This window comes from Jiangella gansuensis DSM 44835 (genome assembly GCF_000515395.1).
Lineage (GTDB): Bacteria > Actinomycetota > Actinomycetes > Jiangellales > Jiangellaceae > Jiangella > Jiangella gansuensis.
In genome coordinates, this window is the sequence record NZ_KI911782.1 from 5,131,206 (window position 1) to 5,187,208 (window position 56,003).

The 56,003-nt window shown below is 71.9% G+C and carries 60 protein-coding genes and 1 pseudogene (2 of these 61 cut by a window edge); 16 read left to right on the top strand and 45 right to left on the bottom strand.

Features of this window, described 5'->3' with window-relative positions:
* A protein-coding gene (locus tag JIAGA_RS0124265; RefSeq protein ID WP_026877665.1) for a fumarylacetoacetate hydrolase family protein crosses the window boundary here: on the top strand, positions 1–94 show its end. It extends 755 nt beyond the left edge of the window; only the last 94 of its 849 coding nucleotides appear in the window; its start codon lies off the left edge, out of view; it ends in the stop codon at positions 92–94.
* A gap of 216 nt (positions 95–310) precedes the next feature.
* Here the strand turns inward: JIAGA_RS0124265 and JIAGA_RS0124270 are convergent, their stop codons facing one another.
* The 3 genes from JIAGA_RS0124270 to lysS all read right to left on the bottom strand — a co-directional run bounded on the left by JIAGA_RS0124270 (position 311) and on the right by lysS (position 2,786).
* Entirely contained in the window at positions 311–646 is a 336-nt protein-coding gene (locus JIAGA_RS0124270; RefSeq protein ID WP_026877666.1) for a histone-like nucleoid-structuring protein Lsr2, read from the bottom strand.
* Positions 647–723: 77 nt separating this feature from the next.
* Entirely contained in the window at positions 724–1,293 is a 570-nt protein-coding gene (locus JIAGA_RS0124275) for an amino-acid N-acetyltransferase (RefSeq protein ID WP_026877667.1), read from the bottom strand.
* Positions 1,290–2,786, bottom strand: a complete 1,497-nt coding sequence (gene lysS / locus JIAGA_RS0124280; protein ID WP_084470050.1) for a lysine--tRNA ligase — start codon at positions 2,784–2,786, stop codon at positions 1,290–1,292. Before lysS ends, JIAGA_RS0124275 begins: the two co-directional genes overlap by 4 nt.
* Before the next feature lie 227 nt (positions 2,787–3,013).
* Between lysS and JIAGA_RS0124285 the strand changes: the two genes are divergently transcribed.
* A complete protein-coding gene (locus tag JIAGA_RS0124285) occupies positions 3,014–3,352 on the top strand; it encodes an STAS domain-containing protein (protein WP_026877669.1) in 339 nt (112 codons plus the stop codon).
* Here the strand turns inward: JIAGA_RS0124285 and JIAGA_RS0124290 are convergent.
* Positions 3,349–4,308, bottom strand: a complete 960-nt coding sequence (locus JIAGA_RS0124290) for an acetylxylan esterase (RefSeq protein WP_026877670.1) — start codon at positions 4,306–4,308, stop codon at positions 3,349–3,351. The genes JIAGA_RS0124285 and JIAGA_RS0124290 overlap by 4 nt on opposite strands.
* Before the next feature lie 19 nt (positions 4,309–4,327).
* On the bottom strand, positions 4,328–5,269 hold the full coding sequence (locus JIAGA_RS0124295) for an NAD-dependent epimerase/dehydratase family protein (RefSeq protein ID WP_026877671.1): 942 nt from the start codon (positions 5,267–5,269) through the stop codon (positions 4,328–4,330).
* A 103-nt stretch (positions 5,270–5,372) separates the two neighbouring features.
* On the opposite strand from JIAGA_RS0124295, the gene JIAGA_RS0124300 reads away from it, so the two are divergent.
* Positions 5,373–6,281, top strand: a complete 909-nt coding sequence (locus tag JIAGA_RS0124300) for an RNA polymerase sigma-70 factor (protein WP_211239831.1) — start codon at positions 5,373–5,375, stop codon at positions 6,279–6,281.
* Positions 6,282–6,372: 91 nt separating this feature from the next.
* On the opposite strand, the gene JIAGA_RS0124305 is transcribed toward JIAGA_RS0124300, so the two are convergent.
* Genes JIAGA_RS0124305 through panC form a run of 4 tightly spaced genes read right to left on the bottom strand, consistent with a single transcriptional unit; the run spans position 6,373 to position 10,613 of the window.
* Complete coding sequence (locus JIAGA_RS0124305) at positions 6,373–7,149, bottom strand: type III pantothenate kinase (protein ID WP_026877673.1); 777 nt, start codon at positions 7,147–7,149, stop codon at positions 6,373–6,375.
* Positions 7,150–7,154: 5 nt separating this feature from the next.
* The gene (gene nadC, locus JIAGA_RS32075; RefSeq protein WP_051426461.1) at positions 7,155–8,045 is read right to left on the bottom strand and encodes a carboxylating nicotinate-nucleotide diphosphorylase; all 891 of its coding nucleotides are present in this window, start codon (positions 8,043–8,045) and stop codon (positions 7,155–7,157) included.
* Positions 8,045–9,712, bottom strand: coding sequence for an L-aspartate oxidase (locus JIAGA_RS0124315; RefSeq protein ID WP_026877674.1), 1,668 nt, complete (start codon positions 9,710–9,712; stop codon positions 8,045–8,047). The genes nadC and JIAGA_RS0124315 overlap by 1 nt, the downstream gene beginning before the upstream one ends.
* A gap of 58 nt (positions 9,713–9,770) precedes the next feature.
* Complete coding sequence (panC, locus tag JIAGA_RS0124320; RefSeq protein ID WP_211239832.1) at positions 9,771–10,613, bottom strand: pantoate--beta-alanine ligase; 843 nt, start codon at positions 10,611–10,613, stop codon at positions 9,771–9,773.
* Between the two features lie 97 nt (positions 10,614–10,710).
* Between panC and JIAGA_RS0124325 the strand changes: the two genes are divergently transcribed.
* The 3 genes from JIAGA_RS0124325 to JIAGA_RS0124335 are packed head-to-tail and all read left to right on the top strand — an operon-like array spanning position 10,711 to position 13,275.
* Positions 10,711–11,505, top strand: a complete 795-nt coding sequence (locus JIAGA_RS0124325) for an ABC transporter permease (RefSeq protein ID WP_026877676.1) — start codon at positions 10,711–10,713, stop codon at positions 11,503–11,505.
* Positions 11,498–12,301 carry an ABC transporter permease gene (locus JIAGA_RS0124330; protein ID WP_026877677.1) on the top strand — a complete coding sequence of 268 codons (804 nt, stop codon included), beginning with the start codon at positions 11,498–11,500 and terminating at the stop codon, positions 12,299–12,301. Before JIAGA_RS0124325 ends, JIAGA_RS0124330 begins: the two co-directional genes overlap by 8 nt.
* Complete coding sequence (locus tag JIAGA_RS0124335; RefSeq protein WP_026877678.1) at positions 12,298–13,275, top strand: ABC transporter ATP-binding protein; 978 nt, start codon at positions 12,298–12,300, stop codon at positions 13,273–13,275. Before JIAGA_RS0124330 ends, JIAGA_RS0124335 begins: the two co-directional genes overlap by 4 nt.
* Before the next feature lie 89 nt (positions 13,276–13,364).
* On the opposite strand, the gene JIAGA_RS0124340 is transcribed toward JIAGA_RS0124335, so the two are convergent.
* From JIAGA_RS0124340 to JIAGA_RS0124350, 3 genes are read right to left on the bottom strand one after another with little or no spacing between them, the layout of a single operon-like run.
* Entirely contained in the window at positions 13,365–14,258 is an 894-nt protein-coding gene (locus JIAGA_RS0124340; RefSeq protein ID WP_026877679.1) for a Rossmann-like and DUF2520 domain-containing protein, read from the bottom strand.
* A gap of 27 nt (positions 14,259–14,285) precedes the next feature.
* Positions 14,286–16,430, bottom strand: coding sequence for an FtsX-like permease family protein (locus tag JIAGA_RS32080; RefSeq protein WP_035812928.1), 2,145 nt, complete (start codon positions 16,428–16,430; stop codon positions 14,286–14,288).
* 3 nt (positions 16,431–16,433) lie between these two features.
* Positions 16,434–17,204 carry an ABC transporter ATP-binding protein gene (locus JIAGA_RS0124350; protein ID WP_169738932.1) on the bottom strand — a complete coding sequence of 257 codons (771 nt, stop codon included), beginning with the start codon at positions 17,202–17,204 and terminating at the stop codon, positions 16,434–16,436.
* Positions 17,205–17,382: 178 nt separating this feature from the next.
* Between JIAGA_RS0124350 and JIAGA_RS36285 the strand changes: the two are divergent.
* A pseudogene (locus tag JIAGA_RS36285) lies at positions 17,383–17,637 on the top strand (adenosine deaminase); the annotation flags it as partial.
* Positions 17,638–17,690: 53 nt separating this feature from the next.
* Complete coding sequence (locus JIAGA_RS35450) at positions 17,691–18,308, top strand: adenosine deaminase family protein (RefSeq protein ID WP_211239833.1); 618 nt, start codon at positions 17,691–17,693, stop codon at positions 18,306–18,308.
* A 44-nt stretch (positions 18,309–18,352) separates the two neighbouring features.
* Here JIAGA_RS35450 and JIAGA_RS0124360 read toward each other — a convergent pair whose 3' ends face one another.
* Positions 18,353–19,411: a LacI family DNA-binding transcriptional regulator gene (locus JIAGA_RS0124360; RefSeq protein WP_026877681.1), complete on the bottom strand. Its 1,059-nt coding sequence runs from the start codon at positions 19,409–19,411 to the stop codon at positions 18,353–18,355.
* Positions 19,412–19,531: 120 nt separating this feature from the next.
* Between JIAGA_RS0124360 and JIAGA_RS0124365 the strand changes: the two genes are divergently transcribed.
* Positions 19,532–20,767 (top strand): MFS transporter, encoded by a 1,236-nt coding sequence (locus JIAGA_RS0124365; protein WP_026877682.1) that lies wholly within the window; start codon positions 19,532–19,534, stop codon positions 20,765–20,767.
* Between the two features lie 60 nt (positions 20,768–20,827).
* On the opposite strand, the gene JIAGA_RS0124370 is transcribed toward JIAGA_RS0124365, so the two are convergent.
* The 12 genes from JIAGA_RS0124370 to JIAGA_RS0124425 form a co-directional block, all read right to left on the bottom strand.
* A complete protein-coding gene (locus JIAGA_RS0124370) occupies positions 20,828–21,496 on the bottom strand; it encodes a response regulator transcription factor (protein WP_026877683.1) in 669 nt (222 codons plus the stop codon).
* 5 nt (positions 21,497–21,501) lie between these two features.
* Positions 21,502–22,695, bottom strand: a complete 1,194-nt coding sequence (locus tag JIAGA_RS32090) for a sensor histidine kinase (RefSeq protein WP_035812930.1) — start codon at positions 22,693–22,695, stop codon at positions 21,502–21,504.
* 10 nt (positions 22,696–22,705) lie between these two features.
* Positions 22,706–23,110, bottom strand: a complete 405-nt coding sequence (locus JIAGA_RS0124380) for a hypothetical protein (RefSeq protein ID WP_026877684.1) — start codon at positions 23,108–23,110, stop codon at positions 22,706–22,708.
* Positions 23,107–23,472 (bottom strand): hypothetical protein, encoded by a 366-nt coding sequence (locus JIAGA_RS0124385; RefSeq protein ID WP_026877685.1) that lies wholly within the window; start codon positions 23,470–23,472, stop codon positions 23,107–23,109. The genes JIAGA_RS0124380 and JIAGA_RS0124385 overlap by 4 nt, the downstream gene beginning before the upstream one ends.
* A gap of 12 nt (positions 23,473–23,484) precedes the next feature.
* On the bottom strand, positions 23,485–25,209 hold the full coding sequence (locus tag JIAGA_RS0124390) for a DUF885 domain-containing protein (RefSeq protein ID WP_051426463.1): 1,725 nt from the start codon (positions 25,207–25,209) through the stop codon (positions 23,485–23,487).
* 67 nt (positions 25,210–25,276) lie between these two features.
* Positions 25,277–25,699 (bottom strand): aspartate 1-decarboxylase, encoded by a 423-nt coding sequence (gene panD / locus JIAGA_RS0124395; RefSeq protein ID WP_026877687.1) that lies wholly within the window; start codon positions 25,697–25,699, stop codon positions 25,277–25,279.
* A 4-nt stretch (positions 25,700–25,703) separates the two neighbouring features.
* Complete coding sequence (locus JIAGA_RS32095; protein ID WP_051426464.1) at positions 25,704–27,251, bottom strand: PH domain-containing protein; 1,548 nt, start codon at positions 27,249–27,251, stop codon at positions 25,704–25,706.
* A complete protein-coding gene (locus JIAGA_RS0124405) occupies positions 27,248–27,742 on the bottom strand; it encodes a PH domain-containing protein (protein WP_051426465.1) in 495 nt (164 codons plus the stop codon). The genes JIAGA_RS32095 and JIAGA_RS0124405 overlap by 4 nt, the downstream gene beginning before the upstream one ends.
* Positions 27,743–27,774: 32 nt before the next feature.
* Positions 27,775–28,224, bottom strand: coding sequence for a DUF1684 domain-containing protein (locus tag JIAGA_RS0124410; protein WP_211239834.1), 450 nt, complete (start codon positions 28,222–28,224; stop codon positions 27,775–27,777).
* 155 nt (positions 28,225–28,379) lie between these two features.
* Entirely contained in the window at positions 28,380–29,360 is a 981-nt protein-coding gene (locus tag JIAGA_RS0124415; protein ID WP_026877690.1) for an ABC transporter substrate-binding protein, read from the bottom strand.
* Positions 29,361–29,466: 106 nt separating this feature from the next.
* The gene (locus tag JIAGA_RS32100; RefSeq protein WP_211239835.1) at positions 29,467–30,201 is read right to left on the bottom strand and encodes an ABC transporter permease; all 735 of its coding nucleotides are present in this window, start codon (positions 30,199–30,201) and stop codon (positions 29,467–29,469) included.
* On the bottom strand, positions 30,198–30,902 hold the full coding sequence (locus tag JIAGA_RS0124425) for an ABC transporter permease subunit (protein ID WP_051426467.1): 705 nt from the start codon (positions 30,900–30,902) through the stop codon (positions 30,198–30,200). The genes JIAGA_RS32100 and JIAGA_RS0124425 overlap by 4 nt, the downstream gene beginning before the upstream one ends.
* A 24-nt stretch (positions 30,903–30,926) precedes the next feature.
* On the opposite strand from JIAGA_RS0124425, the gene JIAGA_RS0124430 reads away from it, so the two are divergent.
* Positions 30,927–32,081 carry an ABC transporter ATP-binding protein gene (locus tag JIAGA_RS0124430; RefSeq protein ID WP_026877692.1) on the top strand — a complete coding sequence of 385 codons (1,155 nt, stop codon included), beginning with the start codon at positions 30,927–30,929 and terminating at the stop codon, positions 32,079–32,081.
* A gap of 183 nt (positions 32,082–32,264) precedes the next feature.
* Here the strand turns inward: JIAGA_RS0124430 and JIAGA_RS0124435 are convergent, their stop codons facing one another.
* The 6 genes from JIAGA_RS0124435 to purD form a co-directional block, all read right to left on the bottom strand.
* Positions 32,265–32,855, bottom strand: coding sequence for a hypothetical protein (locus tag JIAGA_RS0124435; RefSeq protein WP_026877693.1), 591 nt, complete (start codon positions 32,853–32,855; stop codon positions 32,265–32,267).
* A 130-nt stretch (positions 32,856–32,985) separates the two neighbouring features.
* Positions 32,986–33,462, bottom strand: a complete 477-nt coding sequence (locus tag JIAGA_RS0124440; protein ID WP_026877694.1) for a DUF3180 domain-containing protein — start codon at positions 33,460–33,462, stop codon at positions 32,986–32,988.
* 18 nt (positions 33,463–33,480) lie between these two features.
* Positions 33,481–34,047, bottom strand: coding sequence for a 2-amino-4-hydroxy-6-hydroxymethyldihydropteridine diphosphokinase (gene folK, locus JIAGA_RS0124445; RefSeq protein WP_026877695.1), 567 nt, complete (start codon positions 34,045–34,047; stop codon positions 33,481–33,483).
* Positions 34,044–34,406, bottom strand: a complete 363-nt coding sequence (gene folB, locus JIAGA_RS0124450) for a dihydroneopterin aldolase (protein WP_026877696.1) — start codon at positions 34,404–34,406, stop codon at positions 34,044–34,046. The genes folK and folB overlap by 4 nt, the downstream gene beginning before the upstream one ends.
* Before the next feature lie 63 nt (positions 34,407–34,469).
* Complete coding sequence (folP, locus tag JIAGA_RS0124455; protein WP_051426468.1) at positions 34,470–35,345, bottom strand: dihydropteroate synthase; 876 nt, start codon at positions 35,343–35,345, stop codon at positions 34,470–34,472.
* Positions 35,342–36,589, bottom strand: coding sequence for a phosphoribosylamine--glycine ligase (gene purD / locus JIAGA_RS0124460; RefSeq protein ID WP_026877698.1), 1,248 nt, complete (start codon positions 36,587–36,589; stop codon positions 35,342–35,344). Before purD ends, folP begins: the two co-directional genes overlap by 4 nt.
* A 121-nt stretch (positions 36,590–36,710) precedes the next feature.
* Here purD and JIAGA_RS0124465 point away from each other — a divergent pair, with 121 nt between their 5' ends.
* A complete protein-coding gene (locus JIAGA_RS0124465; protein ID WP_026877699.1) occupies positions 36,711–37,487 on the top strand; it encodes a tyrosine-protein phosphatase in 777 nt (258 codons plus the stop codon).
* 10 nt (positions 37,488–37,497) lie between these two features.
* Here JIAGA_RS0124465 and JIAGA_RS0124470 read toward each other — a convergent pair whose 3' ends face one another.
* A complete protein-coding gene (locus JIAGA_RS0124470) occupies positions 37,498–38,106 on the bottom strand; it encodes a GNAT family N-acetyltransferase (RefSeq protein WP_245597235.1) in 609 nt (202 codons plus the stop codon).
* A gap of 73 nt (positions 38,107–38,179) precedes the next feature.
* Between JIAGA_RS0124470 and JIAGA_RS32105 the strand changes: the two genes are divergently transcribed.
* Positions 38,180–38,773, top strand: coding sequence for a GNAT family N-acetyltransferase (locus JIAGA_RS32105; RefSeq protein ID WP_035812931.1), 594 nt, complete (start codon positions 38,180–38,182; stop codon positions 38,771–38,773).
* Here JIAGA_RS32105 and JIAGA_RS0124480 read toward each other — a convergent pair whose 3' ends face one another.
* The 3 genes from JIAGA_RS0124480 to fbaA form a co-directional block, all read right to left on the bottom strand.
* A complete protein-coding gene (locus JIAGA_RS0124480) occupies positions 38,774–40,060 on the bottom strand; it encodes an adenylosuccinate synthase (protein ID WP_026877701.1) in 1,287 nt (428 codons plus the stop codon).
* 69 nt (positions 40,061–40,129) lie between these two features.
* Positions 40,130–40,540: a DUF3151 domain-containing protein gene (locus JIAGA_RS0124485; RefSeq protein ID WP_035812932.1), complete on the bottom strand. Its 411-nt coding sequence runs from the start codon at positions 40,538–40,540 to the stop codon at positions 40,130–40,132.
* Positions 40,540–41,562 (bottom strand): class II fructose-bisphosphate aldolase, encoded by a 1,023-nt coding sequence (fbaA, locus tag JIAGA_RS0124490; protein WP_026877702.1) that lies wholly within the window; start codon positions 41,560–41,562, stop codon positions 40,540–40,542. Before fbaA ends, JIAGA_RS0124485 begins: the two co-directional genes overlap by 1 nt.
* Before the next feature lie 274 nt (positions 41,563–41,836).
* On the opposite strand from fbaA, the gene JIAGA_RS35845 reads away from it, so the two are divergent.
* Positions 41,837–42,103 carry an HPr family phosphocarrier protein gene (locus tag JIAGA_RS35845; RefSeq protein WP_026877703.1) on the top strand — a complete coding sequence of 89 codons (267 nt, stop codon included), beginning with the start codon at positions 41,837–41,839 and terminating at the stop codon, positions 42,101–42,103.
* Between the two features lie 133 nt (positions 42,104–42,236).
* Positions 42,237–42,962 (top strand): FadR/GntR family transcriptional regulator, encoded by a 726-nt coding sequence (locus JIAGA_RS0124500; protein ID WP_084470061.1) that lies wholly within the window; start codon positions 42,237–42,239, stop codon positions 42,960–42,962.
* A gap of 117 nt (positions 42,963–43,079) precedes the next feature.
* On the opposite strand, the gene JIAGA_RS36290 is transcribed toward JIAGA_RS0124500, so the two are convergent.
* The 7 genes from JIAGA_RS36290 to JIAGA_RS0124530 form a co-directional block, all read right to left on the bottom strand.
* On the bottom strand, positions 43,080–43,220 hold the full coding sequence (locus JIAGA_RS36290; RefSeq protein WP_084470063.1) for a nucleotidyltransferase domain-containing protein: 141 nt from the start codon (positions 43,218–43,220) through the stop codon (positions 43,080–43,082).
* 120 nt (positions 43,221–43,340) lie between these two features.
* Positions 43,341–44,267 carry an aminoglycoside phosphotransferase family protein gene (locus JIAGA_RS0124505; RefSeq protein WP_026877705.1) on the bottom strand — a complete coding sequence of 309 codons (927 nt, stop codon included), beginning with the start codon at positions 44,265–44,267 and terminating at the stop codon, positions 43,341–43,343.
* A 7-nt stretch (positions 44,268–44,274) separates the two neighbouring features.
* On the bottom strand, positions 44,275–44,946 hold the full coding sequence (locus JIAGA_RS32110; protein ID WP_211239838.1) for a ribonuclease H family protein: 672 nt from the start codon (positions 44,944–44,946) through the stop codon (positions 44,275–44,277).
* Positions 44,947–45,026: 80 nt separating this feature from the next.
* On the bottom strand, positions 45,027–46,355 hold the full coding sequence (locus JIAGA_RS0124515; protein WP_084470064.1) for an alkaline phosphatase family protein: 1,329 nt from the start codon (positions 46,353–46,355) through the stop codon (positions 45,027–45,029).
* Between the two features lie 105 nt (positions 46,356–46,460).
* Positions 46,461–48,728: an ATP-binding cassette domain-containing protein gene (locus JIAGA_RS0124520; RefSeq protein WP_026877707.1), complete on the bottom strand. Its 2,268-nt coding sequence runs from the start codon at positions 48,726–48,728 to the stop codon at positions 46,461–46,463.
* Positions 48,725–49,504, bottom strand: a complete 780-nt coding sequence (locus tag JIAGA_RS0124525) for an ABC transporter permease (RefSeq protein WP_026877708.1) — start codon at positions 49,502–49,504, stop codon at positions 48,725–48,727. The genes JIAGA_RS0124520 and JIAGA_RS0124525 overlap by 4 nt, the downstream gene beginning before the upstream one ends.
* Positions 49,501–50,448, bottom strand: a complete 948-nt coding sequence (locus JIAGA_RS0124530) for an ATP-binding cassette domain-containing protein (RefSeq protein ID WP_026877709.1) — start codon at positions 50,446–50,448, stop codon at positions 49,501–49,503. The genes JIAGA_RS0124525 and JIAGA_RS0124530 overlap by 4 nt, the downstream gene beginning before the upstream one ends.
* Positions 50,449–50,515: 67 nt before the next feature.
* On the opposite strand from JIAGA_RS0124530, the gene JIAGA_RS0124535 reads away from it, so the two are divergent.
* Together JIAGA_RS0124535 and JIAGA_RS0124540 are read left to right on the top strand one after the other, a co-directional pair.
* A complete protein-coding gene (locus tag JIAGA_RS0124535) occupies positions 50,516–51,259 on the top strand; it encodes a TetR/AcrR family transcriptional regulator (protein ID WP_035812935.1) in 744 nt (247 codons plus the stop codon).
* Between the two features lie 53 nt (positions 51,260–51,312).
* Entirely contained in the window at positions 51,313–52,521 is a 1,209-nt protein-coding gene (locus JIAGA_RS0124540; RefSeq protein WP_035812937.1) for a phospholipase D-like domain-containing protein, read from the top strand.
* 40 nt (positions 52,522–52,561) lie between these two features.
* Here JIAGA_RS0124540 and JIAGA_RS0124545 read toward each other — a convergent pair whose 3' ends face one another.
* The 3 genes in view from JIAGA_RS0124545 to JIAGA_RS32120 are tightly spaced (at most 46 nt apart) and all read right to left on the bottom strand, a layout consistent with a single transcriptional unit that may run on beyond the window.
* Positions 52,562–54,703 (bottom strand): alpha-galactosidase, encoded by a 2,142-nt coding sequence (locus tag JIAGA_RS0124545; RefSeq protein ID WP_026877712.1) that lies wholly within the window; start codon positions 54,701–54,703, stop codon positions 52,562–52,564.
* 46 nt (positions 54,704–54,749) lie between these two features.
* Complete coding sequence (locus JIAGA_RS32115) at positions 54,750–55,685, bottom strand: dihydrodipicolinate synthase family protein (RefSeq protein ID WP_051426469.1); 936 nt, start codon at positions 55,683–55,685, stop codon at positions 54,750–54,752.
* 20 nt (positions 55,686–55,705) lie between these two features.
* Positions 55,706–56,003 carry the 3' portion of a carbohydrate ABC transporter permease gene (locus tag JIAGA_RS32120; protein ID WP_084470066.1) on the bottom strand. Its footprint extends 587 nt past the window's final position, so only the last 298 of its 885 coding nucleotides appear in the window; its start codon lies off the right edge, out of view; its stop codon occupies positions 55,706–55,708.

The following is a 56,003-nucleotide window of genomic DNA, read 5'->3' on the forward strand; positions in this document are numbered from 1 at the left end:
CATGCCGGGGCAGCCGTACCTGCGCGCCGGCGACGTCGTGGAACTGGAGATCGACGGCCTCGGCCGGCAGCGGCAGGAATTCCGCGACGCCTGAGCGCCGCACGGCAGCGCAAAGGGGCCGGCTACCCAATGGGTGCCGGCCCCTTTCCTGCGTCATAGACACCCGAGGGACGACCCTCGGGCCGGTCTCGGCCGCTCGTGCTCCGCCGAGACCACGGATCACCGGCCGTGGTGTGTGCGCTTCGATCCGCGGCGGTGCCCGACGACCGTCCGCCGCGCGTCCCCGAGCCGCGCGCGAACGGTCACCCCGTCAGCCGTGGGCGGACTCGTACTTGGCCAGGATGTCCGACGGGATGCGGCCGCGGTCGGAGACCTTGAGTCCCTGGTCGCGTGCCCACTCGCGGATGGCCGTGGTGTCGGTGCGGCTGGCCCTGCCACCGGAAGCGGCGGCCCGCCCCCGGCCACGCCGAGCCGAGGCCCTACGCGCCGAGGCGACGTAGGGAGCCAAGGTGTCGCGCAGCTTGCTGGCGTTCTTAGCCGACAGGTCTATCTCGTACGAGGCTCCGTCCAAGGCGAAGCTGACGGTCTCGGCGGCGTCTCCACCGTCGAGATCGTCCAGCAGAATCACCTGAACCTTTTGCGCCATCGTTGATCCTTCCCGCGGGGCTGCACACTGTTGTTTTGAGTTGACATCTCTATTGTTACGCCCGGGAAGGGAGAATTTCAATTCGCCTGCGGCGCGTCGTGGGACCGGATTTGTGACGGCACACTCATTCGACGTAGCATCCGCACGTTACCCAGAGTATTCGGCTTCACACGATCGAGGTCGAGGAACTCGGCGACCCCTTCGTCGGCCGACCGCAACAACTGCGAGTAGACGTCGTCGGGCACCGGCGTACCTTCTACCGGTTCGAATCCGTGCTGGGCGAAGAAGTCCACCTCGAAGGTCAGGCAGAACACCCGCTCCACACCGAGTTCCCGGGCCACTCCGAGCAATCGCTGCAGTAGCACATGACCGACTCCGCGACCGCGCCATTCCGGGTCGACGGCGAGTGTGCGAACCTCCGCGAGGTCTTCCCACATCACGTGCAACGCACCGCAGCCGACCACCCTGCCGCCGGCTGTTTCGGCTACCCAGAACTCCTGGATGTCCTCGTACAAAGTGACGGTCTCTTTGGATAGCAGGATCCGCCGTGCCGCGTAACCGTCGAGCAGGTTGCGGATCACCCGTACATCGGCGGTGCGGGCCCGCCGCACATGAATGGCCGACGCGTTTTCGCCGGCCTCCGTCATTCCGGCTTCACCAGCGGGAACAGGATGGTCTCGCGAATGCCGGCGTCGGTGAGCAACATCATGACGCGGTCGATGCCCATCCCCATGCCGCCCAGCGGAGGCATGCCGTATTCCATGGCGCGCAGGAAGTCCTCGTCCATCTGCATCGCCTCGGGGTCGCCTGCGGCGGCCCGCAGTGACTGGCTCACCAGCCGCTCGCGCTGCAGCACCGGGTCGGTGAGCTCGCTGTAGGCGACGCCCCGTTCGACCCCGCCGATGATGAGGTCCCACGCTTCCACGAGCCGGGGGTCGTCCCGGTGCGGACGGGCCAGCGGGCGCACCGACTCCGGGTAGTCGCAGACGAACGTGGGTTCCATGAACGTGTGCTCAGCCAGCTTCTCGAACAGCTCCAGGACGATCTCGCCCTCGTTCCACTGCGGTTCGAGCCGCACCTGGTGCTTGTCGGCGAGTTCGCGTAGCCGTTGGGCCGACGTGTCGGCGGTGACCTCTTCGCCGACGGCGTTCGAGACGGCCTCGTGGAGGGTCACCCTCGCCCACGGTGCCTCGAGGTCGATCTCGCCGCCGTGGCCGTCGGAGACGACAGTGCGGCCGACCGCCCGGGCGGCGTCGACGATGAGATCACGCGTGAGCGTCGCCATACTGTCGTAGTCGTCGTAGGCGCCATAGGCCTCGAGCATCGTGAACTCAGGGCTGTGCGTGGAATCGACACCCTCGTTTCGAAAAATTCTCCCGATCTCGTAGACCTTGTCCACGCCGCCGACGATGGCCCGCTTGAGGTAGAGCTCCAACGCGATGCGCAATGTCATCGGAATATCGAACGCATTGAGGTGCGTCTGGAATGGGCGGGCCGCGGCGCCACCGTGGATCAACTGCAGCACCGGCGTCTCGACCTCGATGTAGCCGTGCCGGTGCAGCGTTTCGCGCAAGGACCGGGTGACGACGGCGCGAGTTCGCACCATGTCGCGGGCCGCCGGATTGACGATCAAGTCGGCGTAACGCTGCCGGACGCGGGTTTCCTCATTCAAATCCTTGTGCGCCACCGGCAGCGGCCGCAGGGCCTTGGAAAGCATGGTCCAGCGGTCGGCCGTCACCGACAGCTCACCGCGCTTGCTGACGATGACCTCACCGTCGACGCCGACGTGATCGCCGATGTCGACCAGGTGCTTCCACTGCGCCAGACTCTCCACACCGACACGATCGAGGGAGAGCATCACCTGCAGTTCGGTGCCGTCCCCTTCACGCAGCCGGGCAAAACAGAGTTTTCCGGTGTTGCGCAGAAAGATCACCCGCCCCGCGACGGCGGCGCGATCGCCCGTTTCGGTGCCGGCGACGAGATCCGGATAGGAAGCGCGAAGCTGACCGAAGGTGTGCGTGCGGTCGAATCCGAGCCGATACGGCGGAACTCCCGAGGCCAGCAACTCCGCGCGCTTCTCGCGCCGGATGCGCATCTGCTCGGGAACATCCTGATCGGGGGTCGGAGGCACGTCACTCATGAGGGACAAGCCTAGGCGGTGCGGACGTTGCGCCGCGCCCGGTGCCGGTCGCCGGTATTGCCGGGACCCGTCCCGGCTGCCACTGTGGGTCATGGAGGGTCATGCGAACCGGCTGCCGACGGAAGGCCGACGCTCCTCTTCGGCGGTCGGTCCGGGCGCTGGGCAAGGCCAACGCCCGGGCCGTCCTTGCATGACGCGTCCTCTGGATGAGGATGGAGGTGAGGTCGATGAGTGCCGTCCAGGTCGTCGACCGCGGAGCCCGCGAGATCGTCGTCTTCCTCTCCGGCGACGTCAGTGGCGAGCCCGCCGACACCCTGCACGCCGCCGTCGACGAGGTCAGCCGGCTGGAGCAGCTGAACGCGCTGGATCACGTCGTCGTCGACATGCACCGGGTCACCGAGCTGGGCGACGCGGGGGTGGCGTTCCTGCGCGAGCTGTCCCGTCGCGGCCGCACTGCCGGTTACGAAGTGTCCTTCGCGGCCATGAGCGGGCCTGCGCATCGCGCGGTGGAAGCGGCCGGCTGGCGCTTCGCCGAGCACAGCCCGCTGCTCGACGACAGGACCTAGGCGTCGAGCAGCCGCCTGATCGCGTCGAGGTAGCGCTCGGTGTCCGCGGCCTCGTCGGGGTAGTCGGCATGCCCGGCGGAGAAGACCACCAGTTCCTTCGGCCCCGGGATCGCGTTGTGGACGGCGAACTGCCCAGGCGGCGGGACCGCCGGGTCCCACAGCGCCGGCGCCACGACCATGGGGATGCGCAGCCGGCCGGCCGCGGTGGCGGCGTCGAAGAATCGCAGCACCTCGCGGGCCTCGGGGCGCTCGGCGACGTAACGGCGCACCGCCTCGCCGCTGCCGGTGCACGGCATGGTGAGGCGCAGGTCGTGGTTGCCGAAGCTCGGCACGTGCAGGGCGCCGGCGTCGAACCGGTCGTCCCACGGCAGCGCGAGCGCCCCGATGCCACCGCCGAAACTGCCGCCGACGAAGACCAGCCGGTCCGGCGGCTGCGGCAACAGCGCCAGCAGCGCCGACGCCGCACACCACACGTCAGCCGCGCACCCGCCGTGCACGTAGGTGTCGACCGCGTCGATGCCGTGCAGCACGTGCTCGGCCGCCACCGCCGGGATGCCGGGGACGAGGCCACGCTGCGGCAGCCCGCGGGCGGCCGCGAACAGGGCCGCGGTGCCCGGCGGCACCAGCTCGAGGTCCGGCTCGTCGCGGCCGCCGTAGCCGTGCCCGACCACGAGGGCGCGCTCGGCGACACCGTCCGGCGGCAACACCAGCCAGCCGCCCAGACGTACGCCGTCGAGCGACGTGAACTCCACGTCGTGGAGGCCGGGCCGGCCCGGCACCTGGCGCGTCACCGGCGCCGGGTCGACCGCACGCGCCCGTCCGTACAGCGTCGTCCAGAATTCGGCGAACCCGGCCGGTTCGGGTGGCGCGCCGACCTCCTCGAGTGCCTTGCGGTCGTAGCCGTAGGTGGCGTCGAACGCGTCCGGTCCGAACCACTCGTCGTAGGGCGCCGTCACAGCCGGCGATAGTAGCCGTTCAGCGGACGCTCGCCCGGAACCCCTCCCGCCAGCTCGGGTACTGCGGCTTCCAGCCCAGTTCGCGTTCGGCCTTCGCGTTGGACGATCCGCGCAGCGTGGTCATGAACGTCACCCCGAAGTCGCCGATCAGCGGCTTGGCCAGCCACGCCGGCAGCTTCCGCGGTGACTTCGCGCCGACTGCGGCGGCCAGCTCCGGCAGGATCTGCGCGACCGGTGCGGGCTCGTCGTCGACGATGTTGTAGATGCCGGGTGCCCCGCCCTCGATGGCCGCGAGCGTGGCGCGGGCCGCGTCGTCGATGTGCAGGAGCGACCACACCGCGGTGCCGCCGCCGACCAGCGGGAAGCGCCGTTTACGGAGCATGCCGACGACATCGTCGCCCGTGAGGCCCGTGCCGGGGCCGTAGAAGCTGCCGTAGCGCAGGACCAGCCCGTCGACGCCGGGGGTGCTCGTGGTCACCCGCTCCAGGTGCTGGATGGCGCTCAACGTCTGCCGGCAGGCAGCCGGCGGGTTCGCCTCCAGCGGGTCGTCCTCGGACTTCACCGGGGCACCGCTGCGGGCATTGGGCCAGCCGGTGTAGCTCTGCGCGACGAACCGCCGCACGCCGGCGTCGCGGGCCGCGGCCAGCAGGTGGTCGGTGCCCTCCGTGCGCAGCCGGTTGGTGGCGGCGAACTCGGCGTCCCAGTGCTTGAAGTCGCCGGTGCCGCTGGCCAGCGCCGTCTGCTGCTGGACGATGACGTCCGGCGCGGCGGCGCGAACCTCCTGCCGCACCGCATCGGCGTCGAGCCCGTCCACCACCACGCCCTCGGCACCTGCCGCGGTCAACTGGGCGAGCTTGCCCGGCGACCGTGTCGTGCCCACCACTTCGTGTCCGGCGGCCACCAGTATCGGGATCAGCGACCGTCCGACGGCGCCGGTCGCGCCGGCCAGGAACACCCTCATGGTTCTCCACTCCATCCTCATGTCTCACCGGCGGCGCCTGCGAGGCGCCCCGTCACATCCCCTTCGACGGGGGACCCCGGCGTCCTGTGACAGGATCGGGCGCGTGACCGATCTCGCGGTCTCCCACGACCGGTTGCGGCCGCTGATGTTCTCGATCGCGTACCGGATGCTCGGGTCCGTCAGCGAAGCCGAGGACGTCGTCCAGGAGGCGTTCCTGCGGATGCACCGCAGCGCGTCCGCCGACCGCCCGCCCATCGACTCCCCGGAGGCGTACGCGACCACCGTGACCACGCGGCTGGCCATCGACGCGCTGCGCTCCGTCCGCCGCCGGCGTGAACAGTACGTCGGTCCGTGGCTGCCGGAACCGCTCCTGGCCGTCGACGACGACCCCGCCGGCCGGGCCGAGGCGGCGGAGACACTGTCCACCGCGTTCCTGGTGGTACTGGAGACGCTCTCGCCGGTCGAGCGCGCGGTGTTCCTGCTGCGCGAGGTGTTCGGTTACGGCTACGACGAGATCGCCGCCGTGGTCCAGCGGTCCGAGGCGAACTGCCGGCAGCTGCTGGTGCGGGCCAAGCGGCACATCGACGAGCGGCGGCCCCGGTTCGAACCGTCGCCGGAACGTCGGGAGGCGCTGGGCCGGCGGTTCATGGCGGCGGTCCAGGACCGCGACGTGGACGAGCTGGAGCGGATGCTGGCCGAGGACGTCGCGTTCTACGGTGACGGCGGTGGCCGGACCGCGGCGGCGCGCAAGCCGATCACCGGCGCGTTGCAGGTGGCCCGGTTCCTGGCGAACCTCGGCCGGATGGGCGAGCGCATCGGCGCCGTGCTCGAGCCGGTCACCGTCAACGGCCAGCCCGGCATCCGGGTGAGTGCGCCCGGCGGCATCATCGGCGTGCTGTCGCTGACCATCGCCGACGGCCACGTCCGCGGCGTGCACAACGTCATCAACCCCGAGAAGCTGCGCCACCTGGGCCCCGTCGGCGACCTCAACGCCCTGCTCCAAGGGAAATGATCACGTTCGGCATGGGTGTGTTCGCTTCACCACCCATGCTTGCCCGGTGGAGCGGGAGCACCCCAACGGCACGTGATCATTTCCACCGGAGTCAGGCCGGGTGGTTGCGGTCGAAGACCAGCCGAAGGCCGGTCAGGGTGAGCCACGGCGCGTGGTGGTCGATGGTGGTGGACTCTTCGAGGACCAGCGGCGCGAGACCACCGGTGGCGATCACCGTCACGCCGTCCAGGCCGACGCCCAGCTCGGTGGCCATCCGGGTGACCACGCCGTCGACCTGGCTGCTGAACCCGTAGAAGGCGCCGGACTGCAGCGCCTCCACGGTGTTCTTGGCGATGACCGACCGGGGCCGCACGAGTTCGACCCGGCGCAACTGGGCGGCGGCGTTGCGCAGGGCCTCCAGCGACACGTCGATGCCCGGTGCGATCGCGCCGCCGATGTACTCGCCCCGCGCCGACACGACGTCGAACGTGGTGGCGGTGCCGAAGTCGACGACGATGTGCGGGCCCGGCCCGTACTGGTGCATGGCCGCCAGCGCGTTGACGATGCGGTCGGTGCCGACCTCGCGCGGGTTGTCGGTCAGGATCGGGACACCGGTCTTGACCCCCGGCTCCACGAGCAGCGCGGGCACGTCGCTGTAGTACCGCTGGGTCAGCCAGCGCAGCTCGCGCTGGACCACCGGCACCGTCGAGCAGATGGCCACGCCGTCGACCTGGGCGTCCACGCCGGCGAACAGGCCGCGCAGCAGTGCCATCAGCTCGTCGGTGGTGCGCCGGGCAACGGTGGCGACCCGCCAGTGGTGCACGACGTCGATGCCGTCGAGCAGCCCGATGACGGTCTCCGTGTTGCCGACGTCGATGGCCAGCAGCATGGGCGTTATCGTCCCTCGACGGCGACGACGTCCAGTCCGAGGTCCAGGGCGCGGACCGAGTGGGTCAGCTCGCCGGTGGACAGGTAGTCGACTCCGGTGGCGGCGTAGGCGGCGGCCTGGTCGAGCGTCAGCCCGCCGCTGACCTCCAGCCTGGCTCGGCCATCGACGGCCTTGACCGCCTCGAGCGCCTGATCGACGGTGAAGTTGTCCAGCAGGACCAGTTCGGCGCCGGCCTCGACGGCCTCGACCGCGCCGGCAACGTCGTCGACCTCGACCTCGACGGTCAGGCCCGGGTAGGACTCACGGACCGCCCGGAACGCGGCGGTGATGCCGCCGGCCGCGGCGACGTGATTGTCCTTGATCAGCGCCGACTCCGACAGCGACGAGCGGTGGTTCACCCCACCACCGGCCCGCACGGCGTACTTCTCCAGCGACCGCATCAGCGGCGTCGTCTTGCGGGTGTCGCGCACCGCCGCCTGGCTACCCGCGAGGGCGCCGACCCAGGCGCGAGTGGCGGTGGCGATGCCGGACAGCCGGCAGGCCAGGTTCAACGCGGTCCGTTCGGCCACGAGCAGGGCGCGGGTGCGCCCGTGCACGGTCAGCACAGTGGTGCCGGGCGATACCTCGGTGCCGTCGGCGACGTGCCGTTCGACCTGGACGTCGCCACCGACCACCGCGAAGGTGGCCTCGGCCACCGGCAGGCCGGCGACCACACCGGCTTCCCGGGCCGCCAGCACCGCGATCGCCTGCTGCTCGGCCGGCACGGTGGCGACGGTGGTGACGTCTTCCCCGCCGTCGAGGTCTTCCTCCAGGGTGGCCCGGATCAGGTCCTCGACGTACGCGGGATCGAGACCCGCCTCGCGCAAGGCGAGCGTCACGGCCTCGGGCAGACTCATCATGACTCCTTCATCGGTTCATATGTCGTCGTCAGGACGCCGTCCGGATCGAGGACGCTGACCAGGTGGCCGCGCCAGCGGGCGTCGTCACGTTCCGGGAAGTCCTCACGCCAGTGGCCGCCGCGCGTTTCCTCCCGCAACGCGGCGTGCCGACCGAGCGTAACGGCCACGGTGTGCAGATTCGTGGTCTCCCAGGAATCCGGTGTCATCGGGCCTGGGTCGTCGGGTCCGGCGCCGACGGCCATGGTGGCCAGCCGGGCGGCGAGGGTCGTCAACGACGCCTCCGACCTGAGCACCCCGGCGCCCGCGGTCATCGCCGACTGGACGAACGGCTGGGCGTCGGCGTCGAGCAGGCTGACCGGTCCGTCGCGCTCGACCGGGTCGCCCGGGCGGGCGTCGCCCAGCGACGAGGCGAGGTCCTCGGCGATGCGGTGCCCCCACACCAGGCCCTCGAGCAGTGAGTTGGACGCCAGCCGGTTCGCGCCGTGCACGCCGGTGCAGGACACCTCACCGCAGGCGTACAGGCCGGGGAGGCTGGTCCGGCCGCGCCGGTCGGTGCGGATGCCGCCGCTGGCGTAGTGCTGCGCCGGCGCCACCGGGACCAGGTCGGTGGCCGGGTCGATCCCGTAGGAGCGGCAGCGGGCGACGATGGTGGGGAACCGCTCGGCCAGGAACTCGCCGCCGAGGTGCCGCGCGTCCAGCCAGACGTGTTCGGCGCCCGTCTCGGCCATCGCGGTGACGACGCCCTTGGCCACGACGTCGCGCGGGGCCAACTCGGCCAGCTCGTGCCGGCCCACCATGAACCGGCGGCCCTCGACGTCGCGCAGCACCGCGCCCTCGCCGCGGACGGCCTCGGAGATCAGTGGCTGCTGGCCCTTCGCCGACCGGCCCAGCCACAGCACCGTCGGATGGAACTGGACGAACTCCAGGTCCGCCACCTGGGCGCCGGCCCGCAACGCGGCGGCGAGGCCGTCGCCGGTGGAGACGGGCGGATTGGTGGTGGAGGCGTACACCTGCCCGAGGCCGCCGGCGGCGAGCACGACCGCACGGCCCAGCGCGGCGCCGACGCCGCTCTGCCGGCCCTCGCCGAGGACGTGCAGCGTGACCCCGCAGGCTCGGCCGGCGGCGTCGGTGAGGATGTCGGTGACGAGGGCGTGCTCGTAGACCTCGATCTGCGGGTCCTCGCGGATGGCCGCCAAGGCCTCCAGCAGCGCCCGGGAGATCTCCTTGCCGGTGGCGTCGCCGCCGGAGTGGGCGATGCGGTCGCGGTGGTGCCCGCCCTCACGCGTGAGCGCGATGTCGCCGGCGGGCGTCCGCTCGAACTCCGCACCCAGGTCGACCAGCTCGCGCACCCGTCGCGGGCCCTCGGTGACGAGCGTGCGCACGGCGGCCTCGTCGCACAGGCCGACCCCGGCCACAAGTGTGTCGTTCAGGTGCTGTTCCGGGCTGTCCTCCGGATCGAGCGCGGCGGCGATACCGCCCTGCGCCCACGCGGTAGCGCTGTCGGCGAGGCGGGTTTTCGTCACCAGCAGCACCCGGCCGGCCTTGCGGGCCTCGAGCGCCGCCGTCAGCCCGGCGATGCCGCTGCCGACCACGACGACGTCGGCGGACACCGTCCACCCGGGCGCCTCGGTTCGCAGCCGACGCGCGATGCGTACTCCGGTCACGCCGGGCAAGCCTACGACGCCCGGAGCGAATCCCCGAGGCGATCTCACGTGGTGGCGGTCAGGGCAGGTCGATCGCGGCGTTGTCGATCAGACGGGTGTGGCCCACCCGGGCGGCCACGAGCAGCCGCGCCGGGCCGTGGTCCGGCGCCGGTTCCAGGGCGGGCCCGCGCAGCTCGAGGTAGTCGACGTCGACGGTGTCCACGGTCAGTTCGGCGGCCGCCGCGGCGACGACGGCCTCCGGACCGGACGCGGCCGCGCCGGCCCCGGCCCGCAGTGCCCGGGACAACGCGAGCGCCGCCGTCCGCTCGTCCGGAGACAGGTACCGGTTGCGACTGGACAACGCCAGCCCGTCGTCCTCGCGGACGGTGGGGACGCCGACGATCTCGTACGGCAACTCCAGGTCGGCCGTCATCCGGCGGACGAGCGTCAGCTGCTGGTAGTCCTTCTCACCGAAGAGCGCGTACGCCGGCACGGTCAGGTTGAGCAGCTTGGCCACGACGGTCAGCACCCCGGCGAAGTGTCCGGGCCGGACCGCGCCCTCCAGTTCGGCGCCCAGCGGTCCCGGCTCGATGGTGACCTCGGGCCGGCCGCCCGGGTACAGCTCGGCCTCGTCGGGCGCGAAGACGACATCCACGCCCTCCTCGGCGCAGACGGCGAGGTCGGTCTCGAACGGGCGCGGGTACCGGTCGAAGTCCTCACCGGCCCCGAACTGCAACGGGTTCACGAAAACGGTCACGATCACCGTTCCGTCGTCGCCCACCAGCTCACGGGCCGCCCGCATGAGGGCGCGGTGCCCCTCGTGCAGGGCCCCCATGGTCATGACGACGGCGCTGACGGTCTCGGCGGCCGCCAGCGCGTCGGCGAGATCGTCACGAGTGCGGGCTACCACCGGACCGGTCACGCGGGTCAGCGTAGCCGCCGGCACCCGCGCCGCCCGCCAGCACCCACGTCGAAAACCCGATGACGTCGAGCCACGGGAGGTGTACGGTCTCGCGTTTGTGCGTCTCTTCGCCGCCTTCGTCGCCATGGGTTTCCGGCGGTGGTCGACCTATCGGCTGGCCACCGCGGCCGGCGCGTTCACGAACACCGCGTTCGGACTCATCAAGGCGTCCATCACCGTCGCCACGGTCGGTGCCGCCGGCGGCACCCTGGCCGGCTACGACGCGGCCACCGGTGCCACCTACGCATGGCTGGTGCAGGCCCTGGTCGCGCCGGTCAACGTCTTCCAGTGGAGCGAGCTGGCCGAGCGGGTCCGCGACGGTGACGTCGCCATCGACCTCGCCCGCCCGGTCGACCCGCAGCTGGCCTATCTGGCCGCGTTCCTGGGTCGCGGCGCCTACCTCTTCCTGCCGCGGGGGATTCCGCCGCTGCTGGCCGGCGCTCTGACGACGGGGCTGCTCCTCCCGTCGACACCACTGCCGTACGTGATCGGGCTGGTCAGCGTCATGCTCGCCGTCGCGTTGTCGTTCGTCTGCTGGTGGCTGGTGAACCTGGTCGCGTTCTGGGTGGTCGAGATGCGCGGCCTCGCCACGCTGTACGTCGTCGCCATGAGCGTGCTGTCCGGGCTGATCGTGCCGGTTCACTGGTTCCCGGACTGGATGGCCACCCTCGCCGCGTGCACGCCGTTCCCGTCGCTGCTGCAGGCACCGATCGACGTGATCATGGCTCGGGCCACGGGGGTCGAGGCGCTGTCGGTGCTGGCCGTCCAGGCCGGCTGGCTGCTCGGAATGCTGCTGTTGGGCCGCCTGGTGTTCGCCCGCGGCACAGCCACCCTGGTGGTACAGGGTGGCTGAGCGGCTGCACCCCTACCGGACGCTGCTGGGGTCGCGGATGCGGTCGCAGACGGCGTACCGGCGCTCGTTCGTGTTCGACGTCCTGGGCAGTGTGGGCATCGGGCTGGTCGAGTTCGCCGAGGTCTACGTGATCTTCACCAACGTCGACATGCTGGGCGAGCTGGACTTCGCCGCCGCCATGCTGCTGTTCGCCCTGGCCAACCTGGGCTTCAGCCTGGCCGACATGGCGGTGGGTCACGTCGACCGGCTGCCGGTCTACCTGCGCGAGGGGACGCTCGACGCGTTCCTGCTGCGGCCGCTGCCGGTGTTGGCGCAGCTGATCACCAGCGACATCTCGCTGCGCCGGCTGGGCCGCACCGTCGTCGCCGCGGTGGTCATGGGAATCGCGCTGCCACTGAACGACATCACCTGGACGGCGGCCACTGTCGTGCTGGTCGTGGTGGCGCCGCTGGCCGCTGCCGCGATCTTCGCCGCCCTGTTCGTGTGCGCGGCAGCCATCCAGTTCTGGCTGGTCGAGGGCGCGGAGTTCGCCAACGCGTTCACCTACGGCGGCGCCTACGCCTCGGAGTACCCGGCCAGCATCTTCAGCCTGCCGATGCGGCTGTTGTTCACCTTCGTCGTCCCGGCGGCGTTCGCCGCGTACCTGCCGGTGCTCGTACTGCTGGACCTGCCCGGCCCGGCCTGGCTGCCGCAGTGGCTGGGCTGGTGCACGCCGGCCGCCGCGGCCGTCATCTGGGTCGTCGCCCTGGCCGGCTGGCGGGCCGGCATCCGCCACTACACGGGAGCCGGATCGTGACCGAGCCGATCATCAGTGTCCGCGACCTGCGCCGCGAGTTCGTCGTCCGGAGCCCGGCGGGACGGCTGCGGCGCACCCGCACCGTCGTCGCCGCCGTCGACGGGCTGAGCTTCGACCTGGCCGAAGGGTCGGCCGTCGGGTACATCGGCGCGAACGGGGCCGGGAAGTCCACGACCATCAAGATGCTCACCGGCATCCTGGTCCCGACGGCGGGGACGGTGCGCACCTGCGGTCTGGAGCCGGTACGACGGCGCCGCGACCTGGCCCGGCAGATCGGCGTGGTGTTCGGCCAGCGCAGCCAGCTGTGGTGGGATCTGCCGTTGCGTGAGTCGTTCCGCACGCTCGCGGCCATCCACCGGCTGGCACCGGCGGCGTGGCCGGTGCGCCGCGACGAACTGGTGGACCGGCTGGACCTCGGGTCGTTCCTCGACACCCCGGTCCGGCAGCTCTCACTGGGGCAGCGGATCCGGGGCGAGATCGCCGCCGCGCTGCTGCACTCGCCCCGGCTGCTGATCCTCGACGAGCCGACGATCGGCCTGGACGTGCTGAGCAAGGAACGCCTGCGGGTGTTCCTGGCCGAGCAGCGCGCCCTGCACGGCACCACCCTGCTGCTGACCACGCACGACATGGACGACGTCCAGCGGCTCACCGAACGCATCATCGTGGTCGACCACGGGCGGTGCGTGTACGACGGGACGCTGACCGGGTTGGTGGGCCGGGTGGGCGCGGAGCGGGTCATGGCGGTCGACCTGGCCGAGCCGGTCGCGTCGCTGGGCGAGATCGCCGGAGTGCGTACGGTCGCGGTGGAGTCCGACGGCCTGCGGCACCGGCTGGCGTTCACCCCGGAGCGGACGACGGCGGGCGCCATCCTGGAGGCGGTGGGACAACGGGCCCAGGTGCGCGACCTGAGCATCGAGGAACCCGACATCGAGGACGTGGTGCGCCGCCTCTACCTGTCGCAGACGGCGTCGTGACGACGCTGTCCGGTCGAACGGCCGGTCTCGGCGCCACTCGGCAGGATCCTGGTCGCCTTTCCCGGAGCAGCGGTCTCGGCGCGATCGTGTCAGTCCGGCGCGGGGGGATCGGCGAGCACGTCCAGCAGCGCTTCGGCGTCGCTCGCCTTCAGCCGCCCGTCGGCCAGCGCCCGGCCCGCGGTGCGCCGCGCCAGCGCCACGTACGCGCCGACGCCTTCCGGTAGCGCGGCCGTGATCTCACGCAGATGGCTGGAGACGGTGCCGGCGTCACCCCGGGACACCGGGCCGGTGAGCGCGTCGTCGCCCTGCCGCAGCCCGTTGTCGAGCGCGGCGGACAGCAGCGGCGCGAGGACCTTGTCCGGCTCGTCGACGCCAGCCGCCCGCAGGAGGCCCATGGCGTCGTTGACGAGGGTCACCAGGTGGTTCGCGCCGTGTGCCAGCGCCGCGTGGTACAGCGCGCGGGCGTTCTCGGCGATCCGGACCGGCTCGGACCCCATCTCGACCACCAGGGCCTCCGCCACCGGCCACAGCGGCTCGGGCGCGGTGACTCCGAACGTCGCGCCGGTCAGCCGGTGCAGGTCGACCGAGGTGCCCGTGAACGTCATGGCCGGGTGCAGCGCGAGCGGCAGCGCGCCCACCCGCGTCGCGGGGTCCAGCACCCCGACGCCGTACCGGCCGCTGGTGTGGACCACCAGCTGACCCGGCCGGATCTCGCCGGTCTTCGCCAGCCCGTCGACCAGGCCGGGCAGGGCGTCGTCGGGCACCGTCAACAGCACCAGGCCGGACCGTGCGAGCACCTGCGGCACGTCCACCAGCGGAACGCCCGGCAGTAGCGCGTCGGCACGGGTCCGGCTGGTCAGTGAGACGCCGTAGCCGGCCACCACGTGGTGGCCGGCCCGGGCGAGGGCCGCGCCGAGTACTGCGCCGACCCGCCCGGTGCCGACGATTCCCACGTCCAGGCGCGCCGGCCGTTCCTCCGTCACAGACGACAGGCTAGGCCACGCCCGATCTCATTCGGTCGCGAGCGCCACCACCGGCGAGGTGCGCGCCGCGCGCTGCCCGGGCACGAGCGACGCCACCACACCCAGCCCCGTCGCCACCACCGCGCTGATCGCCAGCACACCCCACGGCACGACGAACTCCAGTTCCTCCACGCTCACCACGGCTGCCCAGGCGAACAGGACCCCGGCCGCCGTCCCCACGACCGCCGCGACCGCACCCATCAGTGCCGCCTCGAAACCCAGGAGCACCCGGGTCTGCCGGCGGGTCAACCCCAAGGCCCGCAGCAGCCCGATCTCGCGGGTCCGCTCGTGCACCGACAGCGACAACGTGTTGGCGATCCCGATGAACGCGATCACCAGCGCCAGCGCGAGGACGGCGAGGACCACGTTGACCGCCTCGTCGAGGTTGCGCTCGAACTCCGCGCGGCGCTCCACGAAGCTCTGCACCGACAGCTCCGGATGTCCCTCGGTCGCGGCCAGCAGCGCGGCGCGCGCGGTGTCGCCGTCGACGCCGTCGGCCGCGTTCACCGCCAGCACGTCGTCGCCGTCGACGACCACCCGGCCGATCTCCGGCAACTCCGTTACCGCCCGAACCACGGCCTGGGCGATCGGCGCGTCGGCGGCCGTGCGGACGGCGAAGTCGGCAGGCACCTGCCCGTCCACCACCACGCTGACACTGCTTCGAGACGACTCGGCCACGGTGACGAAGCCGGCAACCGTCGTCACGCCGATCAGCAGCGCCGCCGTCGTCGCGGCGACCCGGCGCGGGTTGCGCACGGCGTTGGCCGTCGCCAGCTCCGCGCTCGACCGCGAGGCGCCGGCCAGTCGCGACACCCCCGCGCCGAGCACCCGCACCACGGGCGGCACCACGCGCGGGCCCAGCACGAGCAGGCCGAGGAAGCAGACGGCGGCACCGAACACCACCGCGACCAACCCCATCCCGCCGCCGGTGGTCCCCGCGGCGGCACCGGCCACCAGCAGCAGCGCGCCGGCCCCCATGGCCAGCAGCCCGACGGCGAAGCGGGCCCGGCCCACGGCGCGACTGTCCGCTCCGTCGGGCACTGCCTGCAGGGCGGCCAGCGGCGACACCCTGGTCGCCGCCCGTGCCGGCGGCACCGCCGCCCCGACGGTCACCAACACCCCGACGACCAGCGACCAGCCGACCGCGGTCGACGACACGACGAGCGGCAACGGGCCGGTCCGGTCGTCGAGCAGGGCGCCCATGCCCCATGCGGACAACGCACCGAGGCCGACCCCGGCGATGCCGCCGGCCAGCCCCACGGCGACCGACTCGGACAGCAGACCGAGCAGCACCTGGCGCCGGGTCGCGCCGACCGTCCGGAGCAGGGCCAGCTCCCGCGTGCGCTGGGCGATGAGAATCCGGAACGTGTTGGCGATGACGAACGCCGCGACGATCAACGACACGGCGCCCAGCATGAGCAGCGGCACGCGGAGCGCCTCGCGGCTCGAGGATCCGTCGACCAGCCGCTGGGCGAGCTCGCCGCCGGTGATGACCTCGTGGCCGCCGGGCATTGCGGCCCGGACCGCGTCGGCGTCGGCGCCCGCGTCGAGCCGGAGGTCCACGCGGCTGGCGCCCGGCGGGTCGGCGAACCGCTGCACGACGCCCCAGCCGGCCGTCAGCTCCGGGTCGTCACCGGCCTCGGCGGTGGGCTCGGCGATCCCGGCGACCGGCAGCTCGACCACGTCAGTGGAGCCTTGGGCCGCGACGCTGATCTCGTCGCCGGCCTGCAGGTCCAGGCGTTCGGCGGAGCGCCGGTCCACCAGGACCCCGTCGCCGTCGAGGTCGGAGCCGACCGGCGCGGCGACCACCCGCGCGGCCGAGAACGGGTCGATCCGGCCGTCGCCGTCGACCGTGTGGACGGTCACCTCGCGGCGGGGCGCCGCGACGGCGACGCCCTCCATGTCGGCGACAGTGGCCGCGACCGATGCGTCGAGGTATCCCTCGTCCGGTGCCATGACCGCGAGGTCGACGCCCTCGGCGTCGGCCGCCACCCGCTCCCGCGAGGCGGCGTCGAGGGAGTCGGTGAGAACCAGGGTGCCCGCGGTGAACCCGACCGAGAGCACCACGACCAGCGCCGTCAGGCCCAGCCGCAGCAGGTGGGCGCGCAGGCCCGCCAGGATCACATCACGCACGGCTCAGTCCCCCAGCCGGCGCAGGTGGTCGATGACGGTGTCCACCGTCGGGTCGGCGATCTCGCCGGCCAGCCGCCCGTCGGCCAGCAGCACGACATGGTCCGCGGCGGCCGCGGCGGCCGGGTCGTGCGTCACCATGACGACGGTGCGGCCCAGCTCGCGGGCGCTGGCTCGCAGCAGCGCCAGGACCTCGCCGCCGGAGCGCGAGTCCAGGTTGCCGGTGGGCTCGTCGGCGAAGATCACCTCGGGTCGGTTGATCAGCGCCCGGGCCACCGCGACCCGCTGCTGCTGGCCGCCGGAGAGCTCGCTGGGCCGGTGCGTCAGCCGGTCCTGGATGCCCAGGATGCCGACGACCTCGTCGAACCAGGCCGGGTCGGCGGACCGGCCGGCCAGCCGCAGCGGCAGCAGCACGTTGGCCTTCGCGTCGAGGGTCGGCAGCAGGTTGAAGGCCTGGAAGACGAAGCCCAGCCGGTCGCGGCGGAGCAGGGTCAGCGCGGTGTCCCCGAGCTTCGTCAGGTCGGTGTCGCCGAGCAGCACCTGGCCCGACGTGGCGGTGTCGAGTCCGGCCAGGCAGTGCACGAGGGTGGACTTGCCGGACCCGGACGGCCCCATGATGGCGGTGAACCGGCCGGCGGCGAACGGGACGGAGATGCCGTCGAGGGCCCGGACGGCGGTGCGGCCGGTGCCGTACACCTTGGTCAGCCCGACGGCTCGGACGGCGACGGCGCCGGGGTCCGCCCCGGCGCCCGCGTATGCGTGTGTCTGGATGCTCACGTGTCCAGCGTCGTCGGCGACTGGTCCGGGATCGTCGGACCAACGGGTACACCTGCCGTGCGACCTTGGTCGTACGGCGCCGGGGCGGGCGGGGCCGATAGTGTCGGCGCTCGTGTCCGGGATGCGCCCGATCGAGACGCTGCCGAAGGTGCAGGCTCACCTCCACCTGACCGGCGCGATGCGCCCCGGCACCCTGACGGAACTGGCGGCCCGGGCCGGGATCGCCGTGCCGCCGGCACTGGATCCGGCCGGCATCCACGAATGGCCGGCGTTCCAGCAGCGCTACGACGCCGCGCGGGACGCGATCCGCTCGTCCGCCGACGTCGCGCGGGTCGTGCGGGAGGCCGCCGAGGACGACGCGGCCGGCGGCTGCGGCTGGCTGGAGCTCCAGGTGGACCCGACGTCGTACGCTCCGGCGCTGGGCGGGCTGGAAGCCGCGATCGAGGCAGTGCTGGCCGGGGCGGCGCAGGCGCCGACCCGGTCGGGGTGGTCGTCGCGTCGAGCTGGGCGCGGCCGGGTTCCCATGCGTCCCGCCTGGCCCGGTTGGCCGCCCGGTACGCCGGCGACGGTGTCGTCGGGTTCGGGCTGTCCAACGACGAGCGGCGCGGCCGGGTCGCGGACTTCGCGCCGGCGTTCCGGATCGCCGCGGAGCACGGGCTGGTGCGCACTCCGCACGCAGGGTTCTTCACCGGTGCCGGCCATGTCCGCGAGTGCGTGGAGGTGCTGGGTGCCACCCGGATCGGGCACGGCACGTCGGCGGTGGCCGACCCGGCGGTGCTGGAGCTGCTGGCCGATCGGCAGGTTGCGCTGGAGGTCTGCCCGACGTCGTACCCGCCGTTCGGCGTGCACCCGCTCGCCGGCGTGCCGGTCGGGGCAGTGCTGGCCGCAGGCGTCCCGGTGACCATCGGCAGCGACGACCCGCTGCTGTTCGGCGTCGGGCTGGCCGGCCAGTACGCGCTGTGCCGTGACCTTCTGGGCTTGTCCAACACCGAGCTGGCCGCGCTGGCCCGGTGTGGGATCGCGGCGTCCGGCGCGCCCGGCGACGTCAAGCGGCGACTGCTGGCCGGGGTCGACGCTTGGTCGGCAAGTCACCCCTCCCCATGATCACCGACGATCCGCCCCGCTATGACGTGGCGAATCGCCGATGATCATGGGGAGGGCGCGGCGGAGGTGGTGCCGACCCGCAAGTGGACCGGGAGCCGTACGTCGTCGGGCCGGGTGCCGGCCAGCAGCTCGGTGACCAGGCGGCCGGTGACGCGGCCCTTCTCGACGATCGGCTGGACGACGGTGGTGAGGGTCCGCTCGCCCAGCCACGGCGTCTCGATGCCGTCGAAGCCGACGACGGTGAGGTCGTCGGGGATGCGCAGCCCCGCGGCCTCCGCGGCGCGGATGACGCCGACCGCCAGCAGGTCGCTCTGCGCGATGATCGCGGTCGGCCGGCCGGCGGGGTCGTCCAACAGCTCTTTTGCCGCCAGATCGCCCTCCTCGATCCGGTTGGCGGCCGCTTCCACCGCGACGACCGGGCCGAAGGTGTCCTCGACGGCGGCCAGCCGGTGCCGGCAGTCGGCGTAGGCGGTGGCGGCGCGGCGGGTGTCGTCGGCCGGCCCACGCCGGCCGTCCAGCCGCAGCGGCAGCGTCACGACGGCGGGGCGCTGGTGGCCGAGGTCGGCGAGGTGCCGGGCCAGGGCTGCCGACCCGCCGTAGTCGTCGATGTCGAGCAGCACGACGTCCGGCCGGTCCGGGCCGTCGACGGCGACCACCGGCACGCCGCGGCCGACGAAGTGGTCGAGCAGGGGGTCGTCGTCACCGCCGCAGGTGGCGAAGACGGCGGCGTCGACCGGCATCCGGGCCACTTGTTCGGGAGTCGGCCCGCTGCGCTGGGCGTCGCCGGAGAGCAGCAGCAGCCCGGCGCCGGGCGGGCCGAGGGCGTCGGCCAGCCCGTCCAGCAGCGCGACGGCCACCGGGTCGCGGAACGCGTAGAGCAGCCGCTCGCCGATGATCGCGCCGACGATGCCCGAGCGTCCGCGCCGCAGGGAACTGGCCATCGGGTCCGGGCCGAGGTAGCCCAGTTCGCGCGCGGCGTCGAGCACCCGCTGCCGGGTGGCGTCGGCCACCGGCCCGGAGCCGCTGAACGCCAGCGACGCCGTGGACGGCGACACCCCGGCGCGTGCGGCGACGGCGGCCAGCGTGGCCCGATGCTCACCCACCGGTGATCCAACTCCTCTCGTGGGGTTGCGCCTGCGCAGAGTCGCATAGCAGAATATCGAATCGATTCGAGTCGAATCGATTCGACCACCATGAACCCATACTCCCCCAAGGACGCCCCTGTGAGCCACCCCGCATCGGACCGGCAGCTGTCGCCGGCTCGCGTGCTGCGTGCGCGCAACGCCGTCGCCGCCGTGTTCGCTCTCAACGGCCTCGCCGTGGCCTCGTGGATGGCACGCATCCCCGAGGTCCGCGACCTGCTGGAGATCACCCCCAGCGAGCTCGGCCGGCTGCTGCTGGCGCTCGCCGTCGGCTCCATCGTCGCGCTCCCGACGTCCGGACTGGTGGTCAACCGGATCGGCGCCGCACGCACGGTGGCCGGGGGGTCACTCCTGGTGGGCGCCGGGCTGACACTGGCCGGCGTCGGCAGCGACGCACTGCTCAACGTCCCGGTCACCGCGGCCGGCCTGGTGCTCATCGGCTACGGCTCGGGCTCGTGGGATGTCGCCATGAACGTCGAGGGCGCCGCCGTCGAACGCCTGCTCGGCCGCACGGTCATGCCCCGCTTCCACGCCGCGTTCAGTCTCGGCACCGTGGCCGGCGCCGGCCTCGGAGCCGGAGCCGCCGCGGCGGCCGTTCCGGTCGCCGTCCACCTCGGCGTCATCGGTGCCGGCGTGGCCACCGGCGCCGTCATCGCCACCCGCAGCTTCCTGCCCCGCACCGTCGAGGTCGACGACGACGGCGTCGCGGCGCCGAACGTGTCGGTGTGGACGGCCTGGCGCGAACCGCGCACCCTGCTCATCGGACTCATGGTGATGTGCTTCGCGCTCATTGAGGGCATCGCCAACGACTGGCTGGCGCTGGGCCTCGTCGACGGCTACGACACCAGCAACGCGATGGGCGCCGTGGGCTTCGCCGTCTTCGTCGCCGCCATGACCATCGGGCGTACCGCCGGCACCCAGCTCATCGACCGGTACGGCCGGCTGCCCGTGCTCCGGGTCAGCGGCGTCCTGGCCGCGGGCGGTGTCCTGCTGGTGGTGTTCGGCGGCTCGCTGCCGCTCGCCGCGGTCGGCATCGTCATCTGGGGCTTCGGCGCGGCGCTCGGGTTCCCGTTGGGCATGAGCGCGGCGTCGGACGATCCGCGGCGCGCCGCCGTCCGGGTCAGCGTCGTCGCCTCGATCGGGTACACGGCGTTCCTCGCCGGCCCGCCCATCCTTGGCTACATCGGCGACCACGAGGGCGTGTTGCGCGCCCTGCTGGCCGTCGCCGTGGCGGCCACCATCGGGACACTGGCCGCGCCGGCCGCCCGAGAGCAGAAACCGTCCTCCGAGCGGGTCGAATCCGGAGTGCGGGACTAGCGCACCCTCCCCTTGATCATCAAGACTTGACCCGGCCAGCACCGGGTCAACTCTTGATGATCATGGGGTGCCGCCGGGCCGGACCAGACCGGTCTCGTAGGCGAGCACCACGAGTTGCACCCGGTCGCGCAGGCCCACCTTGGCCAGCACCCGGCCGATGTGGGTCTTGACGGTCGCCTCGGTGACGAACAGCCGGGCGGCGATCTCGGCGTTGGAGCGACCACGCACCACCTCGCGGACGATCTCGTGTTCGCGCTGGGTCAGCTCGGACCAGACGGCGGCCGGCGGACTGGTGTCGTCGGGCAAGTGCCCGGCGAACCGCTCCAGCAGCCGCCGGGTGGTGCTCGGCGCCACCACGGCGTCGCCGGAGTGGACCGTCCGGACCGCGTCCAGCAGGGTCGGCGGCTCGGCGTCCTTGAGCAGGAAGCCGCTGGCACCGGCCTTGATCGCGGCGAAGGCGTATTCATCCAGGTCGAACGTGGTCAGCACGATCACCTTCGGCGCGTCCGGCCGTGCCCGCAACCGGCGGGTGGCCTCGACGCCGTCGAGCACCGGCATCCGCACATCCATGAGGACGACGTCCGCGGCGGTCACCGCCAGCGCATGAAGGGCGGCATCGCCGTCACCGGCCTCGCCGACCACCTCGAGGTCCGGCTGCGAATCGATGACCATCCGGAACCCGGCCCGGACCAGCTGCTGGTCGTCGACGAGGAAGACCCTGACCGGCACCGCCCTCACTCCCTCTCCCCGTACGGCATTGCCACCTCGACCCGCCAGCCGCCGCCGCTGGCCGGACCGGCCGTCACCGTACCGCCGTACATCGCCATCCGTTCGCGCATCCCCACCAGGCCCTGGCCGAGCCCGTCGCTCGGCGCGGCGGCGCCACGGCCGTCGTCGGTGACCCTTGCGGTCAGCCGGTCGGTGTCGAAGGCCAGCCGGACCTGCGCCCGCGCCGCCGGCCCGGCGTGTTTGAGCGCATTGGTGAGCGCCTCCTGGATGACCCGGTACAGCGCCAGCGACGGGCCCGGCGGCAGCGGCCGGGGTGGCCCGGCGACGTCGAACTCCACGGGCAGGCCGGCCTGCCGCACCGACGTGACCAGCTCCGGCAGACTGCCCAGGCCCGGCTGCGGGTTGCGGACGGTGGCCTGCTCGTCGCCGTCCTCGTCGTCGGTGGTCCGCAGCACCCCGAGCAGCCGGCGCATCTCGGCGAGCGCGCCACGGCCGGTCTCGCCGATCGTCTTCAGCGCGTCGGCGGCGGCCTGCGGATCCTGCGCCGCGGCGTACCGGCCGCCGTCGGCCTGGACGACGATCACGGACAGGTTGTGCGCCACCACGTCGTGCATCTCACGGGCGATGCGGGCCCGCTCCTCGGCGGCCGCGATGACGGCCCGCTGGTCGCGCTCCCGCTCGGCCTGGTGAGCCCGCTCGACCAGTTCGACGACGTAGGCCTGCCGGACCCGCCGCACGTCGCCCATCGCCCAGGACCCGATCACGACGGCGCTGAGGCTGACGACACTGGCCACGAAGGTCTGCACCCCCCATTCGGCGATCGGGTAGTCGCGGGTGGCCGCCAGCGCCACCCCGAGGAACCCGACGGCCAGACCGGCCCGGCTGGCCCAGCGCGGCCCGTACCCGCTGACCGAATACAGGCCGATCAGGAGCAGGACGCCGGCCGGGGTCAGCGGCAGTCCGGTGGCCCACTGCACGAGGCCGCAGCCGGCCAGGACCGCGAACGACGCCACCGGCCGGACCCGCCGGAACACCAGCGCCGCGCACATGACGGCGCCCAGGGCGGCATGCGCCCACCCGGGGTCATAGGCCGAGGCACTCAGCACGACGACGGTGATGAGTAGCGCACAGGCCATGGCGGCGTCCGGCACGAGTGGATGCCGGCGCACCCATGCGTACAGCCGGTCCCTGCGCCTCACGTGATGCAGGCTAACCGTCCGTGCGGTTGGTGCGCCGCAGCCAGAGCAGGCCCAGCACCGGCAGCACCAGCGGGACGAACCCGTAGCCGCGGCCGTACTGCGACCAGACGGTGTCGTCGGGGAAGTCACCGGGGTCGAACGCGGTGATGGTGCCCACGGTCAGCACACCGAGCAGTTCGACGGTGACGGCGAGCAGTGCCACCCGCCGCGCGGTCTCCCCCGGCCTGGCCAGCGCGATCGTCGCCACCACGTAGACCAGCGCGGCGAACGCGGACAGCAGGTACGCAACCGGCGCGTCGGAGAACCTGGTGGCGATCTGCACCCCCGCCCGCGCCGACGCGGACAGCGCGAAGACCGCGTACACGGCCACCAGCAGCCGCCCCGGGCCGCTGGTGCGCTGGGACTGCTCGGTCATGCGGCGCCCGCGTCCCAGATCTGCTGCATGCGCAGCACCAGCACCGGGATCACCAGGGCGGCCACCACCAGCACGGACGTGCCCCACCGCGACTTCTCCGCGAGCGCCCAGAACAACCCCAGCGGCAGGATGATGACGATCATGAGCAGGTAGCCGATGAACGTGGCCAGCTCGTTCGGGGCGCCGTCGACGACCATCGTGACGATGGCGACCACGGCCTGCAGGAGGATCAGCAGCTCCACGACCCCGGCGCCGATGACGTACGGCTCGCGCGGCGGCTTACCCAGCACCACCGCCACCAGCGCCCACGCGGCATACGCCAGCGAGGTCGCGATGACGGCATAGTCGACGACGGCGATCATCGGCTCACCCCGTCACGGCAGCCGGGCGAGCTCGTCGGCGAGGTCGTCGAGGCCCAGCGAGCCCATCGACAGGGCCGCCATGTGCCAGGCCTTCAGGTCGAACTCGGTGCCGCGGGCGGCCGCCGCGGAGCGGGCGGCGTCGCGACCGGCCAGCCAGGCCCGCTCACCCAGCTTGTAGCCGATGGCTTGGCCGGGCAGGCCGAGGTATCGGACGATCTCGGAGTCGAGAAACGCCGGGTCGCGACCGTTGAAAGCCCCGAAGAACTCGCGCGCCAGTTCCGGCGTCCAGACCTCGCCGGGGTGGAACGTCTCGCCGGCCGGGATGCGCAGTCGCAGGTGCATGCCGATGTCGACGATGACCCGGATGGCCCGCATGATCTGCGCGTCGAGGTAGCCCAGCCGCCGCGCCGGATCGGTGAGGTAGCCCAACTCGTCCATGAGACGCTCGGCGTAGAGCGCCCAGCCTTCGGTCATGGCGCTGACCGAGCCGAGACTCACCTGGTACCGCGACAGCGACTGCGCGACGTGGACCCACTGTGCGAACTGCAGGTGGTGACCGGGAACGCCTTCGTGGTACCACGTGCTGACCAGGCCCCACACCGGGAACCGGGTCTCGCCGAGCGTGGGCAACCAGGTCCGCCCGGGCCGGGAGAAGTCCAGCGCCGGACGGGTGTAGTACGGCGCGGCCGCGCTGCCCGGCGGCGCGATCATGGCCTCGACCTGCTTGACCGGTTCGGCGAGGTCGACGTGGGTGCCGTCGAGGTCGGCCATCGCCTGGTCCATGAGGTCCTGCAGCCAGGTGCGGACGTCGTCGACGCCCTCGATCGCCTCGCCGTGCTGGTCGAGGTGGCGCATCACGGCCAGCGGCGTGTGCCCCGGCAGGACCGCATCGGCAGCCTGCTTCATCTCCTCGTGCAGCCGGTGGAACTCCGACCACCCGTACGCATAGGCGTCTTCGAGGTCGAGCGTCGTGCCGGCCCAGCGGCGCACCCACAGCTCGTACCGCTCGCGGCCGACGGCGTCCGGGGTGCCGGCCGCGGCCGGCAGGTAGCTGTCCGCGAGGTAGCCGCGCAGGTCGGCCAGCGCGGCCGTCGCCACCCCTGCCGCCTCGGTCAGCTCGGCGCGCTGGGCTTCCGGGCCAGCGGCGACGAACGTCGTGTACCAGTCGGAGGAGAGCCAAGTGTCGATCTGCTCGACCACCGTCTCGACCTGCCGGGGCGCGGCCAGCAGCCGCCGCTCGACGCCCGCGCGCAACGACTCCCGGTAGCCCTGGGCGGCCGCGGGCACGTGGCGCAGCCGGCGCCCAATGACGGCCCAGTCGTCGTCGGTGGCGGTGGGCATGAGCAGGAAGACCGACCGGAGCGATTGCACCGGCGAGAACAGGTTGCTGACGTCGCGCAGCCCTTCGCCGGCGTCGTGGACGGCCAGCGCGGCGGTCAGCCGCTCGCGCAGCAGCCGCGCCGCGCGCCGCTCCTCGACCGGGAGACCGCCGTCGCCGGCGGCCGCCGCCTCGGCAGCGTCGAGCTCGGCGAGTGTGGACCGGCCGGCGTCGGCGACGGCATCCTGCCCCTGCGGCGAGAGGTCGGGAAGGGTGTCGACACCGGGCCGGATGCCAAGCGCCGTCCCGGTGATCGGGTTCAGGTCGGCGATCGTCTCGACGTAACGGTCGGCGATGGCGCGGGGGGTCGGTGCGTTCTCGTGCGGCACCGGCCCATCATCCCCGATCGGGTCCGGCATCGGCTCGCCGGGCCGATGCGTCCCGAAGCTGTGGCCGAGACCGTCGCCCGCGGGCCGGGCGGCTGCCTCAGCCGGCGACGACGGTGTCGCCGCGCCGCTGTCCCGGATCGCCCGGCACCGGCTCAGCGGCGTCGTCGCCGATGGTCACGATGCGGTTGGCGGCGTCGACGTGCACCACCCGCGGCCGCAACCGACGGGCCTCCGCGTCGTCGACCAAGCCGTAGCTGATGAGGATCACCAGGTCACCGGGCTGCACCAGCCGGGCGGCGGCGCCGTTGATGCCCAGCACGCCGGAGCCACGCGGGCCGGCGATGGCGTAGGTGGTGAGCCGGGCGCCGTTGGTGATGTCGACGATGTCGACCTGCTCACCGGGCAGCAGGTCCGCCGCCTCGAGGAGGTCCTCGTCGACCGTGACCGATCCCACATAGTGCAGGTCGGCCTGCGTCACGGTAGCGCGGTGGATCTTGCCCTTCATCATGGTGCGGAACACTGCGTCACTCCTGGTCTCGCTCGCTCGATGCGGTCGGCTGACCGTCACCGTCGGCGTGGCCGTCGGGGTCGGGACCGGCGTACCGGTACCTCGCCATCCATTGTTCTGGAACATCGACCTTGCGCGCCACTCGGGAACGCTCGGTCTGGCCGTCCACGATCTCCCGGGCCTCCGCGACGTACCGGTGCCGGATGACCGCGTCGACCGGGCCCGGAGTCGTGTCGACGTGCACCGTGGCCAGCCCCAGGCGACGCTGCAGCGGCCCCTGGTTGATGCGGACACTCTGGGCCTTCGCATGCGGCACCGCGGTCAGGTTGCGGTACAGCACCCCTTCCCGGACGACGACCACGTGCTCGTCGAAGCCGTAGGCCAGCCGCTTCCATCCGAACGGACGCAGCCAGCGTGCCGGCCGCGGCGCCGTGGACAACGGCACGACCAGCGGGTCGGACCCGGGCAGCACCTGCCGCAGCACCTCGGCCGCCTCGTCGAACGTGGCGACCGGCAGCAGCGTCGACGTGCGCTGGCCGTCGTCCGACGACTCCCCCGCATACCCCGCGACATCCACGTCCAGCCTCACCCAGCCCTTCAACCTCCACAACAACGGCTGGCGCATGGCTACTCCCTGCACGCGGCCCGGCGGGACGGTCTGGTGCAGGGTGTCGAGCAGACCCTTGCGGATGCGGTAGCCGTCGGGAGACTCCGCCAGGACGAAGCCGAAGTTGCGGCCGAGCTGGTTCCACAGCGCGGCGCCGACGGCGATGAGGCCCGGCAGCATCGACCACGCCACCCCGATCGTCGCGCCCCGGTCGGGGACGAGCGCCAGGGCGACTCCCATGCCCACGAGGATCAGCGCACCGATGACGAACACCCCGGACAGCACCGTCGACCAGACCAGCCGGTCCAGCGGCACCTCGTGCACCACCCGCTCGGGCGCCTCGGGAGTGTCCGCGTCGATACCGGCGGCACGGGCCAGCAACTGCGCCCGCAGCCGGACGGCGTCGTCGACGGCGAGGTACTGCAGCGGCGCCTCGGCCTTGCCGCCGCCGGCCACCTCCAGGCGAAGCTCCGAAACCCCCAGCAGCCGCCCGGCCAGCGGCCGGTTGATGTCGACCGCCTGCAGGCGGTCGAGCCGCACCCGCCGCGAGCGCCGGTTGAGCATGCCGGAGTCGATGCGTAGCGCATCGCCGTCGAACCCGTAACGGGTGAACCACCACGACAACAGCCCTGTGATCATGCCGATGATCGCGATGCCGAGCACCGTGATGCCGAATCGCCCCATCTCGCCGGAGCGCAGCGCGTCCTGACCGCCGAACGCGATGGCCGCGGCCAGGAACGCCCAGCCGCGCAACAGCGGCGTGAGCGGATGCAGCCGCGTGAAATGCTCCGGCGTGGGATCGACCCGGGCGGCCTTGCCGCCCCCGTCACCCGCGCCCGGCCCGTCTGCGGTCACGGAATCGCCGGTTCGGACCCCGTCGCTCGTTCGCTCCGCGGCCGGCTCCGCGGGGTCCGCACCGGGCTGGGCCGGGCGTTCACTGGTCTCGTCGTCACTCACAGCCCTGCCGCCTGGGCCTCACCGAGCGCCGACAGCCGATCGCGCAGGCGTGCCGCCTCGGCGGCCGGAAGACCGGGGATCTTCGCGTCGGTGGCGGGCGATGCCGTGTGCAGCTGGATGGTGGCCAGCCCGTAGCGACGCTCCAGCGGCCCGGAGGCGACGTCGACGAACTGCATGCGCCCGTACGGCACGACCGTCAGCTTGCGGTACATCACGCCGTGGGTGACGAGGAGGTCGTCGAGACGCTCGGCATAGCCCCAGGCCCGCCAGTTGCGCGGGATCAGCCACAGCCCCCAGCCCAACGCCACCAGCCCGCCGGCGACCGCCACCGCCACACCGGCCAGCTCGAACGGCAGGCCGAGCCCGAACCCGGCCGCCACCGTGCCGATCACCACCCAGATGACGAGCACCAGCCGGCGCAGCGCGACGAGCTTGCGCGACACCTGCTGCCAGGCCTCACCGGGCGGCGCGAAGAGCTGGTCCTGATCCACGGCACACGAGGCTACCCCTCGTACGCCTCGAATCAGGCGGCGACCAGCTCACCCGCTTCCACCGGCACGTCCAGGCGGTTGCCCGGCGGCGCCAGCGGACAGGTCCAGGCCGGGTCGTACGCGCAGGACGGGTTGTAGGCGAAGTTGAGGTCGATCACGAGGCCGTCGGTGACCGAACCGCCCAGATCGGAGCCCTTCACCGTGTCGAAGACATAGCGGCCGCCGCCGTAGGTGCGAGTACCGGCCGAGGCGTCCTTCACCGGCACGAACAGCCCGCCGCCGTAGGAGTCCAGCCACCACACGTCGAGCGTGCCGACCGGCAGGTGTACCCGCCCCACCAGCTCGAACGGCACCACGCCGTCGGTGGCCGTGGGCACCTCCAGCCGCTGGGGCTCGACCGCTGTGTCGACCGCGGCCACGAACCGCAGGCCGGCGTCGTAGGGCGCGTGCCGCAGGCCGGCGAACTCGGACCGGCGTTGCACCGGCAGCGGCGACGCCGGGTGGGTGCGGACCAGCTCGTCGCGGCCCGCGGCCCATTCGGCGTGCGCCCGCGCCGGGTCCGGCTCGGCCCGGACCCGGGCATAGAGCGCATGGACCCGGCGGCGCCAGTCCAGTACGTCGAAGGCGCTGATGGAACTCAGAGCAGCCCCTTCTCCTCGAGATACGCCATGGCGACGTCGGGTGTCTGCTGGCGCTCGGCGTCGACCTGGGCGTTCAGCATGGCGAGGTCCTCGGTGGTGAGGACATCGGCCAGCTGCCCGAGCACCTCGGCGATCTGCTCGTCGCCGGCGGTCTCGGTGTTCACCACCGGCACGAGGTTGTCGGCCAACTGCAGCTGCTGGTCGTCCTCCAGCAGCACCAGCTCGAACTGGTCGAGAGTGCCGTCGGTGGTGCCGACCAGGCCGAGCTGGGCGTCGCCGCGCTGGACGGCCTGCTTGGTCTCACTGGTGCTGAACCCGGTGGCCAGCGGCGGGTCGACGATGTCGAGGCCGTAGACGGACTCCAGGCCGGGCTCGCAGAACGGCCGGTCGGGGCACTCCTCGACCGCGGCCAGCGTGATCGGCTGGCCCAGGGCCGCCAGGTCGGACAGCGTGGTGATGCTGTTCTCGTCGGCGAACTGCTGTGAGACCGCGAAGGCGTTCTGGCTGGCCGCCTCGGCCGGGTCGAGGATGGTGAGACCACGCTGCTCTGCCAGCGGCCGGGCGGCCTCGACCGTCTCCTGAGCGTCAGCCGTGGCGACCGGCGCGTCGGAAGGGGCTTCGGGGCCGTTGATGGTGGCGTTCAGGTACTCGGCGAACGTGGCGGCGTACTCCGGGACGATGTCGATCTCACCACTCTGCAGCGCCGGCTCGTAGATCTCCCGCGCGTCGACAGACTGGATGTCCACGGAGTAGCCCGCGTCCTCGAGCAGGGCAGCGTACATCTCCTGCATGATCACCATCTCGGTGAAGTTGGCGCCACCGACGGTGAGGTCGCCGCCTTCCGCCGCGGTGGCGTCGCCTCCGCCGCCGTCCTCGTCCTCGAACGGGTCGTCACTGTCGCCGCACGCCGCGAGCGACAGCGCCAGCCCGGCCGCCGCCGCCAGCGCGGCTGCTCGCTTGCGCATGGTCTGGGACATCACATTCACCTTCCGGGTGTCACCTTCTGTGTCCCGTGACGGCGTCGGGCCGCCACGCGTGTCCGGCGAGCACCTGGACAGCGCCCGCGTTTCGCATCCCAGTCAACTACGCACCACCGACAACCTCTTCCCGAACGAGCGGCAACTCGTGGTCACGATCGCGTCTCGACGTGCGCCGGCCGGCCCGCCGCATCGGGTCGACGGCCCGCTGAAGCCAGGCCATCAGGCCCTCGACGACCAGCGCCAGCAGGCCGACGATGATCGCGCCGGCCACGATCTCCGGTACGTCGCGTCGCCCGAAGCCGCTGGTGATGATGCGTCCGAGCCCGGGCCCGGAGATCACGGCCGCCAGGGTGGCCGTCGCCACCACCTGGACCGTCGCCAGCCGGATGCCCCCCATGATCAGCGGGATTGCCAGCGGCAGCTCCACGGCGCGCAACAACTGTCCACCGGACATGCCCATACCGCGAGCGGCCTCGACGGCGTCGCGGTCGACCTCGCGCATGCCGACGTAGGCGTTGGTGAGGATGGGCGGGATCGCGAACAGCACCAGCGCGATGACGGTGGTCCAGATCGACAGGCCGAGTGGCGTCATGTAGAGGATCGCCAGGATCGCGAACGTCGGTACCGCCCGGCCGATGTTGCTGATGTTGATGGCCAGCGCACCGCCACGGCCGACGTGGCCCAGCCAGAGCGCGACCGGCAACGCGGCGGCGCAGGCGATGACCATGGACAAGCTGGTGATCCACAGGTGCTCCACCAACCGGGTGCCGACCCCGGCCGGCCCGGACCAGTTCTCGCCGTCGAGCAGCCAGCTGAGGCCGTCCAGCAGCGCGTTCACGCGTTCACCGCCCGTCGCCAGGGCATGAGCCATCGTTGCAGCGCGAGCAGCGCGAGATCGGCCACCAGCGCGAGCACCACACACAGCGCGGACGCGGTCAACACCTCGGCGTGGAAGTTGCTGCGCTGACCCCGGGCGATGAGATTGCCCAGGCCGCCGTGGTTGACGATCATGCCGATGGTGGTGAGGGCCACGGTGGACACCGTCGCGACCCGCAGCGCGGCGAAGACGGCCGGTAGCGCCAGCGGCAGCTCGACCTTCCGCAGCAGCCGGAACCCGTCGTAGCCCATGCCGACGGCGGACTCACGCACCTCCGCGGGTACGGCGTCCAGCCCGGTCAGGATGCCTCGTACCAGGATCGTGAGCGAGTACAGGACCAGCCCGACCACCACCGTCGTCGCCGAGATGCCGGTGAACGGCAACAGCAACGCGAACATCGCCAGCGACGGCAGGGTGTACAGGGCGGTCGACGTGCCGAGGATGACCCCGCGTAGCCACGACACCTGCCGGGCCACCACCGCGAGCACCAGCGCGACGGCGAAGCCGATGGCCAGCGAGACCACCGTGATGGTGACGTGCTGACCGAGGGCGTCGAGGATCTCGTCCGACCGGGTACGCACATACTCGCCACACACCCAGTCGTTGCGTGTGAGGCAGTTGTCAGTCAGGGTTGCGTCATGAGCGGGCCCGAAGAGCGCCATTCCGAGGACGCTACCGAACAACCGATGATTCGTCTCGACCGCGTGTCGAAGCGGTACGCCGACGGCACCGTCGCGGTCCAGGAGCTCACCCTCGAGATCGCTCGGGGCGAACTGGTGGTGCTGGTTGGTCCGTCCGGGTGCGGGAAGACCACCACCATGAAGATGGTCAACCGGCTGGTGCAGCCCACCAGCGGCAACATCTACGTCGACGGCCAGGACGTCACGAACACCGACCCCGTGGCACTGCGGCGCGGCATCGGCTACGTCATCCAGAACGTCGGGCTGTTCCCGCACCGCACCATCGAGGACAACATCGCCGTCGTGCCGGAACTGGTCGGCTGGCCACGCAAGCGGCGCGCGGAACGCGCGCGCGAACTCATGGAACTGGTCGGGCTGGACCCGTCCGTGCACGGGCGGCGTTTCCCGCACGAGCTCTCCGGTGGCCAGCGCCAGCGGGTCGGGGTGGCCCGGGCGCTGGCGGTCGACCCGCCGGTGCTGCTCATGGACGAGCCGTTCAGCGCCGTCGACCCCGTGGTGCGGTCACAGCTGCAGGACGAGTTCCTGCGGCTGCAGGACGACGTGCGCAAGACCATCCTCTTCGTCACCCACGACATCGAGGAGGCGGTCCGGCTCGGCGACCGGATCGCGGTGTTCAAGCAGGGTGGGCTGCTGGAGCAGTACGACACACCGGCGACCGTTCTCGGCGCGCCGGCCACCGATTTCGTCGCCGACTTCGTGGGCGCCGACCGCGGCCTGAAGCGGCTGTCCGTCACACCGATCACCGCGGCGGACCTCGAGCACCCTCCGGTCGTGCGGGCCGACGACGACCTCACCACCGCCGGTGCCGCGCTGGGCGCGGATCGGTGGGCGGTGGTGCTGGACGCCGACGGCGGCCTGGCCGGGTGGATCAGCCGCGACCTGCTGACCGGCAGCGGCCGGGTCGGCGACCGGGCGCGCCGGATGGAAGCGTGGGTCGAGCTCGACGACACCCTCAAGGTGGCGTTCGCGGAGATGTTGCAGTGGAACGCCGGCTGGATCGCCGTGTTGGACGACGACGATCGCTACCTCGGCGTACTGACGCCGGCCACCCTGCACATGGCGCTGCGGCGTTCGGTGGAGGCCGACGCGCAGGACCTCGCCCTCACGGACGTGGTGCTGGAGACAGTGCGGGACGTCTGACCCTTGATCATGTGAGATCACGGGGGTTGCCGACGCCCGCGACGCAAGAAGCCCCGGCGCGTGGCCGCAATAGCACGCGCCGAGGCCCAGCTGGGATCACTGGTGTTAGAGCACCTAGCCCAACCAGAACCAAGTTACCCGTCGACGTCGTCGGGTGGCCCAGGCCGAGCCGTGACGCGGAGGTCAGGCGCTGCGTTCCTGCTGCTCGACCGCTGGCGCTGCCGGCTTGACGCGCCGGTCGGCCTCGGGCAGCAGGTCGGTGTTCTTGTCCTCCCACTTGATGAGGTCGACCACCGTGGGGGCCTCGCTGAGGTCGGGCCACAGGTCATTCCACTCCGCACCCTCGGCCAGCCGGGCCAGTTCGACGCTCGGAGTGGAGGCGCCGGGGCGGGCGCTGCGCGCGGCGGCGATTTCGGACTCCAGCAGGTCCAGCTTGGAGCGCATGACGTCGATGCGCTCGGAGGCGACGTCGAGCAGGCCGACCATGTGGTCAGTGAACTCGCGGTGCTCTTCGGAGTACCGCGCGTGGGCCTCGGAGTATTCGGCGGCCTGCTCGGCGCGGACCGTGGCGACCTCGACCCTCAGCCGGCGTTCGAGCTTGAGGATGAACGCCCCCAGGACGGCCGCGACGACGGCGCCTTCCGCGGCGGCGACTCGCGGCCAAGGCCCCTCGGCGATGAATGCGGCCGCGGCCAGACCTATCGCCAGCGTGGGAGCGAAGATGGCGAGAACGCGGACAGCGGTGAGGCGACGGCGGTGACGGACGGAGGCCATGGGCGTCACCGTACCTGCTTGTACGCCGCGAATCGGACTTCACACGCCGCGCCACACCGGCGGTTTCCCAGATACCGCGACCTGCCGAGATCAATTCCCGTGGGGGCCCGCCCGGCCGCGGGCACGCCGATCAGGACGCGGCGGGGTCGCCGTTCTCCTCGTCCGCCGGGGGCGGAACCTCGCCGGCGCGTTCCAGCCGGACCGCCGCCACTGTGAGCACCACGGCGCAGACCACCACGGCGCCGGCGAGGATGGCTCGGTTGCGACCCATGGGCGAGTCGAGCATCGTCGCCGCCAGCAACCCGAGCCCGGCATAGCCGCCCGCCACGACGGCGCCGAAGTACTCCGACGCCTTGGCCAGGGCGACCGACCGGGCCACCCGCAGCGCGTCGATGCGATTGTCGAAGCGCCGCTCGGTGATCCACTCCCGTACCGCCCGGGCGCCGGCGAACACGGCGATGGCCAGGAACAGCAGTAACAGCGGCAACACCCACGGTACAGGTGGCAGCGCGCCGGACACGGCGTCGATCACCCGGCTGATCGACCAGCCGATCGGGATCGCCACCAGGGCGGCCCAGATCAGCGAACCGATCTTCGTCTTCTGCACGGTGCGGCCCCGGAACCCTCAGGCGGGGTTCTCGAGGGTTTCCTCCAGCCGGCGCATGCCGGTGGCGTCGACGGCCGAGCTGAGGTCCACCACCCGTCCGAGGCCGGGCACGGTGAACTCCGGGTCCACGTCGGCCCAGGGCACCAGGACGAATGCCCGCTCGGCCAGCCGCGGATGCGGCACCCGGAGATCGTCGTCGTCGGCGGTGACGTCACCGACGGCCAGCACGTCGATGTCGAGTGTGCGCGGACTGTTCGGGACGTCACGCGTGCGACCGTAGGCCGCCTCGGTGGACTGCGCCCGTTCCATGAGCGACCGCGGCGACAGCGTGGTGTCGACCACCAGGACGGCGTTGAGGAACTTCGGCGAGTCGGCCGGTGCGTTCACCGGCTCGGACTCGTAGACCGGTGACACCGCCACCGGCACGATCTCCGACGAGTCGGTCAACGTGTCGACGGCCGCTTGCAGGAACTCGAGGCGGTCACCCAGGTTGCTGCCCAGGGCGAACGCGGTGCGACGCAGTGGGCGCAGATCACCCGTCAGGGTGTCGGCGTCGACGACGTTGGGGTTGGGGACATTGGTCACGTTCTGGCCCTTCGAATCGTCACGGTCACGTCGTCGAACGGCACCGTGATCGGCGCCTCCGGCTTGTGCACGGTCACTTCGGCATCCTCGACCCGCGGGTCCTCCAGGCAGAGGTCTGCGATGCGCTGGGCGAGGGTCTCAACCAGCCTGACCGGCTCCCCCTCGACGAGCCCGACCACCCGGTCAGCAAGACTGCCATAGTCGACGGTGTCGGTCAGGTCGTCACTGCGAGCCGCCGCACGCGTATCGACGCCGAGCGAGACGTCGACGCGGAACAGCTGGCCGGTCTCCCGCTCGTGGGAGAACCAGCCGTGGCGTCCGGTCGCGGTCAGGCCGCGCAGCTCGATGCGGTCAGGCACGCCACGACACTAGTCGCAGGCCGCCGTTCACCGCTTCCCCCCTCGTCGTGGCATTGAACACGCTCACCCGTCTTCCGCCCCGAGCCGGGCCGCCACGTGCACCGCGTCCATGGTCGCCGGGACGGTGTGGACCCGGATGCACCAGGCACCGTCCAGTGCCGCCACGACGGACAACGCGTCGGTGGCGGCGTCGCGGCCGATCGGCGGGCGCCGCTCCCCCGTCGCCGGGTCGGCCAGCAGTTCACCCAGGAAGGTCTTGCGGGAGGCGGCCACCAGTACCGGAAAGTCGAGCTGCACCAGTTCGCGCAGCCGGGCCAGCACCGTCCAGTTGTGGTCCCAGGTCTTGGAGAAGCCCAGACCGGGGTCGACGGCGATGTGCTCCGGCCGCACCCCGGCCGCCAGGGCGGCGTCGATGCGCTGCCGCAGCTCCGCAATGACGTCGGCGACCACGTCGGCGTACTCGGTGAGCTGCTGCATCCGGTCGGAGTGCCCGCGCCAGTGGGTGAGGATCACCGGGACGCCGGCCGCGGCCACCACTCGCAGCATGTCGGGGTCGGCCTGGCCGCCGGAGACGTCGTTGACCAGTTTGGCGCCCGCGGCCAGGGCGTCCTCGGCGACGGCTGCGCGCATGGTGTCGACCGACACCACGGCACCGGCCGCCGCCAGTTCGCGGATGACCGGCAGCGCGCGACGGCGTTCCTCGTCGATGGAGGGCCGCTCGGCGCCGGGCCGGGTGGACTCGCCGCCGACGTCCACGATGTCCGCGCCCTGAGCGATGAGGTCGAGGCCGTGCTCGACGGCATCGCCGGGTTCATACCAGAAGCCACCGTCGGAGAACGAGTCGGGCGTCACGTTGACCACGCCCATCACCAGCGCCCGCGGCGGCTGCGGCAGGCCCACGACGTAGTGTGCCGGCCGGCCGGGTCGTCGGGCGCTCATGTCCGCGCCGCCGCCTCGGCGATGTCGCTGCGGGCGTGGCTGCCCTCGAGCTGGATCCGTCCGACCGCTTCATAAGCACGGTCGCGGGCCTCGGCCAGGTCGTCGCCGACAGCGGTGACGGACAGCACCCGGCCGCCGCTGGACACCACGGCGCCGTCGGCGTCCAGGCGAGTGCCGGCGTGCAGCACCTCGACCCCCTTGATCGCCGCCGCGTCGTCCAGGCCGTGGATGCGGTCGCCGGTGCGCGGCGCCGCCGGGTACCCGTGCGCGGCCACGACGACGGTGACCGCGGCGCCGTCGTGCCACACCGGCTCCGGGTGCTGCGCCAGCGTGCCCGTGGCCGCCGCCCGCAGCAGCCCGCCCAGACCGGAGCGCAGCCGGGCCAGCACCGCTTGGGTCTCCGGGTCGCCGAAGCGGGCGTTGAACTCCACCACCCGCACGCCTCGCGAGGTCAGCGCCAGGCCGACGTAGAGCAGCCCGGCGAACGGTGTGCCACGCCGGTGCATCTCGGAGATGGTGGGGCGCACGACCCGCTCGACGACGTCGTCGACGAACCCGGGCGGCGCCCACGGAAGCGGCGTGTACGCGCCCATGCCACCGGTGTTGGGCCCGGCGTCGCCGTCGTAGGCACGCTTGAAGTCCTGGGCGGGGGTCAGCGGCACCGCGGCCAGGCCGTCGGTGACACAGAACAGCGAGACCTCCGGCCCGTCCAGGAACTCCTCGACGACGACCGTGCCGCTGGCCTCGGCGTGGGCCAGCGCGGCCGCGCGGTCGTCCGTGACGACGACACCCTTGCCGGCCGCGAGTCCGTCGTCCTTGACCACGTACGGCGGGCCGAACCGGTCGAGGGCAGCCTCGACCTCGGCGCGGGTCTCGCAGACCACCGCCATCGCGGTCGGGACACCGGCCGCGGCCATGATCTCCTTGGCGAACGCCTTGGAGCCCTCGAGCTTCGCCGCCCGGGCGGACGGTCCGAAGCAGGCGATGCCGCGTGCCTTCACGGCGTCGGCGACACCCGCGACCAGCGGGACCTCCGGGCCGATGACGACGAGGTCGGAGTCCAGCCGAGCGGCCAGGTCGGCCACCGCCTCGGGCCGGTCGGCCGCGACCGGGTGGACGGTGGCATCGGCGGCGATGCCGGCGTTGCCGGGCGCCGCGTGCACCTCGGACACCTCGGGGTCGCGCAGCAAGGAGCGGACGAGGGCGTGCTCGCGGGCACCGGAGCCGATGACGAGAACCTTCACGTCGGCCGACCCTATCGGGAGAGCCGCGCCGCCACGTCAACCGTCCGGGCACGGTCGGCCTCCAGACCGATGGTCCGGCCGCAGCGCGCGCCGCCATCGCGGTCGACTACCGTGAACGGTGATGAGCGAACGCTGGATCGACCTCGTCGGCGCCGTCAACGTACGCGACCTCGGCGGGCTGCCCACCACGGACGGACGCACCACCCAATTCGGGCGGGTGCTGCGCTCGGACAACCTCCAGGACCTGATCGACGACGACGTCCAGCGGCTCACCGGGCCGCTGCGGCTGCGCGACGTCATCGATCTGCGCACCAGCATCGAGGTGACGTCCGAGGGACCCGGGCCGCTGACATCCGTGCCCGACGTCACCATCCATCATCTGTCCTTGTATCCGGAGGTCGGCGAGCGCACCGACGTCGAGGCCGACAGCGTGCTGCTGCCGTGGACCCAGGAGCAGGGCGCCACCATCCGGCACAACACCGGCGCCTACTACGTCAACTACCTGCGACACCGGCCCGAGAACGTCGTCAGGGCGTTGCGCACCGCCGCCACCAGCAGCGGCGCGGCGCTGGTGCACTGTGCCGCCGGCAAGGACCGCACCGGCGTGGTCTGCGCGCTCGCGCTGTCGGTGGCCGGGGTCGAGCGCGACGCCATCGTCGCCGACTACGTCCAGACCGCCGAACGCATCGAGGCGATCATCGGCCGGCTCAAGGCCACCGCCACCTACGCGCCGGACCTCAACGGCCGGCCCATCGACAGCAATGTCCCACGCGCCACCTCCATGACCACTTTCCTCGACACCGTCGAGCAGCAGTTCGGCGGCCCGATGGAGTGGCTGAGCATGCACGGCTGGACCACCGACGACACCACGGCGCTGCGCTCCCGCCTGCTCGACTGACGAGTTCCGATCATGCGCGCGCGGTCAGTGCCGCGGTCAGCCGGTCGCGCACCGCCGGCCACTCCGCGGCCAGGATCGAGTAGTACACCGTGTCCCGCCAGGTGCCGTCCGGCCGCAGCTTGTGATGGCGCAGCACGCCCTCGTACACCGCGCCGAGCCGCTCGATCGCCCGCTGCGACCGCAGGTTCAGGTGGTCGGTCTTCAGCGCCACCCGCTCCAGGCCCAGCGTGTCGAAGGCGTGCCCCAGAAGCAGCAGCTTGGTGGCGGTGTTGACCTCGGTGCGCCACCACGGCGACCCGATCCAGGTGGAGCCGATCTCGACCCGCCGGTCGGCGACATCGATGTCGAGGTACGACGTGGATCCGACGATCGCGCCGTCGGCCGCGCGGCGAATGGCCCACACGGCCAGGTCGCCCCAGCGTGCGCTCTCGACCAGCGCGCCCACGACGGCGTGCATGCCGTCGCGCCGAGCGGCACGCCACGTCCCCATCCAGCGGAAGACCTCGTCCTGATCGGCGGCTGCCGCGGCAGTCAGGTCACCGACGTGACCCGGGCCGAGCGGCTCCAGGCTGACCCAGCGGTTCGCCAGCGGGACCGCGGAGATGGCGACATCGTTCACGCCCGTCATGATGTCACCGGACGCGACTCGCACAGCGACGGGCCGGGAGGGTCCCGGCCGGAGAGGCACACACGTGATCATCAGACCCTACGCACCCGGTGACGACGCGGCGCTCTACGACATCTGCCTGCGCACCGGCGACAACGGCGGCGACGCGTCCCACCTGTTCACCGATCCGCGGCTGCTCGGCGAGATCTTCGTCGGCCCGTACCTGCGGTTCGAGCCGTCGCTGGCGTTCGTCGTCGACGACGGCGCGGCGGCCGGGTACGTGCTGGGCGCGCGCCACACGCCCTCGTTCGAGGAAGCCTGCGAACAGGAGTGGTGGCCGCCGCTACGCCGCCGTTACCCTCGCGACTCCTTCCCGGCCGGCACCCGCGACGCGCACTACGTCGAGATCATCCACGAACGCCGGAACGCCGACCCCGCGATCATCGACGAGTACCCTGCTCACCTGCACATCGACATGCTGCCGCGGGCGCAGGGTCACGGCATGGGGCGGGCGTTGATGGAGCGACTGCTGGCCGCGCTGCGCGACGCCGGCGCGCCGGGGGTGCACCTGGGTGTGGGCGCCGCCAACGTCCGGGCCATCGGGTTCTACGAGCGCATGGGCTTCGCCACGCTCCGGGCGTCCGAGAACGGCCGGGTCATGGCACGCGCCACGACCTGATCAGCGCACCAGGTCGCGGACGGCGACGATCTCCTCACGCCCCGGGCCCACCCCGACCGCCGACACCGGGGCGCCGCACAGCCGCTCGACCGCCTCGACGTAGCGACGGGCCGCCGGCGGCAGGTCGTCCATGCTGCGCGCACCGGTGATGTCGTCGTCCCAGCCCTCGAAGTACTCGAAGACCGGGACGGCGTGGTGGAAGTCGGTCTGTGTCATCGGCATCTCGTCGTACCGGACGCCGTCGACCTCGTACGCCACGCACACCGGCACCGGGTCGTAGCCGGTGAGCACGTCGAGCTTGGTGAGTACGAGGTCGGTGGTGCCGTTGATGCGGGTGGCGTACCGGCCGATGACCGCGTCGAACCAGCCGCACCGGCGCGGCCGGCCGGTGGTGGTGCCGAACTCGCCGCCGGCCTTGCGCAGCCGGTCGCCCTCGTCGCCGAAGAGCTCGGTCGGGAACGGGCCCTCGCCGACCCGCGTGGTGTAGGCCTTGAGCACCGCGATGACGCTGTCGACGCGGGTGGGCGGGACACCGGAACCGGTACAGGCGCCACCGGCCGTCGCGTTCGACGAGGTCACGAACGGGTAGGTGCCGTGGTCGACGTCGAGCAGCGTGGCCTGCCCGGCCTCCATGATCACGACCTTGCCCTCGTCCAGCGCCCCGGCCAGCAGCAACGAGGTGTCGGTGACCATCGGGCGCAACCGGTCGGCGTAGCTCATCAGCTCGTCGACGACCTCGTCGACGGTGACCGCGCGCCGGTTGTACACCTTCACCAGCAGCTGGTTCTTCTGGTCCAGCGCGCCCTCGACCTTCTGCCGCAGGATTTTCTCGTCGAACAGGTCCTGCACCCGCAGGCCCACTCGGGACATCTTGTCCGCGTAGGTGGGGCCGATGCCGCGGCCGGTGGTGCCGATGCGCCGCTGACCGAGGAACCGCTCGGTCACCTTGTCCAGCGTCCGGTTGTACGACGGGATCAGGTGCGCGTTGGCGCTAACCACCAGGCGGGACGTGTCGATGCCGCGGGCTTGGAGGGTGTCGAGCTCCTCGAAGAGCACGGCGAGGTCGACCACGACGCCGTTGCCGATGACCGGCGTGACGTTCGGCGACAGGATGCCCGACGGCAGCAGGTGCAGCGCGTAGGTCTCGCCGTCGATGACGACGGTGTGGCCGGCGTTGTTTCCGCCGTTGAACTTCACGACGTAGTCGACCGAGCTGCCGATGAGGTCGGTGGCCTTGCCTTTGCCTTCGTCGCCCCACTGGGCGCCGACCAGGACGATCGCGGGCATTATCCCCCTTGGTTCTGAGGTGATCGAGAGGGAGCCACTACCCCTCGGGGGCAGCGGCTCCGTCGTTGATCACCGGAGCGTGTCGGCCGCGGTGGGGCTGGAATCGCGCAGGAACTCCGCGCACCGGGTGGCCTCTTCGGCCTCGCCGATGGCCTCCGCGGCCCGGCCCAACGCGTAGAGCGAACGGAGGAACCCCTGGTTGGGCTCGTGCTCCCACGGAATCGGCCCGTGGCCCTTCCAGCCGTTGCGACGCAGCTGGTCCAGGCCGCGGTGGTAGCCGGTGCGGGCGTACGCGTACGACGTCACCGCGTCGCCGGCCGCGAACGCGCGGTCGGCGAGCTCGGCCCAGGCCAGCGAGAATTCCGGGTGCCCGGCGGCCACGGTGGACGGGTCGACGCCCGACGCCAGCGCCTCGCGGGCGTCGGGGTCGTCGGGCAGGAACGTCTCCGGCGGGCCGCCGAGCAGGTTCTCTCCGGGCATCAGCGCAGCTTCTGACCGGCCGAGCGCAGCTGCTGCGCGGCCTCGACGACGCGGGCGGCGAGCCCGGCCTCGGCCAGCTTCCCCCAGGCACGCGGGTCGTAGGCCTTCTTGTTGCCGACCTCGCCGTCGATCTTCAGCACGCCGTCGTAGTTGCGGAACATGTGGTCCACGACCGGGCGGGTGAACGCGTACTGGGTGTCGGTGTCGATGTTCATCTTGACCACGCCGTAGTCGACCGCGGCCGAGATCTCCTCCGCGGTGGAGCCGGAGCCGCCGTGGAACACCAGGTCGAACGGCTTGTCCTTGCCGTACCGCTCGCCGACGGACTGCTGGATGTCGCGCAGGATCTCCGGACGCAGCTTGACGTTGCCCGGCTTGTAGACGCCGTGCACGTTGCCGAACGTCAGCGCGGTCAGGTACCGGCCGCGCTCGCCGACGCCGAGCGCCTCGGCGGTGGCCAGGCCGTCCTCGACGGTGGTGTAGAGCTTGTCGTTGATCTCGTGGGCGACGCCGTCCTCCTCGCCGCCGACGACGCCGACCTCGATCTCGAGGATGGTCTTCGCGTCGGCCGAGAGCGCGAGCAATTCCTCGGCGACCTTGAGGTTCTGGTCCAGCGGCACGGCCGAGCCGTCCCACATGTGCGAGCCGAACAGCGGGGCCTGACCGGCCTTCACCCGCTCGGTGGACGCGGCCAGCAGCGGCTTGACCCACTGTTCGACGGCGTCGAGCGGGGCGTGGTCGGTGTGCAGCGCGATCTGCACGTCGTAGCTCTTGGCGACCTCGTGGGCGAACGCGGCGAACGCGATGGCCCCACGGACGCGGTCCTTGACGGTCGGGCCGGAGATGTACTCGGCACCCCCGGTGGAGACCTGGACGATCCCGTCGCTCTCGGCGTCGGCGAAGCCCTTGATGGCGGCGTTCAGGGTCTGCGACGACGTCACGTTGATGGCGGGATACGCGAACGAGCCGGCCTTGGCCCGGTCGATCATCTCGGCGTAGACCTCGGGAGTGGCGATGGGCATAAACGCTCCGTTCCGGTCGGACGGCAGGTCCCCGGCCGTCCGGTGTCACGCCCCACGGCGGCGGGGGGCTCGCATGTCAGGCCCAGTATTCACCGTAACGCCCCGGCAACGCGAAAGCGGCCCACCAGCACTCTGTGTCGATCATGCTGAATCAGGGTCGCACGACCTGCGAGCACCTCGTCCGGTCGCCCTCGTCCGGAGTCGTCCGGGTGCGTGTCGGGACTCCCGGATAGGCTTGGGGGCCGGAACACACGAGCTCACCAGAGGAGACGCCGTGCCAGAGCGCACCGCAGTCGTCGCGAGCAAGGCGGGCCTGCACGCCCGGCCCGCAGCCGTCTTCGTCAAGGCCGCGGCCGAGCAGCCCACGAAGGTCACCATCCGCAAGCCGGACGGTGACCCGGTCGACGCCGCCAGCATCCTGTCGATCATGACCCTCGGGGTGGAGCAGGGCGACGAGGTCATCCTGTCCGCCGACGGCGACAAGGCCGACCAGGCGCTCGACGCGCTCGTCAGCCTGCTCGAACGCGACCTGGACGAGTAGCCGCACCGATCTGCCCGGACGCTGCAGGTGGCTGGTCCGCCTGCAGCGTCGCTGTTTCCGCAGGTCGGTAGCTTGTGTCGGCGCACATTGCTCGGTTATCCTACAAATCATCAGCGCCGGGAGGAGTAGTCAGGTGGCTCAGGGGGAGCAGACGAGGCAGTTGACGGCGTTGCCGCGGCCGCCGAGCCTGCACGAGTCCGTCCAGACCGCACTTCGGGATCACATCCTCACCAACGGCCTGAAAGCCGGTGACGGCCTGCCGGCCGAAGGCGCGCTCGCCCAGCAGCTCGGCGTCAGCCGCAACTCCGTCCGCGAGGCGGTGAAGGGCCTCGTCTCGCTCGGCATCCTCGAGACCCGCCGCGGCAGCGGCGTTTTCGTCAAGGACTTCTCGCTGTCGCTGCTCATCGACAACCTCCCCTTCAACCTGCTGTTCGATTCCAGCGAGCTCGCCGACCTCCTCGAGGTGCGCCGAGCCGTCGAGAACGACCTCGTCGCCCGGGCCGTGGCCAACCTGAGCGAGCAGACCAAGGCCGACCTGGCGCGGATCCTTGCCGAGATGAAGGCCAAGGCCGACCGCGGCGAGGACGTCCTGGCCGAGGACCGCCGCTTCCACCGCACCCTGTTCGCCGATGCCGGCAACGCCGTCGCGCTGAAGCTGCTCGACGCGTTCTGGCTGACCATGAGCCACGCGGTCGCCCAGCGCGCCGAGATCGCCGACGACAGTCCCGCCGACACCTACCGCCAGCACGACGCCATCTACCGGGCGGCACTGGACGGCGACGTCGACGGCGTTCACGAGGCGCTGTCGGCCCACTACACACCCATCCTGAGCCGCCTGGACCGCACCGGCCCGCTGTAGTGGACACCTAGCGGTGTCAAGCGGCCACCCTGGTCGTGGCACCAGCACTCGCTGCTAGCCGCCGTTGAAGGCGTCATGGATCGTGCGGCCGGTGACCGACCCCACCCACCATGATCATCAACCGCTGGGTGCGCCATCACACGCCCACCCGTTGATGATCACGCTATCCATGTCGCTGTTCGGGGTTTCGGCGCCCCGCGCCACGCTGCCGAACAGGCGCAGGTTGGATACGCCATGCCGGCCAGCAGCCTCACGCATGGCGTCGAGATGTTCAAGAACCCTCCGACCCAGCGGCCCCCGCAGTTCGTGTCCCGACCACCCGTCGCGACGCACTCACCTCCAGGCTGTGTCCGGCGGCGTCGATGAGTGGATGCCCATTCATCGGGAGCGATGCCGCAGCAAGACCTCTGCCAACGTGACCTGGGGCGGGTCGAGTGCGGTCTTGCCGTCCTCGATGTCCCACAGCGCGTTCTGGAGGACCCGCCCGAGCGTCCATCCGGTGGCCCGCTCCCGGCCCACGCCGACGATCTCCGTCATGAGGTCGAAGCGGCGCAGCACCGCCCGGACCGGATCGGAGCTGGCGACGATGGTGTTCCAGCGGCTGTTCAGCGCCGGCCACAGATCGAAACCGGGGTCGCCGGCCAGCGGTTCCGGGTCGATGGCCAGCCATGGTTCGCGCTGCCCGGCGAGGACGTTCTCGTCGTGCAGGTCCCAGTGCAGCAGGCACTCGCCGGCGTCGGGAACGAGATCGGCGACGACGGCGGCGCAGGTGCGCACCAGGCGCTGCTCGGCCGGGTCGTGCAGCGCCGGGACGGCGGCAGGGGTCTGGTCGATCATGGCCGTCGCGACGTCCGCCAACCGCCGGAGGCCCGCCGGCGCCTCGACCGCGGCCAGTCGCGCCAGCAGCTCGGCCAGGACGGTCATGACGGTGTCGTCGTCGGTCAGCACGGCGAGGGGACGGCTGGCGTCGAGCCGTTCCAACAGCATGGCTCCGGTGCCGGGGTCGTGATCGAGCAGCCGCACGATGCCGACGCCGTTCCAGGTGCGCAGGCCCAGCGCGGCGCCGGCGTTGTCATCGCTGACCGGTTGCAACCGCAGCACAGCGGGCTCCCCGTCGGTGCGGAGCACCGGCACCACCAGCGACGCCATGCCGTTCGCCGATGGCCCGTCCGGCCGTAGCGACCACCGCTCCAGGGTGTCGGCTACCAGGCGGGGCAGCCCGGCCAGCCACGAACGGCCGGCGTCGTCACGTCCGTACGACGCGACGAGCTCGGCCGGGACGTCGTCGGGAATCGCAGCGGTCAACCGTGGCCTACGACTGAGCCAGCTTGGCGGCGACGGCGAGCTCGTCGACGAGGTCGTTCATGGGGTCACCGGAGTGGCCCTTGACCCAGCGGAAGGCGATGTCGCCGCGCTCGTCGAACAGGTCGATGAGCGGTTCCCACAGGTCGCGGTTGGCGACCGGAGCCCGTGCCGACGTGACCCAGCCTCGCGCCCGCCAGTTGCGCCACCACCCGTCGCGGAAGCAGTTGACGACGTAGGCGGAGTCGCTCACGACCACCAGCGGACCGGACAGTGCCCGCACCGCCTCGAGTGCCGCCCGGATCTCCATCCGCTGGTTCGTGGTGCTCGGCTCGGAGCCGGCGGCGAACCGTTCGCGATCGACCGCCCAGGCCCATCCGCCCGGTCCGGGCGTGCCGGAGCAGGCACCGTCGGTGAACACCTCGACCGCGCCGTCGGGGGCTGGCATGGACGGCGGTCGCGGACGGCGCTTGCGGACGGGCGCGGCTGGCGCCCCGCCCGGTGCATTGCCGGCCGCGGAGCCTGCCCCCACACCCGCCGGCACCTCGACCAGGGCCGGAGCGCCGGCGCACCCCGCATGCGCCCAGGTCCGATTGCGCCCGGAACCCGAGCTCTCGATCTCTTCACCGGGCTTGATGCCTCCGGCGCACACTCCGCACCGGCCGGCGAACTTCGCGAGCACGAACACCCTCTCCTCGTGGCGGGACCTGCTCCTGCTCCCGGCACCCTAACCCGCTCCGATGACAACGGCGGGCACGCGTATCAGTGCGTCGCGCCGCCGTGCTGAAGTGCCTCGTCGAGCACGCGACCTTCCGCCTGCGCCGGCGCGGGGATGCCGAGCAAGGCGGCGATGGTCGGTGCGATGTCGACGTGCCGCGCCTGGTCGAGCCTGGCCCGCGGGCTGACGCCCCGGCCCGCCACCAGCAGGGCGGCCTCTCGCTCACCCGTGCGGCCGTGGTAGCCGCGCGGGCCGTCGGGGTCCTCCATGCCGAACGACCAGCCGGCCGCGGGCTCGGCCACCAGGTCACCCAGCAACGGACTGGCGCCGAACGCGTCGAGGTCGGCGCGGTCGTACACGCGCTCCACGGGTTCGACCGCTTCGAGTGCGGCGCGGGCTCGCGCGATGCCGTCGGCGGTACGCGCCGCGCCGAGCAGGTGGACGCTGGCAACGCCACCGACGACCAACGCGACGTCGGTCGACGCAGCCGGCGCCGCGCCCGGCGAGACGAACTCGGGGGTGAAACCCGCCTCGGTCAGCGCGGTGAGCGCGAGACCACCGAACCCGCGGGTGAACGTCGTCATGCCGTGATCGCCGAGGATGACGAAGGCGGTACTGCCGTAGATGCCGACGTCCTTCGTCGCCTGCACGAGCCGTCCCAGCGCGGCGTCGAGGCCGGCCAGCGTGGGCCCCATGGCGGGAGATTCCGCACCCTCACGGTGGCCCAGAGCATCGAGGTCGTCCGCGTACACGGCGAGCAGCGTCGGCGGTTCCTCGACGGTGACCGTCGTGGATCCTGACCGCACCGGCCGGCCGTGCAGGATGTCGACCGCCACGTCGAAGCGGGCCGGACCGGTGCCACCAGGCTGCACGTACAGAGCGCGGGGGTCGCCGAAGACGACCCCGTGGTTCTGCACGATGAAGAACTGGACCGACGCGACGGTTCCGCCCGCGGCGGCCACGGCCTCGGCGATGCTCTGGGCCTCCAGAGTCCGGTTCTGGCTCACGGCGCGCCCGGTGGACGGGTCCAGGAAGTAGGGCGTGTTGAGATGAGTGCGCGGCCATGCACCGGTGGCGACACTGGCCCACGACGTGTTGGTGATGGATGGGAAGCACCCGGTCGTGGTGCCGAGGACACCGCGCCGGGTCAACTGGTCGAGGTTCGGTGTCTCGAGCAGGTCGAGGTAGGCGGGATCGAACCCGTCCCACGCGATGAGCACCACGTGCCGGGCCGGTGCGAGCCGGCCCCCACTGACCTCTGCCCGGGCCGCGGAGGGCAGCGTGAGGGCGGCCGCGGTCCCCGCGCCGGCCGCGAGTACGGCACGACGGCTGACCGAACGCACGGATTGCGGAGGGTTGGTCGGTTTCGTCATGGCCGGTGAGCATCCCAGATCGCGGTGAACTCCGCTCGTCGCCCACGTGGCGGCGCGCCGTGAGGCAGATGGCCCGCACGCGCGGACCGGCCCTGCCCGCACCTCTCACTGCCGGCCGTCGAGGTGGCGGCGGAGGTACTCGGCCGTGTGGGTGGTGCCGTCCGTGGCCAGCAGTGCGGGAGTGCCCTCGAAGACGACCTGACCGCCGTCGTGGCCGGCCTCCGGGCCCAGGTCGATGACCCAGTCGGCCGCGGCGACGACGTCGAGGTTGTGCTCGATGACGATGACCGTGTTGCCGTCGTCGACCAGGCGGTTGAGCAGGTCGACGAGGTGGTCGACGTCGGCGAGGTGGAGCCCGGTGGTGGGTTCGTCGAGCACGTAGAGCTTGCCGCCGGCGAGGAGTTCGCTGGCCAGCTTGAGCCGCTGCCGCTCGCCACCGGAGAGCGTCGTGAGCGTCTGCCCGAGCGCGATGTAGTCGAGCCCGACGTCACGCATGCGCTCCAGGACCGCGACGACCGGCGCTTCGGTGAAGAACTCCAGGGCCTCGGCGACGTTCATCTCGAAGACGTCGGCGATGGACCGGCCTCGCACCAGGTGCTGCTGGGCCTCCTCCTTGAAGCGGCGGCCCCGGCAGGTCTCGCAGGGCGTGGTGACGCCGTCCATGAACGCGAGGTCGGTGAAGATGACCCCGGCGCCCTGACATGCGTCGCACGCACCGGTTGAGTTGGGGCTGAACATCGCCGCCGGCGCGCCGGTGGTCTTCGCGAACAGCGCCCGGATGGGGTCGAGCATGCCGGTGAACGTGGCCGGGCTGGAGCGGCGCGACCCGCGGATGGGGCTCTGGTCGAGCATGACCGCGTCGGGCCGCACCCGCGGCAGGTGCCCGTGGATCAGGCTGCTCTTGCCTGAGCCGGCCACGCCGGTGACGGCGGTGAACACGCCCAGCGGGATGTCGACGGTGACGTCGCGCAGGTTGTGGGTGGATGCTCCCTCGATACGGACCTGGCCGGTCGGGGTGCGGACCGCCGTGCGCACCGGCCGCGACGACCGCAGCCCGGCACCGGTTCTGGTGTCGGACTTGACCAGGCCGTCGAACCCGCCCTGGTAGGTGAGGGTGCCGCCGGCCCGCCCGGCCCCCGGCCCCATGTCAATGCAGTGGTCGGCGATGGCCATGATCTCCGGATCGTGTTCGACGACGACCACCGTGTTGCCCTTGTCGCGCAGCTCCAGCAGCAGTTCGCCGAGCCGGTGGACGTCGCGCGGATGCAGGCCGACGGTGGGCTCGTCGAACACGTAGAGCATGTCCGCGAGGCTGCTGCCGAGGTGCCGGACCATCTTCACCCGCTGCGACTCGCCACCGGAGAGCGTCGACGTGGCGCGGTCGAGGCTCAGGTAGCCCAGGCCGAGGATGCACAGCCGTTCCACCTGCTCGGCGGCGTCCTCGACCAGCGGCGCAACACTCGGATCGGTGATGGAGCGGATGACGCCGGCGAGGTCGTCCGCCTGCATGGCGTTGAGGTCGGCGATGGATCGCCCGTCGATCAGCGACGAACGGGCCGCCTCACCCAACCGGGTGCCTCCGCAGTCGGGGCAGACCCCGCGGGTGACGATGCGTTCGAACGCCTCACGGGTCTTGCCCTTGAAGGAGTCGACCTCCTTGTGCAGGTAGAGCCGGTTGAACCGGGCGATGACACCCTCATAGCTGGTGACGTCGGGATTCGGCGCCTTGAGCGTGCCGGCCTCGGCGTACATGAGCGTGTTCCACTGCTCGTCGGTGTAGTCACGCAGCGGCATCGCGGGGTCGAAGAACCCGCTGTTGGCGTAGGAGCGCCAGAACCACTGCCCGACCCCGAACGCGGGGAACGTGAGCGCGCCGTCCTGCAGTGAGCGGTCCCGGTCGACCAGCTGCGACTCGTCGACCACACTGACCACGCCGAGGCCCTGACAGCGAGAGCACATGCCCTGCGGGTCGTTGAACGAGAACACGTTGGAGAAGCCGGCGAACGGTTGCCCCACCCGGGAGAAGATCAGCCGCAGCCTGGCTCCGATGTCGGTGGCCGTGCCGACGGTGGAGCGGGCGCCGCCACCGAGCCGTTTCTGGTCGACGACGGTGACGGCACACAGGTTCGACATGCGATCGACGTCGGGCTGGCCATAACTGGGCAGTCGGTTCTGCGCGAACGCGCTGAACGTGGCGTTGAGCTGACGCTGCGACTCCGCCGCGAGGGTGTCGAACACCAGCGACGACTTACCCGAACCGGACACCCCCGTGACCACCGTCAGCCGTCGCTTCGGGATGTCGACGTCGATGTCGCGCAGGGTGTGCTCGCGGGCACCCCTGACCTCGATGGAACCGTAGTCGGCCAGCGTCATCGGTTGGACCTCCGGTAAGCGGCGACGGACAACGGGGCGAAGACCACGGTCATCAGGATGGGCCAAGCCACCGACAAGGTCAGCGCGTGCTCGCTCGGCCAGCCTCCCGCCGCCACACCCGGGTTGCCGAACAGCGAGCGCACGGCGTCCGCCGTCGCCGACAGCGGGCTCCACTCGGCCACGGCGCCCAGCCAGCGCGGCATCGTCACCGGGTCGAGGAACACGGTCGACAAGAAGCCGAGCGGCCAGACCAGGATCTGCGCCGCGGCCACGGCCTCCGGCCCGGACGCCCGCAGCCCGGCGTAGACACCCACCCACTGGATGCCGAAGCGCAGCAGGAGCAGCAGGCCGTACGCACCCAGAGCCCCAGCCAGACCGTCCTCCCACCGCCAGCCGAGAGCGAACCCGGCGAGAGTCATGGCGGCCAGCCCGGCCACGGCGGCGGCCAGGTCAGCCGCACAACGGCCGAGCAGCACGGCGCCGCTGTGCATCGGCAGCGTGCGGAACCGGTCGGTCACCCCGCGCGCGGCGTCGGCGGTGATCGCGGCCATGGTGGTCTCGAGGCCGAACAGCATGGTCAGCGCCAGCACGCCGGGCACGACGAACGGGATGTAGTCGGCGGCGCTGCCGGCTACGGCGCCACCGAACAGCCCGCCCATCATCAGCACGACGAGCACCGGGAACAGCAGGGTGACCAGGAACGGGACCGGCTGGGCCCGCCAGTGGCCGACGGTCCGCCCGGCCAGTACCAGGGAATCATGGACCAGAGTCGTCATCGTGCGGCCTCCTCTGTGGCGCGGTTGACGTGGACGAAGACGTCGTCGAGCGTGGGCTGGCGGACGGTGACCTCGACCGGTTCGACCCCGGCGGCCGCCAGCGCGCCACACACCCGGGTGACGGCGACGGCGTCGGGCACCGGCACCGCGACCGCCGTTCCCGTCGTCGACACGACTCCGACGGCGTGGGGCGCGGCCACCCTGACGGCCAGTTCGGCCGATTCCCCGGTGGCCAGCCGCAGGACCACCGTGGTCTGGCCCACCAGTGACGTCAGCTCGGCCGGGCTGCCCTCCAGGACGATCTTTCCGTCCCGGAGCATGGCGACGTGGTCGGCGAGCGCGTCGGCCTCGTCCAGGTACTGCGTGGTGAGCAGCACCGTGACACCGTCGTCGACGAGGCGGCGCACGGTGGCCCACACCTCGCGCCGGGCATCGGGGTCCAGGCCGGTGGTCGGCTCGTCGACGAACAACACGGACGGCGGCACGACCAGGCTCGCGGCCAGGTCGAGCCGGCGACGCATTCCGCCGGAGTAGGTCGCGACCGGACGGCCCGCGGCCTCGTCCAGGCCGAACCGGGCGATGAGCTCGTCCGCGCGGGCTCTCGCCGCTGCCTTTGACAGCCCGTTCAACCGGCCGAAGAGGACCAGGTTGGCCCGGCCGGGCAGGATCTCGTCGACTGCCGCGTGCTGTCCGACCAGGCCCATCGCCCGTCGCACGCCGGCACCGTCGGACCGCACGTCGCGTCCGGCCACCGTCGCCGTCCCGTCGTCCATGGCCAGCAACGTGGTCAGGACTCGCACCGCCGTCGTCTTGCCGGCACCGTTGCGGCCCAACAACGCGCAGACCGTGCCCGCCTGCACCGTCAGGTCGAAACCGTCCAGGGCCGGGTGGTCCGCGCCGCGGTAGTGCTTGCGGAGCCCCCGTGCCTCGATGGCTGCTTTCACTCACCCTCCTCGTCTCGCAGTCCGTACAGTGTACGGTACAACGTACGGAAGGTGAGAGGATATTTCCGTGCCCTCGAACACACCGCGCCCGACCGACCCCACCCGCCTGGTCCGGCTGCTGTGGGAGCCGTCGGACCGGCCCGGCCGCAGCGGCCTGACCAAGCGGTCCATCGTCGAGAACGCCATCGCCATCGCCGACGCCGAAGGGCTCGGCGCGCTGACCATGCGGCGGGCGGCCGAGCGCCTCGGCGCCGGAGCGATGTCGCTGTACACGCACGTGCCCGGAAAGCCGGAACTGGTGGAGCTCATGCTCGACACCGTCGTCACCGAGGTCTACGCCGACGGCCGGTTGCCCGGCGATCACGACGACTGGCGGGCCGGGCTGCGCCACATCGCCGAGCGCAACTGGCAGCACCACCTGCGCCATCCCTGGACGGTAGAGGTCCTGCCCGGCCGGCCGGTCGTCGGGCCGGGCGTCACCGCCAAGTACGAGCACGAACTGGCGCCCCTCGACGGCATCGGCCTGTCCGACGTCGAGATGGATCAGCTGCTCTGCGGACTCCTGGCCCTGGTCGAGGCCACCGCCCGGCAACAGGTCGGACTCGACCGGGTCCGCGCGGGCACCGGCGACCTCGACTGGTGGTCCGCGGTCGGCCCGGCGCTGGGCCAGGCCATGCACGGACACAGCTTCCCGCTGGCCGACCGGGTGGGCACCGCGACCGGCGAGGCCACCGGAGCCGGGGATCCGCTCGCCTCGATGCGCCTCACCGTCGACCACCTGATCTCCGGCCTCGAGCGCCGCCTCAGCTGAGAGTTCACCCTGCATTGGCGAGCCGTTCCCGCAGGCAGGGAACGGTGTGGCCCATGACCGTCCTACTACGACGCCGCATCGCCCGTTCCCTCGCCCTGGCCACCGTCGCGGCGGCGCTGATCGCGCCCGCCCCGGTGCTCGCCGAAGACGGCGCCCGCGCCGGCGAACACGACGACGGCCGGCCATGCCGCGATGCCGCACGAGCCCCAGTGACCACCGGCGTCGTGGTCAACAACCCGGTAGCCGGTGACGGCGACGCGATCGTGCGGCGGATCTGCGGCATGGTGCACCAGGCCCCCAACGGGTCGCTGATCCGGATCGCGCACTTCGTCATCTCCGGAACCAGCGGCCAGGACTTCGTCGACGCACTCGTCGCCGCGCATCGCCGTGGCGTGAACGTGCAGGTGGTGCTGGACGGCTGGCAGGTGACCAACGCGGCGGTCACGGCGCTACGGGCCGAGCTCGGCACCGACCGGACGCAGCGGTCGTGGCTGCATGTCTGCACCGGCCTGTCGCCTGAGGGGAACACCGCCGCCTGCATCGGCACGAAGGGCCAGCACAACAAGTTCTACCTGTTCTCCGAGACCGGCGGCGCCGCGGACGTCGTCGTCCAGTCGTCGGCCAACTTCACCGACCTCAACACGACGACCTACTGGAACAACGCGACCACCGTCGTGGGGAGCCGGGAGCTGTACGACGCCTACGGCTCATACTTCGACGACCTGGCCGCGGAGCGGCGCACGGACGACTATGACCGCGCGGTCACAACCAGGGTTCGGGGCGGCACCGTCACAGCGCACTTCTTCCCCATCGCCGACGGCGACCCGGTGGTGGATCACCTCGCCCGCGTGAGTTGCAGCACGCCCACGACCATCCGGATCGGCATGTCCGAGTGGGACACCCATCGGATCGGGATCGCGCAGCGCCTGGTCGAGCTGGCCGGTTCCGGCTGCCGGGTCTCGATCGTGCACGGTCCTATGGACGACGACGTGCGCGAGCTGCTGTCGTCGGCTCCCGGCGTCGAGCTACACGCCCTCGACGACGGCGGCGCGCTGCCCGGGCGCATCCACTCGAAGTACCTGCTCGTGGAGGGCGAGGTCGACGGCCGTCCGGGGGCCCGCTGGACGCTGACCGGCAGCCCGAACTTCAACACCACCTCGCTGCGTCGCAACGACGAAGCGATGCTGGTCACGGACCTCAAGCCGGTGTACGCCCGCTACCGCGCCAACTTCGATGCCATGGTCACCGCCACCCGCGACTGATCCACCACTTCTGGAGACTTGTGCACGCTACGGAGGCGGTTTAGCGTGCACAAGTCTCCAGAAGTGGCGTGGAGGTCAGTTCGATCGTCAGCACTTGCTCAGGTTGCAGCATCGGTGCGTGGAGCCCGACCGCCGCCAGCACCCGGCCGGGCAGCTCGATGCCGCCGTCGGCCATCCAGGGAGGCTCGATCCCGAACCGCGGCGACGGGCTGCTCAACGCGGGTAGCACACTCACCCGGTAGGTGACGTCGGGGTCGAGGCCGGGCAGCCGCAGCCGGGGCGGAATGTCCGTGCGCAGGGTCGCCAGGGTGACGTAGCTGAACACCGCGTGCCCGTCACCGACCACACCGTGCAGCAGCCGCGGAGCGTCCGTGTCCTCGGCCCGCACGACGCGCCCGGTGTGCAGCAGCGGACGCAGCCGCTTGTAGGTGGCGGCCCATTCGGTGAGGGTCGCGAGCTCCGCCTCGTCGCATTCGGTGATGTCCCATTCGATGCCGGAGTGGCCGAACAGGGCGGTGGCGCAGCGCAGCTCCAAGCTGGTGACCCGGCCGGTGACGTGGGTGCGCGCCGGCCCGACGTGCGCGCCGACCAGCTCCGGCGGCAGCAGCTGCTGGGTCCAGCGCTGGATCGACTGGCGGTCGAGGGGATCGTTCGTGTCCGACGCCCACACCCGGTCGGTGCGTTGGATGACCCCGAGGTCGACCCGCGCGCCGCCGGACGAGCAGGACTCGATCTCCAGCTTCGGATACCGTGAGCGCAGTTCGTCGAGGAGCCGGTACACCGCGGCGGTCTGCTCGTGCACGCCGGCGTGCCCGTCGTGCACCGCCTCCAGCAGGTCGCGGTTGTGGTCCCACTTGAGGTAGTCGATGGCGTACTCGCCGACCAGCGCGTCCAGGCGTTCCAGTAGGTAGGCGTAGGCGTCGGGATGGGCGACGTCGACGACGTGCTGGTTGCGCCACTCGCGCGGGGCGCGATCGGGGCCGTACAGCAGCCAGTCCGGGTGCTCCTCGGCCAGCCGGGAGCGCGGGTTGGCCATCTCCGGCTCGACCCACAGCCCGAACTGCATGCCCAGCGACCGCACGTGGTCGACCAGGGGGTGCAGGCCCTTGGGCCACACGTCGGGGTCGACGTACCAGTCGCCGAGCCCGGCGCCGTCGTCGCGGCGGCCGAGGAACCAGCCGTCGTCGACGACGAACCGCTCGACCCCGACGGCTGCGGCGGCATCGGCCAGCCGCGCCATCCTGTCGACGTCGTGGTCGAAGTAGACCGCTTCCCAGGTGTTCAGCACCAGTGGCCGTGGGGTCGACGGGTGCCCGGGGCGGGCCCGCAGGTGCGTGTGCAGCCGGTGCGCCAGCCCGTCGAGGCCGTCCTCGGCGTAGCCGAAGTACACCACCGGGGTGGCGTACGACTCCCCCGGCGCGAGCACGACCTCGCCGTCGGCGAGCAGCTCACCGGCGCCTAGCGTGGACCAGCCCTCGGGCAGCCGCTCGGCGTCGTGGACGGTCCAGCCGCTCCAGCCGGCGTGCACCGACCAGACCTCGCCGGAGCCGTAGCCGAAGCCCGCCGTCCCGGCGATCAGCAGGCCGGTGCTGGCATGGCCGGTGCGGCCACGGCGGGTCTCCATGGACCGCAGGCCGGGCACGAACGGTTCGCGCTGCGGCGCTTTTTCCAGGCTCCATCGGCCGGTGAAGTGCAGCAGCTCGTCGGCGTGGTCGGGCACCGGCAGCACGGCGCGCACCCCGCCCACGGACCACGCGGTGTCGCCGTCGTTGGTCAGCGTGTGCCGCACGGTCAGCACCCCGGACGCGTCCAGGTCCAGCTCGCTGACCACCGACACCTGGGCTGCCTCGTCGCGGGAGCGCACCCGCACCGACGCACCGTCGACGGTTACGTCGGCGGCGACGAGCCGCAGGTGCGGCCACGCGCGGTCCCGGCTGCCCGCGATGCCGGGCCGCCCGACCCATCCGTCCGCCTGCGCCGGCAGCAGGGTCGGTGCCGCCGGTTCCCGCGGCGACCCGCGGCGCCGGGTTGGCTGAGCGGCGACGCGGAGGGCTGCGAGCGCGGCGTCGTCCAGACCGTCGATGGCGGCACCCCAGTGCGCCACTCGCGGTAGCCCCGGCGTCGCCAGGTCGAGCACGAGGCTCACGCCAGCGCGCGTCAACAGCACGATGCGGTCGTCCATCCGGTCTCCGTCACGAGAGGGCGGCATCACGGTCCGGGACAGCCTGTCAGACCGAACCGACACCGTCCGTCGTGGGTGACACCACCGCGCGCAGCGACGTGAGAAGCGCGTCGACCGCTGCCTGCGCCTCGCCGCTCAGCCGGCCCCACGGCGTACGGGCCGGGCCGGCATCGGGGCCGAACCGGTTGATGAGCTCCTTCACGACGACGATCGAGCCCCACCGGTCCGCGACGGCGGCGATCTCACGGAACGGCCGGTGCAGCGCCAGGGCCCGCTCGATGTCACCGGCCAGGACGCTCGCGCGCACCTGCCGGGCCACTGGCGCAAGCAGGTTGTAGAGGCTGCCGATGGCGCCGGTCGCCCCGCACGCCACGGCGGCCGGCAAGAGCTCGTCGCGGCCGAAGTACACGCGGACGTTCTCGGCGGCCTCCCGGGTGCGGATGAACTCCAGCAGGTCGCCGTCGGTGAACTTGACCGAGGTGAGGCTCGGGATGAGGCCCGCCGCCTCGGCGACGACGGCGGACGGCGCCGCACGCAGCCCGGTCATGGACGGGATGTGGTAGTAGCACAGCGGTACGTCCGGCGCGGCCGCGGCGATCTCGGCCAGGTAGTCGACGATCGCACCGACGGACGGCGGCTCGCCGTAGAACGGGGCCACCGCGGCGATCATGTCCACCCCGGCGTCCGCCGCGTGCCGCGCCAGCCGGCGCGCGTCGACCACGCTCAGGTCGCCCACATGGGCACCGAGCAGGAGCCCGTCGCCGCGCTCCTTCGCCCAGGCGGTGATCAGCTCGGCCCGTTCGTCGACCGTCAAGGCCATCGACTCGCCCGTGGTCCCGCCGACGAACGCACCATCGATGCCGAGCCGGCGCAGCTGCCTGGCCTGTGCGGGGACCACCTCAGCTGCCAGGCTCTGGTCGGCCCGGAACGGGGTGGGCGTCGCCGCCCAGAGCTCGAACTCGTCCGGGGTGTCAGTGGTCATCCAGGGCTCCTCATGACGGATCAACTCTTGCTGGCGCCGGCGGTGAGCCCGCCGACGATGTAGCGCTGCAGGAAGACGAAGAGGACGATGATCGGCAGCGCGACGACGGCCGAGACCGCCATCAGGTCGTTCCACCGGGTGCCGAAGGAGTTCGTCAGCCCGGCCAGGACGACCGTGATGGGCTGCATCGACTCGTCCGAGGCCAGCGCGAGCCCGAACACGAACTCGCCCCAGGCGCCGAGGAAGCTGATGACGGTTACGGTGACCACGCCAGGCAGCGACACCGGCAGGGCGATGCGCAGGAACGCCGACCACGTG

What these genes read in the sequence shown, in the direction of transcription:
- JIAGA_RS36290 (WP_084470063.1), bottom strand. Translation starts at nt 43,220, where the DNA reads ATGCGTGAGGCTGCTGGCCGGCATGGCGTATCCAACCTGCGCCTGTTC.
- JIAGA_RS0124520 (WP_026877707.1), bottom strand. Translation starts at nt 48,728, where the DNA reads ATGACGCTGGCCGACTACGGTTCCATCGAGGTCAGGGGTGCCCGCGAG.
- JIAGA_RS0124380 (WP_026877684.1), bottom strand. Translation starts at nt 23,110, where the DNA reads ATGACCGAGCAGTCCCAGCGCACCAGCGGCCCGGGGCGGCTGCTGGTG.
- folP (WP_051426468.1), bottom strand. Translation starts at nt 35,345, where the DNA reads ATGAGCGCCCGACGACCCGGCCGGCCGGCACACTACGTCGTGGGCCTG.
- fbaA (WP_026877702.1), bottom strand. Translation starts at nt 41,562, where the DNA reads ATGCCCATCGCCACTCCCGAGGTCTACGCCGAGATGATCGACCGGGCC.
- JIAGA_RS0124385 (WP_026877685.1), bottom strand. Translation starts at nt 23,472, where the DNA reads ATGATCGCCGTCGTCGACTATGCCGTCATCGCGACCTCGCTGGCGTAT.
- JIAGA_RS0124425 (WP_051426467.1), bottom strand. Translation starts at nt 30,902, where the DNA reads ATGGCGCTCTTCGGGCCCGCTCATGACGCAACCCTGACTGACAACTGC.
- JIAGA_RS0124480 (WP_026877701.1), bottom strand. Translation starts at nt 40,060, where the DNA reads ATGCCCGCGATCGTCCTGGTCGGCGCCCAGTGGGGCGACGAAGGCAAA.
- JIAGA_RS0124485 (WP_035812932.1), bottom strand. Translation starts at nt 40,540, where the DNA reads ATGCCCGGAGAGAACCTGCTCGGCGGCCCGCCGGAGACGTTCCTGCCC.
- JIAGA_RS0124270 (WP_026877666.1), bottom strand. Translation starts at nt 646, where the DNA reads ATGGCGCAAAAGGTTCAGGTGATTCTGCTGGACGATCTCGACGGTGGA.
- JIAGA_RS0124295 (WP_026877671.1), bottom strand. Translation starts at nt 5,269, where the DNA reads ATGAGGGTGTTCCTGGCCGGCGCGACCGGCGCCGTCGGACGGTCGCTG.
- lysS (WP_084470050.1), bottom strand. Translation starts at nt 2,786, where the DNA reads ATGAGTGACGTGCCTCCGACCCCCGATCAGGATGTTCCCGAGCAGATG.
- JIAGA_RS0124435 (WP_026877693.1), bottom strand. Translation starts at nt 32,855, where the DNA reads ATGGCCTCCGTCCGTCACCGCCGTCGCCTCACCGCTGTCCGCGTTCTC.
- JIAGA_RS0124390 (WP_051426463.1), bottom strand. Translation starts at nt 25,209, where the DNA reads ATGCCGGACCCGATCGGGGATGATGGGCCGGTGCCGCACGAGAACGCA.
- JIAGA_RS0124275 (WP_026877667.1), bottom strand. Translation starts at nt 1,293, where the DNA reads ATGACGGAGGCCGGCGAAAACGCGTCGGCCATTCATGTGCGGCGGGCC.
- JIAGA_RS0124415 (WP_026877690.1), bottom strand. Translation starts at nt 29,360, where the DNA reads ATGTCCCAGACCATGCGCAAGCGAGCAGCCGCGCTGGCGGCGGCGGCC.
- JIAGA_RS0124285 (WP_026877669.1), top strand. Translation starts at nt 3,014, where the DNA reads ATGAGTGCCGTCCAGGTCGTCGACCGCGGAGCCCGCGAGATCGTCGTC.
- JIAGA_RS0124540 (WP_035812937.1), top strand. Translation starts at nt 51,313, where the DNA reads ATGACCGTCCTACTACGACGCCGCATCGCCCGTTCCCTCGCCCTGGCC.
- JIAGA_RS0124465 (WP_026877699.1), top strand. Translation starts at nt 36,711, where the DNA reads ATGAGCGAACGCTGGATCGACCTCGTCGGCGCCGTCAACGTACGCGAC.
- JIAGA_RS32115 (WP_051426469.1), bottom strand. Translation starts at nt 55,685, where the DNA reads ATGACCACTGACACCCCGGACGAGTTCGAGCTCTGGGCGGCGACGCCC.
- JIAGA_RS0124515 (WP_084470064.1), bottom strand. Translation starts at nt 46,355, where the DNA reads ATGACGAAACCGACCAACCCTCCGCAATCCGTGCGTTCGGTCAGCCGT.
- JIAGA_RS0124305 (WP_026877673.1), bottom strand. Translation starts at nt 7,149, where the DNA reads ATGCTGCTGGCCATCGACGTCGGCAACACGGAGACCGTCATCGGGCTG.
- JIAGA_RS0124430 (WP_026877692.1), top strand. Translation starts at nt 30,927, where the DNA reads ATGATTCGTCTCGACCGCGTGTCGAAGCGGTACGCCGACGGCACCGTC.
- JIAGA_RS0124525 (WP_026877708.1), bottom strand. Translation starts at nt 49,504, where the DNA reads ATGACGACTCTGGTCCATGATTCCCTGGTACTGGCCGGGCGGACCGTC.
- JIAGA_RS0124545 (WP_026877712.1), bottom strand. Translation starts at nt 54,703, where the DNA reads ATGGACGACCGCATCGTGCTGTTGACGCGCGCTGGCGTGAGCCTCGTG.
- nadC (WP_051426461.1), bottom strand. Translation starts at nt 8,045, where the DNA reads ATGAGTCTGCCCGAGGCCGTGACGCTCGCCTTGCGCGAGGCGGGTCTC.